Annotated in this window: 55 protein-coding genes and 1 other annotated feature (2 of these 56 only partly in view); of the genes, 18 read left to right on the forward strand and 37 right to left on the reverse strand. The window is 38.9% G+C overall.

Going from position 1 to position 57,671, the window contains the following annotated elements:
• The 10 genes from ACYX4O_RS15400 to ACYX4O_RS15445 form a co-directional block, all read right to left on the reverse strand.
• Positions 1-138, reverse strand: the start of a protein-coding gene (locus ACYX4O_RS15400; RefSeq protein WP_476351955.1) for a DRTGG domain-containing protein. The gene continues 1,176 nt to the left of window position 1, outside the view; 138 of the gene's 1,314 nt are visible here — the first part of the coding sequence; it begins with the start codon at positions 136-138; its stop codon lies off the left edge, out of view.
• A gap of 86 nt (positions 139-224) precedes the next feature.
• Entirely contained in the window at positions 225-461 is a 237-nt protein-coding gene (locus ACYX4O_RS15405; protein ID WP_476351957.1) for a hypothetical protein, read from the reverse strand.
• A 133-nt stretch (positions 462-594) separates the two neighbouring features.
• A complete protein-coding gene (locus ACYX4O_RS15410; RefSeq protein ID WP_476351959.1) occupies positions 595-1,275 on the reverse strand; it encodes a metal-dependent hydrolase in 681 nt (226 codons plus the stop codon).
• 55 nt (positions 1,276-1,330) lie between these two features.
• Positions 1,331-2,866, reverse strand: coding sequence for a polyamine aminopropyltransferase (locus ACYX4O_RS15415; RefSeq protein WP_476351961.1), 1,536 nt, complete (start codon positions 2,864-2,866; stop codon positions 1,331-1,333).
• A gap of 634 nt (positions 2,867-3,500) precedes the next feature.
• On the reverse strand, positions 3,501-3,896 hold the full coding sequence (locus ACYX4O_RS15420) for a DUF350 domain-containing protein (protein ID WP_476351963.1): 396 nt from the start codon (positions 3,894-3,896) through the stop codon (positions 3,501-3,503).
• A gap of 20 nt (positions 3,897-3,916) precedes the next feature.
• Positions 3,917-4,591 carry a DUF4247 domain-containing protein gene (locus ACYX4O_RS15425; RefSeq protein ID WP_476351965.1) on the reverse strand — a complete coding sequence of 225 codons (675 nt, stop codon included), beginning with the start codon at positions 4,589-4,591 and terminating at the stop codon, positions 3,917-3,919.
• An 81-nt stretch (positions 4,592-4,672) separates the two neighbouring features.
• Entirely contained in the window at positions 4,673-5,341 is a 669-nt protein-coding gene (locus tag ACYX4O_RS15430) for a PspA/IM30 family protein (RefSeq protein ID WP_476351967.1), read from the reverse strand.
• A gap of 19 nt (positions 5,342-5,360) precedes the next feature.
• Entirely contained in the window at positions 5,361-5,870 is a 510-nt protein-coding gene (locus ACYX4O_RS15435) for a DUF4178 domain-containing protein (RefSeq protein ID WP_476351969.1), read from the reverse strand.
• Between the two features lie 164 nt (positions 5,871-6,034).
• Positions 6,035-7,153: an alanine dehydrogenase gene (ald, locus tag ACYX4O_RS15440; protein ID WP_476351971.1), complete on the reverse strand. Its 1,119-nt coding sequence runs from the start codon at positions 7,151-7,153 to the stop codon at positions 6,035-6,037.
• A gap of 172 nt (positions 7,154-7,325) precedes the next feature.
• On the reverse strand, positions 7,326-8,093 hold the full coding sequence (locus tag ACYX4O_RS15445) for an SDR family oxidoreductase (protein ID WP_476351973.1): 768 nt from the start codon (positions 8,091-8,093) through the stop codon (positions 7,326-7,328).
• 77 nt (positions 8,094-8,170) lie between these two features.
• On the opposite strand from ACYX4O_RS15445, the gene ACYX4O_RS15450 reads away from it, so the two are divergent.
• Complete coding sequence (locus ACYX4O_RS15450) at positions 8,171-9,496, forward strand: purine-cytosine permease family protein (protein ID WP_476351975.1); 1,326 nt, start codon at positions 8,171-8,173, stop codon at positions 9,494-9,496.
• A gap of 30 nt (positions 9,497-9,526) precedes the next feature.
• Here ACYX4O_RS15450 and ACYX4O_RS15455 read toward each other — a convergent pair whose 3' ends face one another.
• Complete coding sequence (locus ACYX4O_RS15455; RefSeq protein WP_476351977.1) at positions 9,527-9,685, reverse strand: hypothetical protein; 159 nt, start codon at positions 9,683-9,685, stop codon at positions 9,527-9,529.
• A 115-nt stretch (positions 9,686-9,800) separates the two neighbouring features.
• Between ACYX4O_RS15455 and ACYX4O_RS15460 the strand changes: the two genes are divergently transcribed.
• Positions 9,801-10,247 carry a universal stress protein gene (locus tag ACYX4O_RS15460; protein ID WP_476351979.1) on the forward strand — a complete coding sequence of 149 codons (447 nt, stop codon included), beginning with the start codon at positions 9,801-9,803 and terminating at the stop codon, positions 10,245-10,247.
• A 51-nt stretch (positions 10,248-10,298) separates the two neighbouring features.
• On the opposite strand, the gene ACYX4O_RS15465 is transcribed toward ACYX4O_RS15460, so the two are convergent.
• Positions 10,299-11,129: an EcsC family protein gene (locus ACYX4O_RS15465; RefSeq protein ID WP_476351980.1), complete on the reverse strand. Its 831-nt coding sequence runs from the start codon at positions 11,127-11,129 to the stop codon at positions 10,299-10,301.
• 389 nt (positions 11,130-11,518) lie between these two features.
• The gene (locus ACYX4O_RS15470; RefSeq protein WP_476351982.1) at positions 11,519-12,085 is read right to left on the reverse strand and encodes a hypothetical protein; all 567 of its coding nucleotides are present in this window, start codon (positions 12,083-12,085) and stop codon (positions 11,519-11,521) included.
• Between the two features lie 742 nt (positions 12,086-12,827).
• Here ACYX4O_RS15470 and ACYX4O_RS15475 point away from each other — a divergent pair.
• On the forward strand, positions 12,828-12,968 hold the full coding sequence (locus tag ACYX4O_RS15475; RefSeq protein ID WP_476351984.1) for a hypothetical protein: 141 nt from the start codon (positions 12,828-12,830) through the stop codon (positions 12,966-12,968).
• Positions 12,969-13,084: 116 nt separating this feature from the next.
• A complete protein-coding gene (locus tag ACYX4O_RS15480) occupies positions 13,085-13,285 on the forward strand; it encodes a hypothetical protein (protein WP_476351986.1) in 201 nt (66 codons plus the stop codon).
• Positions 13,286-13,421: 136 nt separating this feature from the next.
• On the opposite strand, the gene ACYX4O_RS15485 is transcribed toward ACYX4O_RS15480, so the two are convergent.
• Entirely contained in the window at positions 13,422-14,396 is a 975-nt protein-coding gene (locus tag ACYX4O_RS15485; protein WP_476351988.1) for a thermonuclease family protein, read from the reverse strand.
• 257 nt (positions 14,397-14,653) lie between these two features.
• On the opposite strand from ACYX4O_RS15485, the gene ACYX4O_RS15490 reads away from it, so the two are divergent.
• The 3 genes from ACYX4O_RS15490 (at position 14,654) to ACYX4O_RS15500 (ending at position 17,542) form a co-directional block, all read left to right on the forward strand.
• A complete protein-coding gene (locus ACYX4O_RS15490) occupies positions 14,654-14,974 on the forward strand; it encodes a hypothetical protein (protein ID WP_476351990.1) in 321 nt (106 codons plus the stop codon).
• A gap of 470 nt (positions 14,975-15,444) precedes the next feature.
• The gene (locus ACYX4O_RS15495; RefSeq protein ID WP_476351992.1) at positions 15,445-16,452 is read left to right on the forward strand and encodes a hypothetical protein; all 1,008 of its coding nucleotides are present in this window, start codon (positions 15,445-15,447) and stop codon (positions 16,450-16,452) included.
• 139 nt (positions 16,453-16,591) lie between these two features.
• Positions 16,592-17,542: a DNA/RNA non-specific endonuclease gene (locus tag ACYX4O_RS15500; protein WP_476351994.1), complete on the forward strand. Its 951-nt coding sequence runs from the start codon at positions 16,592-16,594 to the stop codon at positions 17,540-17,542.
• A gap of 172 nt (positions 17,543-17,714) precedes the next feature.
• On the opposite strand, the gene ACYX4O_RS15505 is transcribed toward ACYX4O_RS15500, so the two are convergent.
• From ACYX4O_RS15505 to ACYX4O_RS15560, 12 genes are all read right to left on the reverse strand, one after another.
• Complete coding sequence (locus ACYX4O_RS15505; protein WP_476351996.1) at positions 17,715-20,717, reverse strand: hypothetical protein; 3,003 nt, start codon at positions 20,715-20,717, stop codon at positions 17,715-17,717.
• Between the two features lie 507 nt (positions 20,718-21,224).
• On the reverse strand, positions 21,225-22,082 hold the full coding sequence (locus ACYX4O_RS15510; protein ID WP_476351997.1) for a phospholipase D family protein: 858 nt from the start codon (positions 22,080-22,082) through the stop codon (positions 21,225-21,227).
• Positions 22,083-22,154: 72 nt separating this feature from the next.
• Positions 22,155-22,736, reverse strand: coding sequence for a recombinase family protein (locus ACYX4O_RS15515; RefSeq protein WP_476357160.1), 582 nt, complete (start codon positions 22,734-22,736; stop codon positions 22,155-22,157).
• 170 nt (positions 22,737-22,906) lie between these two features.
• Positions 22,907-23,536: a hypothetical protein gene (locus ACYX4O_RS15520; protein WP_476351999.1), complete on the reverse strand. Its 630-nt coding sequence runs from the start codon at positions 23,534-23,536 to the stop codon at positions 22,907-22,909.
• 7 nt (positions 23,537-23,543) lie between these two features.
• Positions 23,544-24,152 carry a hypothetical protein gene (locus tag ACYX4O_RS15525; protein WP_476352001.1) on the reverse strand — a complete coding sequence of 203 codons (609 nt, stop codon included), beginning with the start codon at positions 24,150-24,152 and terminating at the stop codon, positions 23,544-23,546.
• Positions 24,112-25,359: a hypothetical protein gene (locus ACYX4O_RS15530; RefSeq protein WP_476352003.1), complete on the reverse strand. Its 1,248-nt coding sequence runs from the start codon at positions 25,357-25,359 to the stop codon at positions 24,112-24,114. Before ACYX4O_RS15530 ends, ACYX4O_RS15525 begins: the two co-directional genes overlap by 41 nt.
• A gap of 203 nt (positions 25,360-25,562) precedes the next feature.
• Positions 25,563-26,582 carry a tyrosine-type recombinase/integrase gene (locus ACYX4O_RS15535; RefSeq protein WP_476352004.1) on the reverse strand — a complete coding sequence of 340 codons (1,020 nt, stop codon included), beginning with the start codon at positions 26,580-26,582 and terminating at the stop codon, positions 25,563-25,565.
• 146 nt (positions 26,583-26,728) lie between these two features.
• The gene (locus ACYX4O_RS15540) at positions 26,729-27,919 is read right to left on the reverse strand and encodes an acetate kinase (RefSeq protein ID WP_476352006.1); all 1,191 of its coding nucleotides are present in this window, start codon (positions 27,917-27,919) and stop codon (positions 26,729-26,731) included.
• A 127-nt stretch (positions 27,920-28,046) separates the two neighbouring features.
• Complete coding sequence (locus tag ACYX4O_RS15545; RefSeq protein WP_476352008.1) at positions 28,047-29,033, reverse strand: class I SAM-dependent methyltransferase; 987 nt, start codon at positions 29,031-29,033, stop codon at positions 28,047-28,049.
• Between the two features lie 229 nt (positions 29,034-29,262).
• A complete protein-coding gene (gene tpx / locus ACYX4O_RS15550) occupies positions 29,263-29,760 on the reverse strand; it encodes a thiol peroxidase (protein WP_476352010.1) in 498 nt (165 codons plus the stop codon).
• A gap of 123 nt (positions 29,761-29,883) precedes the next feature.
• Positions 29,884-30,423, reverse strand: coding sequence for a GerW family sporulation protein (gene ytfJ / locus ACYX4O_RS15555; RefSeq protein WP_476352012.1), 540 nt, complete (start codon positions 30,421-30,423; stop codon positions 29,884-29,886).
• A gap of 21 nt (positions 30,424-30,444) precedes the next feature.
• Positions 30,445-31,098 (reverse strand): DUF2953 domain-containing protein, encoded by a 654-nt coding sequence (locus ACYX4O_RS15560; protein WP_476352014.1) that lies wholly within the window; start codon positions 31,096-31,098, stop codon positions 30,445-30,447.
• Between the two features lie 166 nt (positions 31,099-31,264).
• On the opposite strand from ACYX4O_RS15560, the gene ACYX4O_RS15565 reads away from it, so the two are divergent.
• On the forward strand, positions 31,265-32,068 hold the full coding sequence (locus ACYX4O_RS15565; protein ID WP_476357162.1) for an NAD kinase: 804 nt from the start codon (positions 31,265-31,267) through the stop codon (positions 32,066-32,068).
• Positions 32,069-32,126: 58 nt separating this feature from the next.
• On the opposite strand, the gene ACYX4O_RS15570 is transcribed toward ACYX4O_RS15565, so the two are convergent.
• The 4 genes from ACYX4O_RS15570 to ACYX4O_RS15585 all read right to left on the reverse strand — a co-directional run bounded on the left by ACYX4O_RS15570 (position 32,127) and on the right by ACYX4O_RS15585 (position 36,740).
• On the reverse strand, positions 32,127-33,713 hold the full coding sequence (locus tag ACYX4O_RS15570) for an amidohydrolase (protein WP_476352016.1): 1,587 nt from the start codon (positions 33,711-33,713) through the stop codon (positions 32,127-32,129).
• Positions 33,714-34,103: 390 nt separating this feature from the next.
• On the reverse strand, positions 34,104-34,307 hold the full coding sequence (locus ACYX4O_RS15575) for an alpha/beta-type small acid-soluble spore protein (protein ID WP_036786461.1): 204 nt from the start codon (positions 34,305-34,307) through the stop codon (positions 34,104-34,106).
• A gap of 88 nt (positions 34,308-34,395) precedes the next feature.
• Complete coding sequence (thiI, locus tag ACYX4O_RS15580) at positions 34,396-35,601, reverse strand: tRNA uracil 4-sulfurtransferase ThiI (protein WP_476352018.1); 1,206 nt, start codon at positions 35,599-35,601, stop codon at positions 34,396-34,398.
• A gap of 5 nt (positions 35,602-35,606) precedes the next feature.
• Positions 35,607-36,740, reverse strand: coding sequence for a cysteine desulfurase family protein (locus ACYX4O_RS15585; protein ID WP_476357164.1), 1,134 nt, complete (start codon positions 36,738-36,740; stop codon positions 35,607-35,609).
• Between the two features lie 332 nt (positions 36,741-37,072).
• Here ACYX4O_RS15585 and ACYX4O_RS15590 point away from each other — a divergent pair.
• A protein-coding gene (locus ACYX4O_RS15590) for an IS3 family transposase (RefSeq protein ID WP_476352020.1) occupies positions 37,073-38,436 on the forward strand; the annotation gives its coding sequence in 2 pieces (ribosomal slippage) (positions 37,073-37,520 and positions 37,520-38,436; 1,365 coding nt in all).
• 350 nt (positions 38,437-38,786) lie between these two features.
• Here ACYX4O_RS15590 and ACYX4O_RS15595 read toward each other — a convergent pair.
• Together ACYX4O_RS15595 and ezrA are read right to left on the reverse strand one after the other, a co-directional pair.
• Positions 38,787-39,107, reverse strand: a complete 321-nt coding sequence (locus tag ACYX4O_RS15595; RefSeq protein WP_476352022.1) for a hypothetical protein — start codon at positions 39,105-39,107, stop codon at positions 38,787-38,789.
• Positions 39,108-39,116: 9 nt separating this feature from the next.
• Positions 39,117-40,817: a septation ring formation regulator EzrA gene (ezrA, locus tag ACYX4O_RS15600; protein WP_476352024.1), complete on the reverse strand. Its 1,701-nt coding sequence runs from the start codon at positions 40,815-40,817 to the stop codon at positions 39,117-39,119.
• Between the two features lie 165 nt (positions 40,818-40,982).
• On the opposite strand from ezrA, the gene hisJ reads away from it, so the two are divergent.
• A complete protein-coding gene (gene hisJ / locus ACYX4O_RS15605; RefSeq protein ID WP_476352026.1) occupies positions 40,983-41,789 on the forward strand; it encodes a histidinol-phosphatase HisJ in 807 nt (268 codons plus the stop codon).
• 90 nt (positions 41,790-41,879) lie between these two features.
• Here hisJ and refZ read toward each other — a convergent pair whose 3' ends face one another.
• Positions 41,880-42,518 carry a forespore capture DNA-binding protein RefZ gene (gene refZ / locus ACYX4O_RS15610; protein ID WP_476352028.1) on the reverse strand — a complete coding sequence of 213 codons (639 nt, stop codon included), beginning with the start codon at positions 42,516-42,518 and terminating at the stop codon, positions 41,880-41,882.
• 118 nt (positions 42,519-42,636) lie between these two features.
• Between refZ and ACYX4O_RS15615 the strand changes: the two genes are divergently transcribed.
• Entirely contained in the window at positions 42,637-43,116 is a 480-nt protein-coding gene (locus ACYX4O_RS15615) for a GAF domain-containing protein (protein WP_476352030.1), read from the forward strand.
• Positions 43,117-43,219: 103 nt separating this feature from the next.
• Here ACYX4O_RS15615 and ACYX4O_RS15620 read toward each other — a convergent pair whose 3' ends face one another.
• Together ACYX4O_RS15620 and ACYX4O_RS15625 are read right to left on the reverse strand one after the other, a co-directional pair.
• Positions 43,220-45,121: a sensor domain-containing diguanylate cyclase gene (locus ACYX4O_RS15620; RefSeq protein WP_476352032.1), complete on the reverse strand. Its 1,902-nt coding sequence runs from the start codon at positions 45,119-45,121 to the stop codon at positions 43,220-43,222.
• Between the two features lie 99 nt (positions 45,122-45,220).
• Positions 45,221-45,835, reverse strand: a complete 615-nt coding sequence (locus ACYX4O_RS15625; RefSeq protein WP_476352034.1) for a hypothetical protein — start codon at positions 45,833-45,835, stop codon at positions 45,221-45,223.
• Positions 45,836-46,150: 315 nt separating this feature from the next.
• Between ACYX4O_RS15625 and rpsD the strand changes: the two genes are divergently transcribed.
• The 3 genes from rpsD (at position 46,151) to ACYX4O_RS15640 (ending at position 49,575) form a co-directional block, all read left to right on the forward strand.
• Positions 46,151-46,753 carry a 30S ribosomal protein S4 gene (gene rpsD, locus ACYX4O_RS15630; protein ID WP_476352036.1) on the forward strand — a complete coding sequence of 201 codons (603 nt, stop codon included), beginning with the start codon at positions 46,151-46,153 and terminating at the stop codon, positions 46,751-46,753.
• Positions 46,754-46,863: 110 nt separating this feature from the next.
• On the forward strand, positions 46,864-47,106 hold the full coding sequence (locus ACYX4O_RS15635; protein ID WP_476352038.1) for a hypothetical protein: 243 nt from the start codon (positions 46,864-46,866) through the stop codon (positions 47,104-47,106).
• Between the two features lie 183 nt (positions 47,107-47,289).
• Positions 47,290-49,575: an ATP-dependent DNA helicase gene (locus ACYX4O_RS15640; protein ID WP_476352040.1), complete on the forward strand. Its 2,286-nt coding sequence runs from the start codon at positions 47,290-47,292 to the stop codon at positions 49,573-49,575.
• 90 nt (positions 49,576-49,665) lie between these two features.
• Here the strand turns inward: ACYX4O_RS15640 and tyrS are convergent, their stop codons facing one another.
• A complete protein-coding gene (gene tyrS, locus ACYX4O_RS15645; protein ID WP_476352042.1) occupies positions 49,666-50,937 on the reverse strand; it encodes a tyrosine--tRNA ligase in 1,272 nt (423 codons plus the stop codon).
• Positions 50,938-51,064: 127 nt separating this feature from the next.
• Positions 51,065-51,277: a binding site (T-box leader), on the reverse strand.
• Positions 51,278-51,413: 136 nt separating this feature from the next.
• Between tyrS and ACYX4O_RS15650 the strand changes: the two genes are divergently transcribed.
• The 4 genes from ACYX4O_RS15650 (at position 51,414) to ACYX4O_RS15665 (ending at position 57,233) form a co-directional block, all read left to right on the forward strand.
• Positions 51,414-54,554, forward strand: coding sequence for a transglycosylase domain-containing protein (locus ACYX4O_RS15650; RefSeq protein WP_476352044.1), 3,141 nt, complete (start codon positions 51,414-51,416; stop codon positions 54,552-54,554).
• 211 nt (positions 54,555-54,765) lie between these two features.
• On the forward strand, positions 54,766-55,419 hold the full coding sequence (locus ACYX4O_RS15655) for a GNAT family N-acetyltransferase (protein WP_476352046.1): 654 nt from the start codon (positions 54,766-54,768) through the stop codon (positions 55,417-55,419).
• Positions 55,420-56,067: an acetoin utilization AcuB family protein gene (locus tag ACYX4O_RS15660; RefSeq protein ID WP_476352048.1), complete on the forward strand. Its 648-nt coding sequence runs from the start codon at positions 55,420-55,422 to the stop codon at positions 56,065-56,067.
• A complete protein-coding gene (locus ACYX4O_RS15665) occupies positions 56,064-57,233 on the forward strand; it encodes an acetoin utilization protein AcuC (protein WP_476357166.1) in 1,170 nt (389 codons plus the stop codon). The genes ACYX4O_RS15660 and ACYX4O_RS15665 overlap by 4 nt, the downstream gene beginning before the upstream one ends.
• 92 nt (positions 57,234-57,325) lie before the next feature.
• Here the strand turns inward: ACYX4O_RS15665 and motS are convergent, their stop codons facing one another.
• Positions 57,326-57,671, reverse strand: the end of a protein-coding gene (gene motS / locus ACYX4O_RS15670) for a flagellar motor protein MotS (RefSeq protein ID WP_476352050.1). The gene runs 452 nt beyond the window's last position; 346 of the gene's 798 nt are visible here — the last part of the coding sequence; the start codon falls outside the window, past its right edge; its stop codon occupies positions 57,326-57,328.

Raw genomic sequence — 57,671 nt, forward strand, 5'->3', positions numbered from 1 at the left:
GTTTTCAGCTTCTTTAATCGCCCTGTAAGCTGTTCCCTCACTTACTTCTAAAGCTTTAGCGATGCCTCGAACAGAAATCTTGGTTCCAATTGATAGGGAGTCTATATGGTTTAATATTTGCTCATGCTTTGTTGCCAATCTAATTCACCATGCTTTCCGAACTATACAAACTGTACTAGTCATAATCCTTCTTAGTGTTATTATACAGATGAACAATCATGGCTTCAATTTTTACCAAGAGAAAACTGTTTTTCTTCCTCCACTTCTTCTTCTCTATACACAAGCTGAGCCCGCAAATTTAATAGAATCGCCAGGTTTGCTCCTATTGCCATAAACAAAAAAACAAGCCAAGCCATCCAAAAATAGGATGCAACCCCACTACCCTGTACCTGTACGGAAGGCCAAGCTACATAAAACAGAAAACACGCTAATAATAATCTTAATAATGCATGTTGCCTCATCTGATTCTCCTCCTCCGTGTTCTTGTCCTAATTATATGAAATAAAGAGACGGAACATGATGCAGGAAAAACAGATCCACACCACAAAAAGAGCCTGTGTTATTTAATAACACAGGCTCTTACCATCCTTATTTCTAAAGTGTTAGTGATTCACCAATCTCCATAACTTTTCCAGCTCCACCTTTTATCCCTTCAGCAAACGCTTCACCGTCTTGTTCGATGAGCGGGAACGTATTGTAATGAACAGGTACAACATGTTTAGCCTGAAGCCACTCCGCAGCTAGTGTTGCATCCTCTGGCCCCATTGTAAAATTATCACCAATTGGCAAGAAAGCTAAATCAATATCGTTTCGTTCACCTATCAGCTTCATATCGCTAAATAACCCGGTATCACCTGCATGGTAAACCGTTTTCCCATCGTAGGTGAATAGAATTCCTGTTGGCATGCCTGTGTAAACAATAGTTCCGTCTTCTTCTGTGTACGAAGATCCATGAAAAGCTTGCGTAAACTTAACTGTACCAAAATCAAACGTATGCGCTCCTCCGATATACATTGGGTGAGTGTTTAATCCTTTATTCCCCAAATAAGTAGCGAGTTCAAAGGGAGCAACAACAAAAGAATCATTTCGTTTAGCAATCTCCACCGTGTCTCCAACGTGATCGTTATGACCATGAGTTAATAAGATAACGTCGGCTTCAATTGTACTAGCATCAAGGTCGCAGTTTTCCTGCTCCGAGATGTAAGGGTCAATTAAAATCGTATGTTCGTTTGTTTCAATTTTCACAACAGAATGTCCGTGGTAAGATACCTTCACAGAAAACCTCTCCTTTTTATTGATTAATCGTACCTTCATTTATGCCTTTACCCGTTTAGTAGTTCTTCCATGCTTGTTCATACTTTTCAATTAAATGAGGATCAATTAATGTATTTGGCTTTAGTTCAACACCCTCAATGTCCTTGTTCTCATCTTTTCCAAACACAGTAAGTGCCTCAAGCATGTCTTGAGTTAGGTAACGAGTTGGAGCTTTAATGACAAGTTGCTCCATGCTTGTCGGTGTACGGCTCGCAAGGACGTAGCCCCAGTTCCCAAAACTCGGAACATCAATGTGGAGATTCTTTGTATGTAAACCAGTTGAAGCGATAGTCTCAGAAATAGTCCAATAAACAGACCTTGCGAACACAGGGCTCGTGGCCTGAACCATGATGGCTCCTTCACTATTAAGGTGATTACGAATCAGGGAATAGAATTCCCATGTATATAACTTATTTAAGCTTTCATTATTAGGGTCAGGTAGATCCACAATCACCACATCATACAGATCATCTGTTTGCTCTAAATACTTAAAGGCATCTCTATTTAAGATATTTACCCTCTCATCGCTTAAAGCATCTTCATTTAATTGCAATAAATGAAAATTGGTCTTTGCTAGTTCCGTCATTCTGGGATCAAGGTCTACTACCGTAACCGACTCTACCTCCTTATACTTTAGTATTTCTCGAACCGCTAGCCCATCTCCTCCTCCAAGAAGTAACACATTCTCAGTAGAGGAGGCTTTAGCCATCGTAGGATGAACGAGCGTTTCATGATAGCGGTATTCATCTGATGAACTAAACTGTAAGGCCCCATTCAGGTATAGTCTTGTGTCCCCTTGTTCTTTTGTCAAAACTATACGTTGGTATGCAGTGTCTTCCATATGTATAATCGGATCTTTATAAAGTTTTTGCTCAAAGGAAAAAGCCATTTCTTCCCCGAATAAAACACCTGCTATAAGCAGGAGTCCTATTAGAACCCCTGATACCATATGAGTCTTTAAGTAAGCAATCTCTTTCCGAAACAACCAAAGGATCAATAGAGCAACAGAAAGGTTAATCACCCCAACAATAAACGCACTTTTCACCATTCCCATTTGCGGGCGTAAATAAAAAGCAAACAGCAATCCACCAATTAGCCCACCAGCATAATCTGAAAACAACACACGAGCTGTGGAACGATTAAGTTCTACACCGATTTCATTCGCCTTACGTATTAGAATAGGTAGCTCTACGCCTGTTAAGGCACCAATACTAAACGTAACTGTATATAAGAACAAAGCTTCAGAACCCTCTGGAGCAAAAGCAGTGATCCCGAACATAAGAAAGCTTGAAAACCCTCCTATTAAGGCCACCGCAAACTCTACACGAACAAAAGCCGTAATTAAATCTTTCATAATCCTTTCACTAACTGAAGCCCCAATTCCCATCCCAGTCAGAAAGAGAGAAATCGTTAGAGTGTATTGTTTTACACCATCTCCTAGTATGTACGACCCAAGCGCTCCGAATAATACTTCAAAAATAATGCCACAGATTGAAACAATCCCAGATGCCCAATAAATAAGCTTACTCTGCCTCACCGCCTTAGCTTCCACACATATCCCCCTAACAGCTTAATGATATTTCCGTTTACTTTAATTGAGCGTAAGGTGGGCCTGGAAACCACTCGCTTTCCTGTGGGGAGCTGGTGAGCCTCCTCAGCCGGCATAGCCGGCCTCCGGGGTCTCACCTAGGTTGAAAAGTGCAGGCGTGGTGCCTAGGACCGTACGGATAAGACCGCTTTTTGGAAAAGGCGTTTAGCCTTTGTAAAAAAGATGACTTATCACGCTAGGTCCTCCACGCCGGAACTAGACTGGCTCTTCTGCCCACGGGAGTCTCGCAGTTTCCAGGCCCACCTTTTCCATATTAAAGATAACGGAAACGCGCTATATGCATATACAAGTGAGCACTGCAACTCTCAGTTGCGGGGCCGTTAGTCAATATACAGTGAGGGGGGCTGGGGAACGGGGAGACTCCTACGGGAGAAAGAGGTCGACGAGACCCCGCAGTGAACGAAGTGAGCGAGGAGGCTCGACAGCTCGCCCGTGGAAAGCGAGTCGTTCCCCAGCCCCCCTAGCTCTCAACAACATAACGGCCCCATTCTCACTAGAGTGTCTCAGCTTCGAGTATTCACCACTTCTCCCCAATAGAAAAATCCTTCACCCCATAGGGAGCGAAGGGTTTGTATTTCTAGGTTATCGAAGCTCCTATTACAAAAGCAAGCCCAATGGAAACTCCCATTGTGACAATCCCGACAGCTACGTTATTTTCTTTAAGCTGGTCCTCGACAGAGAAACGACGGGTAATGAATTCGAATAATAAATATGCGATCATTTGTAAGAACACCCCATACGCTCCCCAAATTAATGTATCCATCAGCTGTAACGAGTGATAAATAGCAAATGATAAAATGATACAGATTCCTATTATTTTACCAGCAATGGATAGAGCGATTGCTGTATTTCCATTTTTTATTTCTTCCCAATCCTTATATTGTTTCGTTATCTTCTCAAATATGAAAAGTCCAATAAAAACCACTACGATTGCTACTACAAAATAGTAAAACGTCCATAAAAATGGCTCCATAAATGATCACCCTTCTTTGGTTATTTTCCTGTTCCTGGTCCGCCGCCTCGACCACTAGATCCACGCAAACTTCCTGCCTGACCTGGGCGGTATTTACTGCTGGAATAACCTCCATAGCACCCGCTACTAGCACAAATTCTTTTTCGCTTCTTCCCCCAGTCATCGACGTCAAGAACTTCGTCTAATACCCATAAAGCAAAGAAACCGTTAAAATAATTTGGTGAATAATTGTCTCTTACAAATCGGTCACTGGCCAGTTCAATTAACACAGCATCTTCATCTTGTTCACTCTCTTTTAAGGTAATGAAGTGTTCAGGATAAATAAAGATCTGCTTCCCATTATTAACCTCACTCTTCTCATCAGGAGGAAAAGCGTCGGTTAAAGACGTTGCTAATTCTTGTATAGTAAACTGTTGTGTAACGTATATACGAGCTTTTTGATCCGAAGAAGACCCTTCTACCACATCCAAAAGTGGAAACACTGAAGTCACTAGTTCCTCAGGAGAAGTATTCTTCATGTCACTTATTTGTTCTAGCATCTCTTCTTTAGGAGGTTCTTCAGGAAACGTGTATGTACGAGAACCAGACATCCCGCTGTTTGAATCACCAACACCTTCATCAAACGGTTGCAGTCCTTGGCTACATCCAGACAAAGCAACAAAGGATAGCATCATAAGAATAAAAACACCCCTCATTAATTATTCACCTCCATCTATTGCAAATCCCTCACAAAGGAAGGGCCAGCTTCTTTAGAAGCAGGCCATAAAATCATGTTTTTATTCTTTCCCTAATTTTTTCTTTAACTCCGCTAATTCGTCATCGACGCTATCTTTTTCTAATTCTTCAAATTCATCATCCAAGGAACGTGATTCACTCGACAAATCTTCGCTTGTTTCCGCCTCTGCTTCATACTTCATAACCTTCTCTTCCATACGCTCGAATCCTCGCTTAGACTCATCGCTAGAAATGCCTGACATCGTACGATTCATTTTCGTGCGTGTTTTAGCCGATTCAGCCCTTGCTTTCAAGGAATCTTTCTTTAACTTCATTTCCTGATATTCTTTCTTCATCTCATCTAACTTTTGTCTTAACGATTCAGAATCCGTTCTTGCTCTCTCCCATGATTCCTGTAAAGACTCAGATTGCTCTTGCTGATTTTTCTTATCTTGTAAAGCGCGTTTAGCTAAGTCTTCATTACCAGCTTCAATAGCCTTCTCTGCTTGATCCTGACGCTTATCCACTAGCGCTTGTGCATCGTCATACTTTCTTTTCAACATCTTTTCATTGGCAATTTGTTTAGCAACTGCGCTCTCTGCTTCCCGTATATCCTTTTCCATGTCTCTCATAAATTGGTCTAACATCTTTACTGGATCCTCTGCCTTATCAAGCATCGCATTTAACTCAGAGTTAACCACTGTGCCTACACGTTTAAACAGTTTAAACATAAGAAATTCCTCCTTTTAATTATGAACCCGCAAGTATCTTGATCTCATATTCTTCAACGGAAGTCCCAAGGCTTACTTCTGTTTCTGTTCCCCATGTTTCTACACTTAAGTATTGCTCACCATCTACATCACTATAATCCCCATAATGGGTTACACGGCCGTCAATATTCTCACTACGCCCTTCTCCTTTGACCTCCGCTTTCCCTTTCTCTTCTAAGTGATAGGTTTTGCCCTCAAATTCAAGCTTTTGAGGGAAAGGCTCTTCGACCGACAAGGATATAGACTTATAAATACCTAATTCTAATTCATCGTCCATTTCAGCAGAAAGCCAAACCGTATTCCTTCCTTCTAAAAGTTGGTATGCAAACCATTTATAAGAACCATCCTTGTAAGTGATTTTCCCCACTACTTCATAATCCATCAAGTCATAAGTAACAATATCCCCTACTTGAATCGTCAGGGGCGTTCTAGCTTTCACATCATTTTCCTTCGGTTTTGATTTTTGAAACCACTTTGAAAATAACCCCAAGCTCAATCACCTCATTATTTTGGATTGGTTCTATAACCTCTTATACGGATGTTGAAAGATTACGTTTCATTTTATATGTAAAAACATGACTTTTTACAGAATTCACACAGAGACTTTATGCATATACGATAGGGCAGACCCTTTAGCCTGCCCCTATCATTCATCTATTCGTGTAGAAGTTCTAAAACATCGCAATACTCAAGCTCATGGGCTTCAGCCACTGCTTTATATGTCACAAATCCGCCTAGAGTATTAATGCCCTTCAACAAGGATTCGTTATCGAGACTCGCTCTCTTATACCCCTTATTAGCTAGTTGCAACGCATACGGCACGGTTACGTTCGTTAATCCAATCGTAGAGGTTCGCGGAACTGCCCCAGGCATGTTTGCGACTGCGTAATGTAACACACCATATTTCTCGTAAGTTGGGTGATCATGGGTCGTAATTCGATCTGTTGTCTCAAATATTCCACCCTGATCAATGGCTACATCTACAATCACCGATCCATCCATCATATCTTTTACCATATCCTCGGTAACAAGCTTAGGTGCTTTAGCACCGGGTATGAGAACAGCTCCAATGACCAAGTCAGATGTTCGCAATTCCCTAGCTATATTTAATGGATTCGACATTATCGTATTAATCGAAGACCCAAATATGTCATCAAGTTCCCTCAGTCGCCCGGGACTTAAGTCTATAATTGTGACATCCGCTCCAAGACCCATAGCAATCTTAGCAGCGTTTGTCCCAACTACTCCACCACCGATAATGGTCACTTTCCCTCTTCTAACACCTGGAATTCCTCCCAGAAGAATTCCCATGCCTCCTTTTGACTTTTCCAAGAATTGAGCCCCTATTTGAGAAGCCATTCGACCGGCAACCTCACTCATCGGAGTAAGAAGAGGCAATGTACCGTCAGCTGCTTGTACTGTCTCGTATGCAATAGCGACTACTTTATAATCTATTAGAGCCTTCGTTAATTCAGGTTCAGGAGCTAAGTGTAAATATGTAAATAGGATTAGACCTTCATGGAAATGTCCAAACTCTTCCTCCAGAGGCTCTTTGACTTTCATAACCATTTCTTGAGACCATGCTTCTGAAGCCGTTTCAACAAGTGTAGCTCCCGCGTCTTCGTACTCCTTATCTAAAAAACCAGACCCGATACCTGCCCCCACTTCAACAACAACCTCATGACCCGCACTCATCAACGATATAACCCCAGCCGGTGTCATGGCTACACGATTTTCATTGTTTTTTATCTCCTTAGGTACGCCAATTTTCATTGTTAACCCTCCTATTTGAGCTCTTACATGAAACACAGCCCCACTAAACAGCATAATTTTGTAAGCCTTTTCATTGTAACAAAATTACACTTGTTAGCTCCACCTTAATAAAAAAGCTCCTACCAACTAGAATCAGGCCACTCTACTTGTAAAGCCACTGTATAAGAATAGATTATTTAAATTGACGGTTCTTATGAATCACATCTACCCCACCCGTTACTTCCATAATCGTACCTGTTATCATATCTGCATTTTCATCACTTAAAAATAGGATTGACCGCGCTATATCTCCTCCTGTTCCAGAACGACCAACAGGCGTTTTTGGATCAACCATCTCTTTCCCTTTCTCAATAGGAGCTTCTTTTAAATCGCCTTCAATTTTCCCAGGACACACCATGTTAGAAGTAATTCCATACTCAGCTTCTTCAAAAGCGATTGATTTAGTCAGAGAAACTAGTCCTGTTTTCGCCGCAGCAAATGCCGCTCTATAAACCCATCCAGGGGCGTTGCTCGCGTCTTGAAACCCATAATTAATAATACGGCCATAGTGTTGCTTTCTCATAATGGGAACGACAGCCTTTAATAAATAAAATACAGCGTCTAAATTCCCATGAATCATAGTATTCCATTCATATTCTGTGTAATCCATTAATTTCTTACGCTCGAAAATGTAAGGACCTGCATTGTTAACGAGGACATCAACACGACCATATTTACTCACTGCCTCATTCACTATGTGGTCAATGTCTGCCTTACTAGTTACGTCTGCTTGCACAGCATGAATCCGTTCTTCTATAGAAGCATACTTTTGTAACAGCTCCTCCACCTTCTCATAGTTGCTTCGATATGTAAGAGTGACGGAGAAACCAGCTTCTAAAAATTCTTCTGTTACTCTTCTCCCTAATCCTTTCGCTCCTGCTGTAATAATAGCGTGTCGCATGCACTGTACCTCCTTTTATATTTACAATTTGTTCTCTATATATGTACAATTGATGTGCTAAGAGAGGAAGTGACGTTATGGATCAAGCAGCTTCAGCTAAGCAATCCTTTGTTGAGAGAATTGGCTTAGATGCAGTACCTGCTTCCGAAAGAACAACACCATGGTATCAATATGCCATTATTCAAATCGCCATATCCGCTAACGCTGGTAATTTTCTAATTCCTGCATTGGCTGTAATAAAGGGAAATTTATCTTTCCTCGCAGCTGTAATAGCTACAAGCATTGGGGCAATTGTAGGATTTATTTTCGTTTCTTTATTATCTTATCCTGGTTCTTTATATGGAATCCCATCTCAATACGCAATTCGAACGATACTCGGAGGTAAAGGTGCCAGGTACATCTCTTCTCCTATTCGTAGTATAACATCGCTCTATTGGTTCAGCGTGCAAACCATCGGCGGAACATATGTCCTTCAACAATTAATTGTACGTATGACAGGGCATCAATATCCATTTTTAATGTTCTCCCTGCCCCTCTCCATCCTCATGGTACTCTTAGCTATTGTAGGATTTGGAGCTGTCAAAAAAGCTACCTCTTACTTTCTGCCGCTATTGCTAGCAGGTGAAGGTGTAATGCTTTACTTATACTTTACTACAAATAAAGCCTCTAGTTCACTTGTTACGCTCTCCCCTGAACAAGGCCATGGGAGTATAAGCATGATGATCTTTTTCGCAAGTCTAGCTTTCGTTCAATACGTTTCAGGAGTTAGTGCTTCAGCCGATATGGCCCGGTACGCTAAAAGCCCAAGACAAGGAGCGCTTGGCTTATGGATCGGTAATAGTGTTGGTTTCCTTATCACCGCCACGATCGGCTGCAGTTCAGCCATTCTATTTGACGAATTAAACCCTTATGTTTCAGCAAGTCATTCCACAGATTCACCTTGGATGCTCGGAATCATCACGCTTACTGCCATGGTATCGATGATATCGATTAATATTAGTAATGCCTATACAGGTGGATATAGCTTATTGAATACTTTCTCGAGGTTATCTAGAGTGACAAGCGCAGTAATCTTTGGAGCTCTAGGAGTATTATTAAGTTCTTACCCCACCTTCGTTAGTGAGGCAGAACAATTCATATCGTTACTAGGCGGGCTTATTATTCCTATATCAGCTGTTATTGTGGTAGATTTCGTAGTAATTAAAAAAGGGAAGCTACCATTCGATTCCCTCCAAAACGTTAAGAATGATCAAATGATTTACAAGCTCCCCTTTGGGGTTGTCATTTTAGGCAGCATTCTCTACTTCCTTTTACCAGATGCCTTTTCACCCGGGTTCATTACGTTTGTAGTGGTTGGAATTAGCTACTGGATCGCCGCCAGCATTAAAAAACCTCATCCCTGAGTTCGTGTAAGACTCAGGATGAGGCATTCTTTATCGAGGTTTCATACCTTTTAATTGTTCACGCTCGCGTTGAGCATTCTCATCAATAAAGCCACTTTGATAGCTGTCACGTAGTTGACTCGCTATCATATTTTCCCCTTCAGAATCATAAGTTAAACCTAATTTGTTCTTCTTATCTTTGTTTTGCATGTCAAACACCTCCACACGTGTAGTATGTCACAGTTTCGTCTAATTCCTCCCTACACCTTTTTCCAATTGAATGCGCTTCCATGATATAATAAAGGAAAGAAGGGAGAGATGTGTTATGTCTTTTGAATACAAACGAATTGTCGTAGCTGTTGATGGCTCTGAGGCATCAGAGTTTGCTTTTGAAAAAGCCGTAGAAATCGCAAAACGAAATGATTCAACCTTATACCTTTCTCATGTTGTAGATACACGGGCCTTCGCCACGGTTGAAGCATATGATCGTTCACTTGCGATTAGAGCAGAAGAGTATGCAACAGAAATCTTGACCAAATACGAAAATCACGCAAAAGACCAGGGTGTACAATCCGTTGTTGTAGACGTTGAATACGGATCTCCTAAAATAAAGATCGCTAAAGAAGTTGCGCCAAAATTTCAAGCAGATTTAATCATTTGCGGAGCTACTGGGTTAAACGCAGTAGAGCGCTTCTTTATTGGAAGTGTTTCTGAACATATCACACGATATGCAAGGTGTGATGTTCTTGTTGTACGGCCTGATAAGACTTAACGAATACTATTTGTAACGATAAAAAAAAGCTCAGACATGACGTCTGAGCTTTTATAATGGAAAATCCTTGTGTTCTTTAATATGGCGATATTGGTAAAAACGAAGGGCAAAGGAAGTGACTTGCTTGGTCAGTTGGTAGTTGGCATTTGCTCCGATAACCATACTGACAAGGGGGAGTCCTTGTATAATTTTTTTTCGAAACATAAGAATAAATAAAGATTTCATTCCTTGCTTCATTGGCTGTTCTAACCACGTCTCATCAGTCAGCTTCTCATCTCCTTCGTAGATAAATGGAGATGTATGATTAGAGAGCTCTACTTTCAATTCTTCCCAAGCTTCTTTCTGTAATCGCTTCGGGAGTGTAGCTGCGTGAAATACCTTCAAAGATAGCATCATTTCATAGGGATGATTAATTTCATACCCAAATGTAAGGCCAATTAACTGAACAGCCCTTACATTCATAATCATCATAAGAGGGAAGTCAATCCCTAACAGTAACCAACCGCCCGTCCCTGTAAGCCCCCCTTGTGCAAAAGAATATAACTTCCCCTTTGCAATTTGTTGATGAGCTAAATACGTTAGCTGATCAATTGGAAGCCTTCGCATATCTTCTAAGTACTCAATATCTGACCGGAAAATCCGACCGCTGGTTAAGATGCGCTGCCTGGCCTCCGTTTGAAAAGCCGATCCTTGTATATAGGCATGTGTGTGAAACAACCATTGATCAAATTGATTGAAAAAAGTTTGCTTCGCTTTAGGGTTTACATTGCGAAACGATCGCTTCATCCATTGATCGTAGAGAACTGTGAAATCCGTTGACTGATAATCTTCCCATTGTTTCTCCCAAGCTTGGATATCCCTCATAACACGCTCATTACTCATTACCCCACCCCTTATCCGTAGCATTCCTTCATCTTTATTTTAGCTTTACCCATTTAAAATTGCGAGCGTTTACAAAGGGGAAAGAGTTTCTCCCCCTTCGTCTTATATAACTAGCGTATTCAGGCACACTATCCCAAAGTCATTTTTACTCCATAAAATGAAATCTAAAAAATAGCCTTCCCATCAATAAATTAGATAGGAAGGCTAATAGCTGAAGACCTATTGAGTTAAACGAACCGTGTCACGCGCGATGACAACTTCTTCGTTTGTTGGGATGACCATTACTTTAACTGGGGAATGAAAGCCCTCTATAGCAGCCTTCCTCTAACTTATTACTTAAATATTACCATTCAGGTCGTGGTTATATCAACTAATATGTACCGCTTCCATCACTCTTGAATTGTGGTTAATTTACCGTCTTCGAAGTACAAATAACGGAAATCCGAATATACCCACTGCTCTGAAACACCATTTTCAGTTGTTGTTTTATTTTTCTTTTTAGGCTCGCCCCAAGTTGAATTAAGTACATCCTCTTTAGACATACCAATTTCAGGGTCTATGCTACTAGGATCAGTATACATATCTGTATTATGGTTATAAAATGTGAACCAGTCTGACCTATCCACATCTGGCCCATCAAACCTATTACAGTCATTAGGATTACCTTGATTCGCAAATTCCTTTATCTCGTCAGATAAAACCCCACTATAATGAGGATCAACAAAATACAATGCATTTAGACCTTCACCAGCCGCTTCATCCCAAATCGACCTAGCGTTAGCATAGTTATATAAGTTCCTTGAAATTTCATCAGTCTTACCTTTTAATTCACTTTTAACCTCTTCAAATTCACATTTCTTGATCATGTCAACAATTTCTTCTTCTTGAATTACAGCATCAACCTCTTCAGAAACCTTTAATTCAGTATCTTTATCAGTCCCTTCCACCTCGCTCATACCTTCGTTTACTGTACTACTACTACTACTACTACTACTACTACTACAACTCAGTAACAAGAAAAATAACGCAAAAGGTAATAACCTCCACATATTAATCCCCCCAACACTTTTTACCAGTATATACCTTCTCTTTTTTTATCATAAAGTCCTCTTAAGTAGATAATTAAATCAAATCACTAGCACATGAAACCACAAAAAAATAGCCCTCCCAACCCTACCAAAGTTGAAAAGAGAGCTATTTTCCCACTGCCCTATTTAACATCAAACCAGTGTCCTTATTTCAGATAGAAAAAAGTTGTTCACCCAACCCCGTCAAAAGTTGAATATAGAAAACTTCCTTCTCACCAATAACGATTAGTAATATTATACCATTTATATATTTGTATTAAAACTACATAAACTATGAAGCAGGGCGAACTGTTTGGATCGGTTGCTGACAGTAATAAATAAGGAGGTAAGCAAAGGTACTTCTTATTAATGAAGATAAAGTAAACCAATACTAACTAACCTTTTTCGATCGGATCGTAACTATTAAAAGGGTTTGGTCTGATGAATACTACCTCAGTTGTTTTGAACATAAGTAATGATATGAAATTTCTTACATATTAATTGAAGGAAAAAAGATGGCTAAATAGAAATATTATAAATAAAGCGGACTTATTAATTGAAGATTTGAATTTATATCTAATACTGTTCGATTAAACAAATTAGATAAACTACCTGATATGGGGGAGGTCTTATGTTACTAAATATTCACAAGCTAATTAAAATGCAAGATGAAAATGAATTATCGGAAGCTGATGCAAACATTCTAATTATGTTATTAGAACAACGCTTAGGGGATTTAAAAGAAAGCTACCCACAATTATTTGAAGACTAGAAAGGCAAATTTTTTATACATACGCTCTCTACCACAAACAATATAAACAGTGTTATTCATTAAAAGAGTGACATCGAATTTACATCTAGATGGATGTTGTAAAGGGGGAAGAATAATTGTTAGAATATAAATTTAAGATATGGGTTGAAGGTATAGATACCCCAGTTGATATTGTAAAAAAAGCAAATGATATAGACGAGTTGCAGTCATACATAAAAAAAACAACACTTTTTGCTACACCTAATGACGATGAGACCATAGATCTATACCCCAAAGAAAAAGTATATAAAATCAGATTATATCCCCCTTTTAGTTGATATAATCTGTTCTCAATAGTAACTAGAAGATTTTCATTCACCTACTAATGTGTTGATTACAATAACACATTACTACAGAATATCTTCCTATAAAAAGGGAGCGATGAGTCACTCTCGCTCCCTTTTATAAACTATACTATGGTAAACTCTCACAAGCTACACCATTACCATCTCCATCTAGGCGATGAGGATCGCTTTCAGGCCCACCAGCAGCTTCAAAGAACGCTTGCGCCTCTTCTTGAGTACTGAAGTCAGAACAGTTCTTATCCTCTCCATGCGGGTCATATGGACCAGTGTAACCATCGTCTGTATTGGTATCATCTTCCGCTTCTGAATTGAATCCATCTTCTGTTACATACCCATCAATACTCCAAATGTTTAACTTCTCGTTCATTGCTTTTGTCTGAGCTTTAATGAACTCATGTGAATGTGTATATGGAGGATCGTAAACGTATGCATAACGGGCAAACCCTTCTTCTAATAACATCTTATTAAAGTTTTCTCCATCTACCCATACGTAAGCTAGAATGCGATCATATTTATCCCGCTTCGGACCATCAAACTCTAACTGTACTTCTTTACCAATTAATGTATCTTTAGCAAATTCACTAGCCTCAGGACCGTATGGCTGTACTGGCAAGGAAGGATGCTTTGTTTCAGGAGTATCTACCAAAAGAAGTCTTACATTTTCCGTTTTACCGTTATAGTTGACCTCGATGGTATCACCATCTACGACACGCGTTACTTCAGTACTTACCTTGTTATCAATAGTAAAGTCGAATGTTGTTTCTTCTTTCATTGCGACACCCTGAGAAGAACTCACTCCATTGATATGTAGTCTATAGCTCTCACCTGGCTGATATCCACTTTGAGGCGCTTCGACTCTAAGAGTGTTATTACTAGATAAGTAGATTTCTTGTTCTAATACATCTCCAGAGGTGTTCATCACATAAACATCACCTAAACTATCTCCATCTACAGCAGTGTTAAACTTAACTGTCCAATCTTTGTCAGTACTCACACCTGACTCGGAACCAAAAGTCTCGGCACTTATAGGTGTAACTAGAGTTAATACAAGTGCAGCTGACAGCAATAAAGCTTTCCATTTCATTGTTTTTCCTCCTTGAAACTTATATATTCTCAATTCACACAACTAAAGTGTGAAAAGACAACGATATTCACCCCAATGGCTGTAATCGTTTCACACAAATCTATACCTATATACCCACTTGAACTCCTACTCATTCTCCAAACATATCAATATATGTATATATTGTACCAAAGATTTTCAATAAATTTGTAATTTATTAGAGGATTTTTTCAATATATGTCAGAATATATAATCTCAAACAGAAAGGAAGTGAATTAATGACCAACCCAAAAATCAGCTTTATCGACCCGACACTAAAGTCAGCCAATATTGAAGCGATAATGATCAGCCCAGTAAGAACTGAAGTAGGTGTAGTTGTGTTGTCTACTGAAGATAAAGTAAACGACAGCTTGAAGGTAAGAATCTTCTCAATTGCATTTAATAAAGAAAGAGAAGCTTATGATACCACCTCTGAACTAGAATCATACAACTTTAAAGACAATAGCTTTGCTAGAGATTTTATAAACCACTTACCTAAAATGTCAGCAATTGAACTCATGTTTGCTAGGAAAACCGTCTTTGAACATAGCGTTTATTAGCCTAATTAGCATAATCATCACCTAATGCATCGTGAATACATAGGTTATTGCTTGCCTAGAATTACTTAATTTTGGTAATATTTAATTATACTGTTGGTCGCAGGATTAAGGTTTTTTAGTCTGGTGTCTATATGGCTACAACTAATGTGCCGAACAAAAGAGAGCGCTATGGAATTATTTCCTTAGCGCTTTTCTTATATTAAAAAGACTTAATGTCCTCCATCTAAGAATCCCTATTTTCTACATCAGTAGAAAATGTCTTCTATCAATTCTCGATTATCCTTCTGCTTTTCACTTTACTGCTCACAACTTACCTTTTAGAAAAAACTTCTTCTTCATGTCTTTTCAAATAGATTAAATAATTATAACCATAAAGAAATATACATTAGACAATTAAACTGGTTAATAGTTCCATTTCATCTGTTATTATAGTGAGTGGGTATTGAAAAGCGATAAAGGGAGGATGAATAATGGATTTCAGAACAATAGCTTTGTTTAGATGTACAGAAAAACAATATGCAGATTCCTTTGTTAACAAGGGGAATATGAAATTTAACACACCTAAATCTTGGATTGAATTAGAGCAGACTGAGGGTAAAGGCCGTGGCGACTCTCTAGAAGGCGTTTATTCAGTTAGTCATATATATGACATTAATACGATCAAAGAGAGCAATGCGATAAGGAAAAATATTCATCGAGAAAACTGGGGTAAGGAGATTTACTTTCGGAGCAACGACATCTTCCATGTGCCATGCTTCTGTTTTTACGGATTGCATGACACAGCTTTTTTCTATGAAAGAACCGATAAAAACGGAATAAATAGATACTTCTCACATATCACAAAGGAATACTTTAATGATTTTTCCGAAAACACGACAAAAGAATTGGCGGAACATTTGCCAGAAGAAAACAAACCTGCTTTAGTCCTGATTACAAACCCAGTAAAGTTGTTTGAGCGAGTCAAAAACTATTTTGTCAAAATGGGAGTTAAAGAAGAAGATATTCTAATTGAACCTGTAAAATATCACAATAAGAAAGAATGGTATATTGCAGATCGGGGATTCCCATATGAATTATTTCTAAAGGACAAAAGTTTTGCTTATCAAAGTGAAGTACGAATTATCATTAATACAAACAATCAGTCTATCTTACAGAATCTTGCAGATAACAATAACATTGTGAACATTGGCAGTTTAGAAGATATCGCTAGTGTTATCGATTTTTATTACGAAGATATGTTTTTAAGGCTTAAAGGAAATTCATTAAGTTATGTACTTCAAGAGCCGGAAACAATTGAAATGGACTTTTACTCAATGTCAAAAGAGGAACTCTTGGATGAAATAGATGCTATTGTGAATGATGACTTAGTAGTAAGGGATTCTAATGTGAAAGAAGTGCTAGAGATGTTGCTCAATATATTAAAAACGAAACACGATGTTCCAAATGATAAATTACCTAATACACATGGATTATGCTAATCAATAGGTGCTTTAGTTGAGGAAGGCAATTACAAAAAATACTCAAAGACTTCATAACATTATGTGGTAAAATACTTAAAGGTTAGGATCATTCTGATATTCCAGTTCTACAACAAACGAAACATAGGAGAGTCTAAAAATGAGAAAGAAAACTAACTATTTAATCTTACTTTTAACAATAATTTTTATGGTTGGTTGTACCAACGTAGAAGATGCATCCACTACAGCAACAGATAAAGAAACAAAAACCCAAGAAGTAACCACTACTAAGACAAGTAAAGATAGCGAAAAAGAAGCAGCTACCACTACGGTTGATGAAGAATCAGTGGAAGAAGAAACACCAACCCAAACAAATGATGACTTGTTCTCAGGGTACAAACTTATTGAGGTAGATGGTGGTGACTTAAGCGGTCATCGAGAATCAAGCGTTGTAGTAGATATAGGATTTGGTGACAGAGAGTACTGGGCTTTCACTAATGAACATGGTCAATTAGTTAGAGTCGTTGCTGACGAAATTAGTCTGCAAGATGATAGTACTGAACCAGTCCTATCCAGTGGTAGATACTTCTCTGACGAGGCTAAAGTTCCAGGTGTCGAAAGTGATGTGTTAGATGAAGGCCACGTTATTGCCGACTCTTTAGGTGGCGTATCAAATGCTTATAATATAACACCGCAAGAAAGTACACTTAACCGACATGGTGATCAAGCGTACATGGAGGATGCGATACGTAAAGCTGGTGGTGCAACTAATTTTGAAGCAATCATCACATATCCTAATACGGAAACACAGATTCCTTCAAGTTATCAGTATACCTATACTTTAATGGGTAACGAAATCGTTGATACATTTGAAAATGTTAATCCTGATGAAGTGAATGAATCACTCGGTTTAACAAATAGTGAATCTAATTCTTCTGAGTCAACGAGTTCTAACACAGAGGGTGATGTTTCGAGTGTTGATACTAATGGTAACGGGCAAGTAACAATCAAAGAAGCGAAAGATGCAGGTTTCAGTATGCCTATTACATCCGACCATTGGTTATACCCTTATATGGACGATAGGGATGGAGATGGGATGGTTGGAGAGTAAATCGACTCTTGGGATCTATGAGACAAAAAAGAAACGCAGAGGATGTGTTAAAACATCTTCTGCGTTTTCTAATTCGCATTCGAAAACTACCTCTCAATAAAACTGCACTTTTATCTCATTTACATATAATTTAGAAAGCTCCAATTATATACTACTAGTATATAAAAACTACCTACTCTCTAACCAAGCATTTACTCTTCCCTACTTTCTTAATTACATATCCCTCTTGCCTTAATAATAGTTGAATATTTACGTTATTAAGCTTGTTAGAAAGGTTTGATCTAGATAAACCTAACGTTTCTTTCATTTCTGTAAACGTAATTTCATTGCGGGGATTATCCTCCAGGAATGAGTAGACTTGTTGAACTGTCTTATTATTTTTCTTTCTAAAAACCTTCTGCTTTAAAAGGTTTTTTGGAGACCAATACTCAAATTCGCTTAAAGGAAACTTTATTCTCATCACATCTACAAGGATTTGGTCTGTGTGAAATAGATACACTTGAGACTTCACTTTCCTTGAGTTGTCTCTCAAATTTAAACGCTTAATAACTTGTGTATAATCAACCAGCATATCGTTGAGTTTGATCAGCTCTAGCCTCTTATCATTAAAGCGTCTCGTATTGCCATATTTTGAAGCAGTTGTATCTTCAATAATTTGACCCTTCTCATTATATATCGTCAGTGATTTACCAATATAGTAGTCTTCTGTTTTATGGAGTATTCCACCCAATACAGCAATACTACAATGTTGAAAGTCATTACTCCCTTTTATTGCACCGAAAGTTCCTAATACTACCCGATCCTTCTCTATATATGAAGATAACTGCTGCTCAACAGTGGAACGGTTATCTTTAAAAATTGGGAAAAATAATGCCTCTGAAGGATTATCGTCTGCTATTTCTTTTACATCTTCACACAAAGCAATTATTTTCTCGTCTTTTTTCATACTACTCTTTGATCCACTTATTGAATCCATACGGTAAAAAGTTAAGTCCTCATAAGTTTTTATAGGATCAAAGTCAAAAGTATTAAACTCTGAATGAACATACTCAAGATCAACATCTGCCGTACCATCAAATATATAAGATTTTAACTTATTAAATGACTTGTAACGTGCGTAACTTGAAGCAGTGATTTTATTACCGTCAATATCTTTGTGTAGATGACACCCATAATTAATTATATTTTCTATAAACATGGGCACATTATATAAGTTGCTTTGATAATTATATAAATCTGTAAAAAGGGACTTAAAATCATCAGAAAATGAAAACTTTTTGCTAATAGGCTTTATTATTTCTCTACCTTTTAACTCTTTTTCATATATAGATAAAACCTTTTTAGCAGCAAGCATGAATTCCTTTACAACCGAGTCATCCTTTTTATCAAAGCGTTTATTAAGAAGCGATCTCATTATATTGCGTACATAACTTTTATAATTATTATACGTAATAGTAGTTACCTTAGTTGTTATAGGCTTCTCATCAATAAATAAATACTCTCTAGGTACGTTTTCACTATCATTATTCTTATAAAAGCTATAATTGTCTATATTTTGGCTTCGATAATAAAAACCTTGAGTTGTCATTACCACAATAGGGAATCTTTGTTGGTTTTCTGCTTGCAAATGATACCTACAATTCCCCTTTAAAGGACAATGCTTCCCATTGCTCAGTAAGCAGCTACTTAAGTTTTGGTTATGTTGCTCGTTGTACAAACATTCTTTTGCATTAAAACCGTACATAGGGAAAGCGACGTCCGCTCCTACATATTCGTTAATTTGTTGAGAGAGTTTAATAACATCTTCTACTCTTTCTTTTACTACTATTGCACCGCCCTCATAACCAACACTCATTATGTCTTGAAGGAAGCTTTTGATAATTAAAGACTTGCCGCCACCCATATCTAATGGAACTAAATAAGGTTTAGTGTTATCACCCTGGTATAGAGCACTTACAATTTCTTGGATATATTTAAGATGGATATTGTTTATTTGCTGACCATAATCCTCTAGCTGATCTACCACTCTTTGAACCGTACCTAAAATCTCTTCGCTGGTGCCAGACCCAATTAAAGTTACTTCATTGGATTGTATTTCACTTCTAACGTCTTGCAATTCAGCATAAACATCCAAATCATATTTGTTCCATGCTTCAATTACATCATTCCAACCCAGCATTTCTGCCAATTCAAACAATTCATAGTGTGCTCTACAACCATGGCAATGGAACCACATGTAATTAGTATCTATCCAAGCACTAGGATTCTTGTCCTCATGATCCGGCATACAACAATGGATGGTTACTGAATCTCCATAATCACCCACGCTTTTAACACGGTCCAGTACTGCATCTATGACATCGTTCCTCTTTCTAGGACTAATCTCCTTAGAGACTTTTCTTTCTTTAGATACTACAGCCTTATTCGCCGCTTCTTGACTAAGTTCAGGTAATTGTTCCATTAGTTCTTGTTGAGTGTACACCCTATCCATTTCCCATACTTTCAGCGAGATAGGATACGGGTTACTGGGATCTTTTCTGTGTTGGAAAAATGGCAACCTTAATAACCTGGCCTCATTTTTACAAGCTTTATCACCATTAAAATGATTTACTAATTGCAGTTGAATATGCCTGAATAGCTTCTTGTCTGCATCCTCTACTTTCCAATACACATGGAAGCCATTCTTAGTATCGATCACCATGGAGGGTGGCAACTCAAAAGCTTGAACCTGCTCCTTTACTTCTATCTTCCATTTCTTTAACTCCTCATTATCTAACTTAACCTCTTCAGGAGCATCAATATCCACGAACTGATAGTTAATCTGCCCACCATTTGTAATGTGTTTATTATGCACGAACTTCTCATCTAACTCATAGAAGTTAGGCGAGTTGGGGGTGAAAAATACGCCACCATATCCAGATAACCTTATCCCTAGATTAATCTCATCATCTAATCTTTGAGGTGTTAGCTCACCTATATATATTTGGTATACCTCTTCGCTCTCACTATCAGTTTTAGTTCTATATATACCACCATCGTATATATAGAGGCTATTATTAATATCACTAGGTTCTGAGAGTAAACCATGTTTCAAAAATCTAACTTCTGTAGCTCTACCGTCACTTACTTTACTCATAAATTCATATATATTATTGATTTGCGTATTAGCTCCCACTCTATCTCCCCCTCAAAAACAGTTCACGGTTTTCTATAAGTATATTTTCATATCTGTGAACCATTGCCGTATGCGACTTTTTTATTAGGTTTTTATGATATAAACAAAACTTTATAAGATAAATAACCTATAGTCATACTAATATATTTAAGTACATCAGCCCGTTAACTGTCAATTGACGGAAGACTAGGTTACTTATACCACTTACTTAGAAGAGAGGGGACTTCTAGAGTTGTATTAACTTCGATGCCCCCTACATAAGCGTTTAAGGGGAATAACAAATAGGAGAGACCTCAATAATAAGAAAAGTTTTATATAACACCTAGTTGTGCCCAAAACATAAAAAAAACGCCCCTCTTATCTACAGATAGAGCGAGAGCGAACATTTTACACCATATTAGGATTAGAATAGCTTGTCGGGATAGGTCTATATGGGGGCTTATTGGTGAAAGTAAAAGTTCATAATTACTATAAACCACCCCCACCCCAGACTTACAAGTAATAATGCTAAAAGCCCCCATCACCACTATTCTTTATTAAACCTATTTTCTCTAAAAGCTGCACTCTTCCTGACGTTTGATAATATTCTCTAATTATAGACTTTAATTTATACAAATATGGCAGTAGAGTATTTACATAGTCTTTAAAATCACTTAAAACTGTTTTAGGGACATGTTCTTCTTTATATAGCCTTTCATATAGATTCCACCAATCAAATGTAATTGGCACTGGGTAACCTAGTGTTTCCAGGTCTTTCTCCATACCGTCAAGAAATCGCAATTCAGTCATATTATGCTTTACCTTTCCGTATAAATCTCCTATTTCTGTCTCATGTAACTTCTCGACTGAGGATATTATATTCGGAAGAAAATCAAATGGGTCAAAACTTTCGGGAACATTAGTAAATTCACTTTTGTCTATTAATTCTTCAAAAAAGTATTTTCTAATTTCAAGAATAATATCCTTGTTTGTAAAGATTACCCCGCTCTCGTAGTTATTATTGCTACTAAAGCTAAAGTTTGCACTTCCAATATAAGCAATGTCATCTGTTAAGAAAAGCTTCGAATGATTAGATTTTAGTTCCGCACACATAACAAAGTTCTTAAATACTTCTTCCAATGCAAACCTTTCTTCTTCACTAAAAGTCATTTTAGAATATAGCAGGTTTATGTTTACTCCTAGATTTGCAAGTCTAGATAGGTGCTTATAGAAAGACTTTTCATACTGGTCTCTGAAATTAAAGTTATAGGTTGCTATACAAATGTCTTTTGTTTCTTCATTGCACATCCCTAATAACTCACTCCAAAAATCTGCTTCTTTAAAAAAAACTACTTTACCTTCACTGAAAGGGATCTCTTTTTTCACAGGTATACTCCTTTATTTTAACTATGATAATGTTTATATATATAAATCTTTTCCAAACCATATGTATATACATTAGTTAAATAAATTCTTATTGTCATCACCCATCTTATTGTTATTAATTGATCTATATAAAGTCGCTTTAGATATACCCGTCATTTCTTTTATTTCTTTAATAGTATAATCTTCTGAATCATACAACTTCAGAGCTTTCTCTAGTTGTGCGCTATCTACTTTAGGCCTTCCACCATTACGTCCTCTTGCCCTAGCACTCTCTAAACCTGCCCTCGTCCGCTCTGCTATCAGATCACGTTCCATCTCTGACAAAACAGCTAGCATTCTGAACATAGCCTTACCTACCGCTGTAGTTGTATCTATGTTATCCCGTATGCTTTTTAGCTCAATATCTTTATCCTGAAGATCATCAGCCAATTCTATTAACCGCTTCGTTGATCGGCCTAGACGATCAAGTTTATATACTACTAACACATCACCTTGCCTAGCAAACTCAAGCAGCTTCTGTAATTCTGGCCGTTCATCTTTCGTTCCACTTATCTTTTCTTGGTATATCTTTTCACACCCTTCTTTTTCTAGAGCATCGAGCTGCAAATCAAGTGACTGTTCTTCTGTACTTACCCTAGCGTAACCCATTAGCATTTTATGTAACACCATCCATTTATAGTTATTACATATATTGTATCAAAAAGGGTGGTAGAAGTATATTTTGAAACTTTGATTTTGATACGTGTTTTGAAACTGATTTTCAGCTATTTTCTTATGTGTTTCGTTTCAAAATAAAAAGTCTCAAAAACATTCGTTTTTGAGACTTAATGGTCGTAGTATATACTTTTCATTTTTGCTATATCTCTTTTTATTATTTCAAGTATTTTTTTTGTGTTTTCTTTATTCTCTAATTTGTTAAGAATCAGATCTAAATACTTGTATATTTGATACGACATCTTGAACGCAGCCATTTGGTTTCTATACCTCTTAACGTTTATATCTTTTAAAAATTCGTTATAGTATGTATAGTTTAATTGGGTATAAGTTGCCAAAAAAGTCTCCTTAATATCTGTATCACTATGTAAATCATCAGCTACTGTATCTGGGGACATGTCATTTATTAACTTGTATAACTTCTCAGCCACTTCTAAATTTTCCTCAAATTCTTCTTTCATATTTTCAAAGTTAATTTGTTCTTTTTCTTCTTTTTCCCTTTGTTTACTTTTCTCTTGTAAAGTAAAGATATATAGCGCCACTATTCCAGAGAGTGTACTACCAATTAAAATAAAGGAAGCACGTATATACAACTTAAAAATATCAACGTTATTCTGATCAACCATAATATTTCTGTTCAGTAAAATGAGTATTAGTGTAAAACCACTAAAAATAGCCAAGAACAATACCATCATAACCAGGAATTTAGGTGTTTTTGCACTTAATTTGGAATTAGTCATGTCTTTATCACCCGATTAAATAATTTTGGTATTTTTTCAAAGTTTCCATTCTCTGAACTGGTTTTTCACCAATCGACCTATCGTTTTTGTATAAAACATCCTCAGCTGATTTAACACTTATTGATTGATCTATCCCCGTCTTTATCACAGCTTGAGGCTTAACTTCTTCCATAAAGAGGGGATTACTCTTTAAATTAGCGGACATACTATAATATATGTCTTCATTTAACTTAAATAAAAGTTTCACTTCACTTAAAAAATCAGAGCTATTTAATGTATCTTCATCTCCACAGTGCTTGCATTTGAAATTTATCAAGTCTTCTTCGCTCTTTAAAATATTATCCCTCTCACACACTTCACATTCATATTTATAAAGTTGTTTAAGCACTGTATTTTCAGCATCACCATCTGTTAAACCTAGGAAGAAGCGAATTGAGTCTTTTGGACTTATAGAAGGGTTAACCAACGAAAAACGGTATGGACTAAGATATTTGGAACCTAAACTGACTTCTTGCGCAATAAAATAATTAAGTAAAGGATAATATTCTTCCAATGGATACTCATTTTCAAGGGCGTTATTTTGTGAATATATGTTTGTTAACTTTTTGTATAACATAATCTTCTTTTATTCTCCTTTCTAGAATGGTATCTTGAGTTAAATCATCTCCATCATAATAATAATGAATCTCTAATATGTTTAAGGTTTCTCTTAGAGCAACTTCCGTAAAGATATTATCCTCTTGGTTTTTGGAAACTCTGTTATATTGGTTTCTATCAAACTTCCAATACATCCCTAATTCCGATATCTCTTCATATTCTGAAACGACTTCCTTAAGGCTCCAAAAGATTTTAGAGTAATAAACTGGCTCATGGTCTTCGTTCCTATTAGTAGACTTTGTTATATCTTTGTCTGCAAACGTAAAACCAAATATATACCCACCATCATTAATAAATTGTTTAATATCCATATCTCTTGCTTTATCTTGGTACCTTAATGACAAGACGTTATTAATAAAGCTATTAGGATTATTAATTTTCAAGTCCTTTTTTAAATACTTACTAATACTCTCTTTTAGTTCAGCTTCATTTCTCTCTAAATCTCCACTCTTATCTACCTCGTTTTTTACAAGTTTTAAAGATCTTTCAGATTCTTCAACAAACATACTGTATAGGCCATAGTGTATGTCCGCTTCTTTATATTCTTCTTCCGTATATGCTTCCAAGGTAAGTGAAGTATCAATAAATGTCTTTATCTTTTGTAAAATGATTCGCAGTTTCATATTTGAGGTATTCCTCATAAGGTGTTGATTAACTCTAAATTCCCAAGTTTTGTTCTTAAAATTTAAGATACAAGGTACATAAAATGCACACTTTTCTTTATCCTTTCCTACCTCAGCTTCTCCTAACTTAAATAGGAAAACGATCTGGTTCTCATAACGTCTAATGGAAACTAGTTCATCGTTACTTTTTATTATTTTAGTTATTTTTCTATCGATTATATGACTGAATTTGTTGCTTTTTGACAATGTATTTAAAGCTTCACCTACTGTTAGTTTAGTAGAAAGAGTAGAGATATATGTTCTTTCAGGCTTCTTAAACACTAGATACTTGAAGAAAGCTTCTTCTATATTTTCATCATCATAACCTTCCCCTAACATATCATTTAAGACTTCTCTTATTCTTTCATATTTAGTACCGTTTGTACTCTCAAATTCCTCATCAAAGCCATTTATTTTAGTGCTTAGGATATGTTTTAATTTATTATCATTAAAATTTCTAAGCAGGCTATATTTGTATGAATGCTGTAAAATAATAAAACCCACTTTCTGCTACTATATACCCTCATTTTAAGGCTATTTTCATATTAGCACAACATTTATTGCCTATTTACCCACTAATACCCAAAAGCAAATAACACTTAAAAGAATTAGGTATTAGTGGTGGGAATCTTATTATTCCTTAGCGAATCTTTACGTGCATCTTTAGATGTTGAAATACACCATCTCATCTATTATGCAAATGCATACTAGACCCTAGTTTCTCTCTTTAGCTTCTTCCTTCTCTCCTGAAGCATATTTATTGGCGAGAACTGACGATGCTGATCTTCAATAGTCTTGTCTAATACATGCGCATACCTTGAGGTTGTTTCAAGGTGTGAATGATCTAATATCTTCTGGAGCACCCTTATGTTGTTTGACTGCTCTAAAAACATTCTAGAGGCACTGTGACGGAACAAATGAGGATGAATACGCTTATCTATCCCCGCCCGCTTTACAATCTCTCTAAGGTGCTTTCTGAAGGTGTCTGGTCTTAATCTTGTACCATGTGTAGATACAAACAAATATGGAGAATGGAAGTCTTCAGTCTCTTCCATTAACTCTGCAATAAGCTTTAAAGTTTTTTTGGTAAGCGGTAGAACTCTAAATCTGCCGTTCTTTGTTTGATTGAATGTAATGGTATTGTGCTTAAAGTCCACTTCTGACTTTTTAACCGATAAGGTTTCTTCAATCCGCCCAAATGAGTCAAGAAGCACATGACAGACCACATACTCTCTAAAATCAGTATATAAGGTTTTGTCCATAGCCCTAAACAGCTTATTGATCTCATCTACCGTTAAAGTATCTATCTGCTTTGTTTGTTCTTTAATCGGCTTAATAACATTAAATATACTTTCATCGAGCAATCCTTCATCCACTAGTGTGTTAAACACTGCCTTAGCATATTGAAGGTAAGTATTAACACTCGTTATCGAAACACCTTTATCCTTAGTCTTACGGTGCTTAGCATTCAAGAATTGTACTTTTTCTGTTAACTGCCAGTGTATAAAGTCTCTAGCATCATCAACTGATAATGACTCAACGAGTGTTTCTTCACCAAAGAAGCGGTCAAAGTCATTAAACACCTTCTCATAATTGGCTATAGAACTCTTAGAAAGCCCTTCTAACTTTTTAACCCTTATGATGTACTCTCTGGCATCATCAAGCGTAAAACGTTGGCGTCTTTTTCTGTGTCGCTTTGTCCTTTTGAACTTTGGGTTTTCAGACATAAAAAAGCAACCTCCTCCTAACAAAAATTTATAAGTTAGAAAAAGGTTGCTTAAATTTAGGTCGTGGTTATATCAAGCCTATAACTTCGATTATAGATAACGAAGCAAATAGCTTGAAACCCCGTCATAGAGCGGTTTATACCATCCTATTGAGTTAAACGAACCGTGTCACGTGCAATGACAACTTCTTCGTTTGTTGGGATGACCATTACTTTAACTGGGGAATGAGGATAGCTAATGAACGCTTCGTCCCCTTGAATTCCTTTGTTTAGTGTTGGGTCCCAGTATACGCCCATGAACTCTAATCCTTGAAGGACACGTTCACGAACAGGGGAAGAGTTTTCACCAACGCCAGCAGTGAATACAATCGCATCTACGCCGTGCATACGAGCCGCGTAAGAACCAATGTACTTGTGGATACGTGCTGCGAATACTTCAAGAGCTAATTCCGCACGTTCGTCGCCTTGGTCTGCTTTCTCAATGATATCGCGGATATCACTAGATGAACCAGAAAGAGCAAGCATTCCACTTTCTTTGTTAAGAACGCGGATTACTTCTTCTGCTGTTTTACCTGTTTTATCCATGATGTATGGGATTAGGGCAGGGTCAATGTTACCTGAACGAGTTCCCATTGTAACACCAGCAAGTGGTGTGAAGCCCATGGATGTATCTACAGATTTGCCACCTTCAATTGCAGCGATCGATGCACCGTTACCAATATGGCAAGAAAGGATGCGTAGCTGTTCAATTGGACGATTTAACATTTCAGCAGCACGTTCTGAAACGAACTTGTGAGATGTTCCGTGGAAACCATACTTGCGAATGCCATACTCTTCATAGTACTCGTAAGGCAGGCTATAAAGGTAAGACTGCTCTGGCATGGACTGGTGGAATGCAGTATCAAATACGACAACCGCAGGTACATTTGGAAGCACTTCTTGGAATGCACGGATTCCTGTAAGGTTCGCTGGGTTATGAAGAGGAGCTAATTCAGAAACCGTTTCAATTTCTTGAATGACTTCTTCCGTAACGACAGCAGAATCAGCGAAGCGTTCTCCACCATGTACAACACGGTGACCAATTCCGTCTATTTCATCAAGAGATGCAATAACACCTGTTGATGTAAGCTTGTCTACTAACAACTTTACAGCTACTTCGTGATTTGGAATATCTGTAACGGTTTTCTCTTTCTCACCATTTACTTCAATTGCGAATAGAGCATCATCTAAGCCAATACGTTCAACAAGACCTTTTGTAACTACTTCTTCAGCAGGCATCTCGATTAATTGAAACTTTAGAGAAGAACTACCCGCATTAATTGATAAAATTTTTGACATTTATTTCATCCCCTTAATACTCTAGGTTCATGATTACCATTTCCCATTTAACCACCCGCCATCAAGCTTTTCAAGACAATTCAGGAATTGGAAACGGTTTCTCCTTGAAATCTTTATTTTCTAAAAATTATGACGTTCTTTCCGACTTGAACCAATCGTTAATTTGATTAACCATATCATTCATTGCCTTAGCATTTTGGAAAGAAGGAAGCTTAGCCATAAGTGCCTGCTTAGGCGCTTTAGTGTCTTGTCCTTTCTTCTGCACAATGAAGATACTCTTACCAAATTTCTCATTCTTGAACATAGATTCTGGCAGTTGCAGCACTCCGACAATATGAACATTCTCTTGTAAGAATGCGTGCAGTTGTTCTGATTGATCACTATCAAACAGGAAGTTTGGAATTAAGAATAAAGAGTAGCCGCCTTCTTTAACATAGTGTAATGTTTGTTCAATGAACAAGTGATGAGCATACGAATGTCCTTCTTCTGCCTTTAGTTTATAATTAGCCGCTTGGAGATCATCCGGATAATACCCGACAGGAAGATCTGCCACTGCAACATCTACTGGTTCGAGTAATAAAGGACGGAGACTATCCTGGTGGAAGAACTCCACTTCTGATTTTTGTAAATTTGCGTTTAATAACCCGAGTTGAATTAACGTTGGGTCGACTTCACTTCCGTAAGCTTCTACCGATTGTTCCATCTGATTTATGATTGCAGTAAGAAGGTTAGCCGTACCTGTTGCAGGATCAAATAATCGGACCGTTTCCTGCTCACCAAGCACTTTCTGTATTAAATAACCCATAAAAATAGCAACGGAATCCGGGGTAATCAAATGCTGTTGCTGAGTTGATCCCTTCATCCCTTTTAAAATAGCAAGTTGCAAGCCTTTACGAATTTCTTCTTTTTTGAAGTTTTCAATTTGAATTCCTTTAATCTTATCTGACAGTTTACCTTGAAGACTTTCACTGTAATCTGTAGACGGTGCCCCTTCAAGAAGTAATTCACCCGCTAAGGGTAGCAATTCTAAATATGAAAGGTCGATTTCCTCACCGATTAATTCAGCTGTTTCATCGAGCCATGTATATAACAATTCAACATGAGACTGATCCATGCTTATTCCTCCTATTATCACGTTCAACTTTACTAGTTTAGCAAATGCATCGTAAGAATACCAAATTAGAGGCTACATCTTATTAAAGACTATGTAAAGGGTCAAGCTTATACAATAGTCATCTATTAAACAAAAAAGCTAGGCATCCTGCTACCCCTAAGTTGCATACAGCTTTGTATACAAAGAAAGAAGAAACCAAGATGCCTAGCCCTTTTCGCGCATTTGGATATTATTGAGCGTCTTTTGCTGCAGTGATTGCTGCTTCGTAATCAGGATGATTTGTTGCTTCTGATACATATTCAGCATGCACTACTTCATTTTGGCTGTTCACTACAAATACAGCACGTGCAAGAAGGCGCATTTCTTTAATTAGAACGCCAAATGCTTCGCCAAAGTACGCATCACGATGGTCAGAAAGCGTGTCTACGTTTTCAATACCGTTTGAACCACACCAGCGACGTTGTGCAAAGGGTAAGTCCATACTAATCGTTAGAACATTTACATTGTCTAACTGAGCGGCTTCTTCATTGAAGCGACGCGTCTGGGCGTCACATACTCCAGTATCAATTGATGGAATGACGCTAATTAATTTAACCCCATCATATTGTTCTAAAGAAACTTCTGATAGATCATTAGCAAGGACGGTAAAGTTAGGAGCTTTGTCTCCTACTTTTACTTCCTCGCCAACTAGTGTAACGGGATTTTCTTTGAATGTAATAGATGCCATGATGCATTCCTCCTCTAATTATCTGTATGAAAGCTCTTTAGGATCCCTCGTTATGTATGAAATAAGGAAAGAGCCTGACCCATACTATTATGAGGGCAGTTTCTTTCCTTGTCTAATCATTTACTACCAGGAATAGTTCTGACCATCAGAACCACCTTGGTTTTGTCCTGCATTTTGTCCTTGGTTCTGGCCGCCATTTTGGCCTCTGTTACCAGATGATTGTCCATTTTGTTTATCACCGTTTTTGCTAAGTATGTCTTGTATTTTCTGTACAGCCTGTGGTGCCAAGTCAATCATACGCTCATATAAATGAGTGCTTTCATCCAAGTGAATCATTTTCACTCCTGATGTTTTGTTTACGATCAAAAAAGCAATTGGTGTGATGGAGACTCCACCACCGCTTCCTCCACCAAAAGGAAGTTCTTCACCGTTAGAACCAGAGTTAGAACCATTTCCTTGTTGTTGCCCGTTCTTATTACCACCGTCTTGCTTGAATTGACTCCCCCCTGCCGCAAAGCCAAATCCTACTTTTGATACCGTTAGGATTAATGTACTGCCATCTGGCGTTTCAACAGGATCACCAATGATTGTGTTTACATCAATCATATCTTTCAAGCTTTCCATAGCAGTGGTCATCAAACCTTGAATCGGATGTTCTGACATGATTGTACCTCCTCATATGAATTACGCGGGTTTCTTCCGCCACTTCGGTATGTTTCCACGAGAGTACCGAACGACTTGTAATACTGCGAATATAGCTTGCCCAAAACGAAACGAGATCATACACTCCAAACGAGTTTGAGAATGCTTTTGTTGAAAATAAGGAGTTACATATATTTCAGGCGTTCCTTTTAGTTTCATACAGTTGGAGACCACACCAACTAATGCCCCTTTCAAAGACCAAATCCCTCCACACACCATGCCAGTTATGCTGGCATTTGAAGTGCCAACTTGAGTATCCCAAAGTAATGTATGAACATGAACTTTCCTCAAGAACCGTGTTATTATTTTATGTAACCCAATCACCCTTGTAACAAGATCTTGAATACTTTGAATACGATTGACGACTTCTTCAGGAGTATAAGATTTTTCTTGTTCTCCTTTATTCTTATTTCCAACCTCTGTTTTCTCTTTTGTCTTCAGAGAAAGATCATCCTTATCTAAAGCCATCATAGGAACTTCCTTTTTTATTCTGATCCATTTCCATAAACGTAACTCCACTTTTAAAAAATCCTGATCAGAAGAGTGCAGATAGGTCAGCGTGATGTAGAGTCTCGAGAACCAAACGATAATAATATTAACAACAAAGAATACGCCAATCCCCAACACCCAGACCATTCTTTCATCCCTCCTTTTCTATCTAGTTTCATCTCCTTTCATAAAATTTAAACAATCTGACATTAATTTGTTTAGAAAACGCTTACGTTTTTGATATGATGTGAATAGGGATCCACCTAATAAAGATGATATCGCCATTCGAAGAGGAGTGTTGAAGATAATGATGATGATGAATCGCAACAAGTTATTCTTTTACTACCAACATAAGGAGGAGCTCGTAGAAAAGCTCAATCCCTTATTTGATTTAGCTAGACAGAATGGATTTGAGATTGTTCAACATCATAAAGACGCCAATATTATTATTAGCGTTGGCGGGGACGGGATGTTTCTTCAATCTGTAAGAAAAACGGGTTTCCGTGAAGATTGCTTATACACAGGAATTACAACTTCTGAAAATGAATCAGGCCTCTACTGTGACTTTAACTTAGATCATTTTGATGAAATGGTTCATTCTATGATGCACGAAGCTCTAGAGGTAAGGCGCTTCCCTGTAATTGAGGCAAATATCAATAATGAATCTTCATTTTATTGCTTAAATGAACTAAGCATGCGCTCAACACTTATTAAGACGATTGAAATTGATGTCTTCATTGACGACATTCCTTTCGAATCGTTTCGAGGTGATGGACTAATCGTAGCGACCCCTACAGGGAGCACAGGATATAACAAATCATCAAAAGGTGCTGTGGTCGATCCTAAACTTCCATGTTTCCAAGTATCTGAGCTCGCTTCTATAAATAGTAACCGTTACCGGACGTTAGGCTCTTCATTCATCTTAAGTGGAGATCGCACACTTAATTTACAATTGGTACAAGACGGAAATGACTATCCGATCTTAGGGATCGATATTGAAGCACTTCCTATACGAAACATCCGAAATGTAAAAGTTAATTTAAGCGACAAAGTGATTAAGACGATAAAATTAAAAGATAACTCTTATTGGGAGCGAGTCAAGCGCACGTTTCTATAAAAAACCGTCTAGAGGAGTACTCCTCTAGACGGTTTTTGTAAAATCAATACTTACTCGTTTATCGCTGATAGACAACGGTACCATCCACAATCGTTCTTGTAACATTTGCTTCTAGAAGACGATCAGGATGAAGAGCAAAGAGATCTCGATCAAAAATAGTAAAATCGGCATCATAGCCTGCAATGATCTGCCCCCTCTTGTTTTCCTCATGAATGGCGTATGCGCTCCCCTTTGTATAAAGAGATATTGCTTCATACATAGTCAGACACTGCTCACCACCATATACCTTTTGGTCATGAACTGATTTTCTTATAACCGCTGCTTGAATGGCTAAGAGTGGATTAATCTCCTCAATTGGCGCATCTGAACCCCCTGCACAAGGTATGCCGCTTTGTATAAGACTCTTCCAGGGATAAGCATTCTTTAAACGATGTTCACCAATTCTTTCTAACACCCACGGGAAATCAGAGGAAACAAATGTAGGCTGAATATCCACAATGGAATTCGTCGTCTTCATCTGGTCATAAAGCTTATCTTGCATAAACTGTGCATGAATAATTCGATCCCGATAAGGAGCATCGGGAACCCCATTTAAGATACGTGTAATCATAGCAACAGCTTCATCCCCAATGGCATGAACGGCTACAGGTAGATTATGCTTGCGTGCTTTTTTGACAAGCTGAGCTAAATGTTCTTCTTTGTGAATAGCCATCCCTCTATTCCCTTTATCATCTTCATAGCCTTCCGATAAAAGAGCCGTACGGCCACCAATAGCTCCATCAGAGAAAATCTTTACAGCACCTAGTTCAACGAAATCTGAGCCACTTTTGTAACTCAATCCTTCTGTTAACATATCATCTAAAACCTCATGATGAACAAGTAGGTGAGCCCGAAATTTCGATTGATGACCTCCTATACTGTTTTGAAAAGCCCCATATGTCTTTTTGAACCCACCGTAGTAATTAAGATCTTCACTATGACCACCAACAATCCCATTCCTTGTAAGGTCCTCTACAGCTACAGATACAGCTTTTTCAAGATATGCTTGACTATAATCGGGCATGGCCGCCTTAATGGGATCTTGAGCGGCATCTAAGAAATACCCAGTCGTTTCCCCATGTTGATCTCTTACAACCTTCCCCCCTTGAGGGTCTTCTGTTTCTTCTGTAACCCCAGCAAGCTCCATTGCCTTTGAGTTAGCCAACAGTGCATGTCGACAAACTCGAGTTAGCATAATAGGATGGTCGGTTGATATCTCATCTAACTCTGATTTATGTATAATACGTGGGTCTGCCCATTGATTCTCATTCCATCCCTCACCAATAAGCCACTCACCTGGTGGAAGTTGCGACGCATGAGAGGCTACTGCTTCTTTCACCTCTTCAGGAGACTTCATGAACGATAGATCCAAACGAAGTAACCGCTCTCCGTGACCAATGATATGCAGGTGACTGTCTACAAATCCCGGATACATGACCTGACCTTGGAGATGATGCTCCTTATCAATCGAACCCTTCCACTTGTTCATCACATCTTCAAGAGCACCTATCATTTCAATACGGCCATTCTTCGTAACCACAGCCTCCACCTGCTCTCCCTCTTGCCTCATCGTATAAATCGTTCCACCATACCATAACTCTGCCATATGTACCTACTCCCTTGTTTTTTAAGTAACATATCATATTTCTTTAGATACTCACAAATTCTTTACCTTGTCTATGCTGAGACACTTTAATGTGAATGGGGCCGTTATGTCGTTGAGAGCCAGGGTGTCTGGGGAACGACTCGCTTTCCACGGGCGAGCTGTCGAGCCTCCTCACTCACTTTGTTCGTTCCGGGGTCTCGTCGACCTCTTTCTCCCGTAGGAGGCTTCCCAGCTCCCCGCAGGAAAGCGAGTTGTCCCCGAGCAAGCCCAATCACTCATCAAACATAACGGCCCTTCCCCGCTAAAGACTCAAACAGGTTAGAAGTTTCTATTTTTCACCCACAAGAAAAGGACAGTGTTACCACTGCCCTTTCAAACCACATTATTTAATTATTGTTGTTGCCCACCGCTGTACTGTTGTTCAGCCATTTGAACTAGACGCTTCGTGATCTCCCCACCTACAGAACCGTTTTGACGGGATGTAGAGTCAGGACCAAGTTGTACGCCAAATTCTTGAGCGATTTCATATTTCATTTGGTCTAGAGCTTGTTGTACGCCAGGTACTACAAGTTCGTTTGAGTTGTTATATGCCATGTGTGTTTCACCTCCTTGTACTACTAGCATGCGCCACAAGGAGGATCTCATTCTGAACAGTTTTTGGCAGTTCAACTAAGATTATCTATTAAAGCAAATCAGAAAATTCGTCTTTTTCCTGCGTATGATTCTCTTCAAATTCGACTGTTTCAATACCTGCAACAGTTTCTTCAATCTCATCAGTGAAGTCAACTCGCTCTTCATATTGAAGAACCTTTTCACGAGTAGGTCTTGTCTTTGGTGCACTTGGCACGAATACCGTACAACAGTCCTCAAAAGGACGAATCGAAATGTCATACATGTCAATACGCTTAGAAATATCGATTATTTCTAATTTATCCATGGATACAAGAGGACGAATAATTGGATAATTCGTTACTTCGTTAATTGTATTCATGCTTTCCATTGTTTGACTAGCAACTTGTCCAAGGCTTTCACCAGTTGTAAAGGAAAGAATACCTCTTTCTTCAGCCACACGCTCACTAACTTGAAGCATAACGCGACGCATTACAGTCATACCATAGCCTTCAGGGATCTCCCGATGAATGGTCTGCTGCAATTTCGTAAACGGAACAATATGAACTTTAATCTTATGCCCGTATCGAGTTAATTGCTTAGCTAAATCAAGGACTTTCTGCTTTGCGCGCTCACTTGTATAAGGAGGGGAATGGAAGTGTATTGCTTCTATTTCTACTCCGCGTTTCATTGATAAATAGCCTGCTACAGGACTGTCAATTCCTCCTGAGAGAAGAAGAAGGCTTTTGCCCGTTGTACCTACCGGAAGTCCACCAGCCCCAAGAATTTTTTCTGAAGTGATGTAGGTTCCATCTTTTCGAATTTCAACATTAATTTCTAAATCAGGGTTGTGTACATCAACTGTATATCCTTCTGTATTCGACAGAGCATATCCCCCAAGAACTCGGTTCATAGCTTGTGAATCAATAGGAAAATCTTTATCAACACGACGAGTGGTAATTTTGAACGTTTTCGTGTTCTTCCCATGTGTTAATGCATACACAACAGCTTCCTTCATTTGTTCTTCTTTATTCTCTACTTTTATTGCCAAGCTAAATGACTGAATACCAAAAACATCTTTACATCTTTCCAGAATAGGTTCAGGATCCTCGCCATTCAAAAGGATGTACATACGATTTCTATTTCGCTTAATTTTAATATCTTCGTAATCGTGCAATTTGGCTTTTACGTTCTCATACAACTTAGCTACAAAGTGTTTTAAGTTTTTACCTTTTAACGACATTTCTCCGTAGCGGATTAATATATGATCATAATGCATGTTATCTACCCCATTACTTCTTTTAATTCGGTTAATACATTGCGAAGCACGTGAATAAATCGCGCTCCTTCTTCCATCGTGTTATCATACGTAATACTAACACGAAGCCCTGCAGAAGACCGTTCACGTGAATGGCCACAAGCGTTAAGGACAGCGCTCTCGTCAGCGTGTTTAGAAGAACAAGCTGACTTTGTGGAAATATAGATCCCTTCCTCACCAAGAGCATGAATGACCACTTCTGGCTTATATCCCGGTACGGAAAAGTTCACGATGTGCGGCGCACTATCAGAAGGTGTGTTCATGACAACTTCATCTATTTCAGAAATCTTTTCACGCAAATAGTGATGCAATTCCTTTAGATGTTTCCTTTTGTGTTTTTGGCTTTCCTTCGTCATGCGAAGTGCTTTAACCATTGCAACGATTCCAGGGAGATTTTCAGTTCCTGCCCGATAAGAAGCTTCTTGACTTCCTCCATGCAGCAATGGAAACAACGACGTATTACGCTTCACATAAAGGATACCTGTTCCCTTCAAACCATGTATCTTATGGCTCGACATCGTACACAAATCAATCAGGGACAGATCCAGGTCTGTCTTCCCTAAGCCTTGCACATGGTCGACATGGAAATAAAGCTTAGGATGCCGACGAGCAAGCGTAGCGATCTCTTCAATAGGTTGGATGGTTCCCAATTCATTGTTGACATGCATAATACTAATTAAAATAGTGTCTTCGCGAATTGCTTCTTGTACATCCTCCACACTAACACGTCCATGTTCGTTTACAGAGAGATAGGTAACCTCGAACCCAAGCGACTCTAATGAACGACATGCCTCCAACACGGAAGGGTGCTCTATGGAAGTAGTAATAATATGCTTCCCTCTATTTTGGTGTTGTAAAGCAATCCCTTTTACAGCTAAATTGTTCCCTTCAGTTCCTCCAGAAGTAAAGACGATTTCGTCTGATTGTATACCTAGCAATTGAGCAGCCTGCTTTTTGGATTGTTGAAGAAGTCTTTCTGCTTCACTTCCAAAAGCATGTATAGATGAAGGATTCCCATAATATCGTTCTGATACTTGCTGAAAGCTTTTTAGCACTTCGGGATATGGTTTTGTCGTGGCACTATTGTCAAAGTAAATCATGGCACCGATCCCCTTTTCTCTTATTGCAATCAATTCTATTATCATACGTTTCTTCTGACTGATCTGTCAATCGCTCTCATATGTCAACATTACTATAACATGATTAGGAAGAAGTTTCAGACCCTTCCCTCGTAAAAAGGCTTTGTCGTTCAAGATTAGGGGGGATTGTTGAAGACTCGAAACTGAAAGAATGTTTCCGTTTGCGTTATTAGAGCGTGAGGTGGTTCGGGAAATCACTCGCTTTCCGCGGCGAGCTGGGGAGCCTCCTCAGTCGCATTTGAGCTTGCCCCATATTTTTGGACGAAGTTGTTCCAAGAATATGAGGTGACAAAATGAAAAAATTTACTCCATCTATCAAACATGATGTGGTACAAAGATATTTAAATGGAGGAACGAGCTACAGAGAATTAGCTGGCCGAGTGGGCGTAGATGATTCTGTTATCCGTTACTGGGTCAAACTATACAAATACCATGAAGAAAAGGCATTTATTCCCGTCTATCCAAGCTACTCTCCAGATTTTAAAATGAGGGTAATTCAATTTATCGAAAACACGAATTACTCCATTCGAGAGGCCTCAGCCCTCTTCCGAATCCCAGACTACTCAATGGTCGCCAGGTGGAAAAAGAAATGGGATAAAGGAGGAGACGAAGCCCTTGATTGGTCTGGAAAGGGGCAACCAGAAATGACTAACAAGAAACATGAATCCCAAAATGAACAGCCTAAGAGCTATGAGGAATTAAAGGAAGAAAACGAACTTCTTCACATGGAAGTTGCTTATTTAAAAAAGTTGAGAGCCTTAGTTCAAAAAGCAGACAGTCGAAACAGTCGAAACGATTCAAAGTAAAAGCGATCGATGAACTTAGGCATGAAAATAAATATTCTGTTGATCGCTTATGTGAAATAGCTGGCCTCCCACGTAGTACGTTTTACTATCAGCTTAGTGTGATGAATGGAACGGATCGTGATGAAGAGATAAGAGCCGAAATTCATAAGATTTTTGAGGAACACGATGGCTTATATGGATACCGTCGTGTCCAGATGGAACTTCGAAATAGAAACTATCTCGTCAACCATAAGAAAGTCTATCGGATTATGAAGGAAGACTATCTTAAATGTGAGGTTCGTGCACGCAAATTTAATTCCTATGGCGGTAAAGTAGGAACGGTATCTGATAACTTATTGAACCGTGAATTCACAGCTGAAGAGCCAAATGAGAAGTGGGCAACTGATATTACAGAGTTCAAGCTGTTTGGCCAGAAGATTTACCTTTCCCCTGTTCAGGATCTGTTTAACGGTGAAATCATAACGTATACATGGGGGTTCAGGCCGACGTATGCCCTCGTAGAAACGATGTTAGAGAGGGCGTTTGAATCTCTTTCTGATTCCGACGATCTCCTTTTACACTCTGATCAGGGATGGCATTACCAAATGCCTCAATATGTTCGACGCTTACAACAGGAAGGCGTGGTTCAGAGTATGTCCCGTAAAGGAAACTGTCACGACAACGCTGTAATGGAGAATTTCTTTGGAATCTTTAAGGCTGAATTCCTTTATAGAAAGTCCTTTAACAATATGGAAGACTTCCAGGAAAAATTGGATAAGTATATGCGATATTACAATGAAAAACGAATCAAAGCGAAATTAAATGGGAAGAGCCCTTCCAATTATCGCCAACAAACACTAGAAGCAGCTTAAGAATTTGTGTCCAAATTTGTGGGGCAAGTTCAATTCGCTCCCTCCGGGGTCTCCCCTAGGCTCCTACTGCCGCAGGAGTCTCGCAATTTCCCGAACCACCTCTGCCATATATGGTGTAACGGAAACATACCATATGTGAAAACCTCGCAAGTCTCCCCCCCTTAAGATGTGGGGAAGCGGAAAGCAAGTCGTTCCCCGGATATCTCAAACACTCAATGACATAACGGCCCAATTTACACAAAAGTGTCTCAGCTTCGAGCGTTCCATATAAGGGGCTTATATGGAACAGATGAAATTACAATAAACATTTACAGAACCTAAAAAAAGTCCTTTCCAAACAGGAAAGGACTTTACTTAATCTCTAGTTTTGTTAACAGGTCATCAATGGCAAACGTGCCATCTTCACTCCATTCGTTAGCCCAAGAGCGGGTTAAGCCTTTTTCTTTCCATGTTCTCTCATACTTTTCATTTACTTCTTCAATATTGAGAGCTTCATATTTAGAGACCAAACTAGGTAGGTCATCAGAAGACTTGGTTTGAAGAGTAGAGGAAAGACGTTCGCTGTGTTTTCCTACTGTACTTTCTTCTGAAGGGAACATTAGAAGTAAGATGACTACAATCCAAATCCCAATTGATAAAAAGGAGAGACCCATAACTAAGCGATTTTTCATGCTTACCTCCTATCCTACCGTCGAACGTACCCCTATATATTCACCCAAGCGATCACGCGCGCCCGGTTCCACTTCTTCTAGTGCCTCCGTTGCTAACTCTAATGCTTGATCGTACTCATAATTCCTAAACGAACGCTCAGCTTCTGATAACTTCGCTGCTGTGAAAGGATACTGGCTTCGATAACGATTACCATATTGAATCATCGTCTCAACTAGAGCTGCTTGATCTAAGAGAAGCTCTGTTTGCTCAGACGCACTTTCTGTTTCCTTTGTAGCATGGTCAAGCGACTCCCTAACCTTATTCATATCAAGCGGTTGTTCATCTAACAAATCGTGCACACGATAGAGAGAATGGGCAGCTGCCTCGATTGCACTTTGCAAATACAAAGGCACTCCTGGGATGTTACTTTTTTGCAACTTGCGATTTACGGCAATCAGCTTTTGCTTCATTACTGTAATCTGTTCTTTTGCTTCCCGTTCACCAGCACGAACTTCATGTAAACGTTCCTTAAACTGTTTATGTTGTTCGATTAACTCTTGAAGTTGGATTTCCCATCGCTCTAGTTCCTCTCGTATAGACGAATGAGGAAGACCTTCTTGAAGTTCATCCATAATGTCGTTATATTGCTTTAATAGCAGATTTACCCATTTCTCAAGACTTGTATGAATGTCCAAATCTTTATCTTCAAATTGGTATGTATGCTGCAATACTTCGATTTCTTCTTTACTCAAACGTATATCTTCACGGATCGATTGAAGTTGAGATAACAAGTTTGGTTGATGCTTCTCTACATAACTCTTTGCAAACGCTTCTTTCTCCAATTGGGAGAACATTTCGTTTACACGTTCTTCAATCTCTATGACTCCTGAACGAGCTTCTTCCATGTTTGCCTGGTCCAATTGTTCGGAATATCGATCGAGCTGCTCCTGAAAACCAGCAAGTTCTTCCTCAAAGTTATAAGCTTCAACTCGATACCCATCATCACTCATCTGCTTCAATCCGTTTACTAAGTCCTCAATTTGTGATGGGAGTTCTTGTTTACACATCTTATGAAGTGCAGGAAATTCTTCAATTTGGACAGTTAGTTGGTCAATCTCGTCTTTCATAGTTTGAACAAGTTCATTCGCTTCGAAATAATTACCTTGCTCGACAAGCTGATAATAACTCTGCAATTTCTCTTCAGCATCGTCAATCATAACTTCAAAACGAACCTCAGCACTCCCGTATCGATGACGTTGTTGCAATAATTTTTTTCGAAGTTGTTTTGTTTGTGGATGGAGTGTTTCAATATCTTTTCGGCTGTTCTCCTCGGAATGAAGTAACGTTTCTAATTCTTCAAACATCTTATCTATTGAAGACTCGATCTTGTTCAAGTGGTCTTCAATGGCTTTTATGACCTTTTTTGCAGAACCAAACCGGTATTTATCGGCATAATCCTCCGCCTCAAAAAGCTGCTCTTCAAGGTTAGGAAGTTGCTTGGATAGTATATCGTCCCATTCAGAACGCCAAGACTCAAACCTTTCTTGCGTTTCACCAGACAGATTTAACGATTTAACCTTGGAAAGTTCTTCTGTTACTTCACGATTCATAATATCCATTTTCCAACCCTCAAGCCGGTCAACTTCATCATAAATTTGCTTTCTAAAAATCAACCCCACAATAGCTCCTAAAATCACTGCTAGTATCGCACCGATGCCATACGCCGCCATATAAAGCCTCCTAACTGTCAATAGTTCATCTATGTCACACCAGGTAAAAATATGTATATAGTAATGTTTTTATGATACCATGTAAACGGTCATTTTGGCTAAATTTTTTCAAATTTATTAACCTTTTTACATTTTTTTCTACATCTTTTTTGAGGAGGTCAGCTTATGATTATCGACGGCCATGTACACACCCCATTCTGCCCCCATGGATCAAGGGATACCCTAAAACAGTACATTGAAAACGCCATTTCACAAACTTATTCATCTATTAGTTTTACTGAACACGCACCACTACCCCCATCCTTCATTGATCCTGTACCAACAAAGGATAGTGGTATGGAACTAAAATCGATGGAAGGTTATATTTCCACTTTACAAGAATTGAAGAAAAACTATGAGAAAGACATCACCATTCATATCGGTTTAGAACTGGATTACATTGAGGGGTATGAAGAAGAAATTAAAGATTTCCTCAATATATATGGGGGTTCTTTAACAGATGGCATATTATCTGTCCACTTCCTCCCTACGCCGTCTGGATATGTATGCATGGATTACAGCCCGAACTCTTTCAAGAAACTTATAGATGCCCATGGAGGAGTTAACGGTGTTCACCGACTATATTATCAAACATTACTCCGCTCTATAGAAGCAGATTTAGGTCGTTATAAACCAACAAGAATTGGTCATATCACTCTCAGCCATAAGTTCCAAAACTTATTTCCAACAGAGAAGCCCTTTACAGAAGAGACTGATGCTGTATTAGAAAGCATAAAAAAAAGAAACTATTCATTAGATATGAACAGCGCTGGTTTGAGGAAACCTTATTGTCAAACACCCTACCCTCCCTCATCCATTCTAGAGAAAGCCTTTCGTAAAGGAATTCCACTAGTGTACGGTTCAGATGCTCATAAATCTGAAGATCTCGGAGCTGGTTATTCTCAACTAAAGCAATACGTTTCGAACATTTAGCAAAACACGCTAAGAGCTTGCTAAGCTCTTAGCGCATTCCTTTCACCGATCTGTCTGTCACTAGTTCAAGTTTTTCTAAAGGCACACGTACTACATAATGCTTTCTTTTTTTGGAGGAAGACCACCAGACTGATACACATGTTCAAGCCAAAGCATAATTGTTTCTGTATATTGCTTCACGAAAAATTCTGGTGATTGATCCCACAATACATGTTCTCTCATCTCATAAGGCATTAAAAAAGGCATCATTAACATCCCTTTGAACTGAAGAAACAAATGTTGTAGTTGCATTTGTTTTACACGTGTATGCTTTAACGATTCTTTAAAAAGTTTAAATAAAATGTATTTTTCTTTAGCCAAATAGGTAACCATCATTTCACGGACAAGCACATTATCAAGGGTTAACTCCCTGTGGATGAAGCATGTAAATTGATGGTGTTGTTTCTTATACTGTATAATAACTTCTATCATTTTACGGAGTCTTTCTTGCGAAGATAATCGTTGATTCATATTTTGTTGTTCCTCTAATAATTCTATATAGGGCTCAAAATATTGGACCATAAGATGTTCAAGTAGGCCCTGTTTATTTGTAAAATGGTAACTAATAAGTGAAACATTCACTTTAGCTTTTGCGGCGATATCGCGAACAGAGGTTCCAGTGTAGCCTTTCGTATAAAACAACAAACACGCTGCATCCATCACTTTTTGTCTTGTTGACGATTTTGTCATAGCGCATGACCTCCTTATTCGAAAAGATTCGTTGAATAGGGTAATAATCCTGCATGAATCGCTCGTCAACTTTCGCCCCGTACTATTAGGAATTTTGCCAAATTAGGAGGAATATTTGATGTTTAATGTCGAACATTACAATGGAACAAAAGAACAAAATTATGACTTATTGTTAAAGCAACTAAAAGCTTTGATCGAAGATGAACCTGACCAATTGGCAAATCTCGCCAATGCCTCATCTCTATTAAACCAGTTTCTTGATAAAGTTAACTGGGTGGGCTTTTATATCTGGAAACAAGATCAACTTGTACTAGGACCATTCCAAGGTCTTCCAGCATGCGTTAGGATCCCAAGCGGCAAAGGAGTATGCGGAACTGCAATAGCCGAAGGTAAAACTCAACGCGTTGCTGATGTCCATGAATTCCCAGGCCACATCGCTTGTGATGCTGCTAGCCAGTCTGAAATTGTCGTGCCGATGTATAAAGACGGAAATATATTTGGCGTTTTAGACATTGATAGCCCTGTTAAAGAACGCTTTGATGAAACTGATGAGAAGTATATTGAGCAATTCGCTAAGCTTGTCGAACAATACATTTAACAATTTGCCCTAAAAGGAAGTAAAAAAACGCAGAGATGAAGTTCTCTGCGTTTTCTTACTCCCCCCCTATTTTTAGGTGGATGTTGTTTAGCCCGCCTTAGACCTACTCCCCCTCTTTAGTTTTCCCAATCATTTGGTCATGCTTTATACAATCTTTCCCCGATTCTTTAGCTTCATATAAAGCTCGATCTGCACGCCTAAATAAATCAACGACCTCTCCTTCGCTTGAAGCATCCCAATAGGAGACCCCACACGAAATGGTTACGCGAGGTTTGGTGTAGTGCCTTACTTTCCTCACTAACTCTTCCCCAATTTGATAAGCTTCATTTACATTCACTTCAGGGAGATAAATGGCTAACTCTTCACCGCCCCACCGAGCTGTTATTCCTTTGTTACCTATTTCTTGTCTTAACAAGTTTGACACTTCAACAATAATGCGATCTCCTTCTTGATGACCATATGTATCATTTACTTGTTTAAAGTTATCAATATCGACAATGATAAATGACCCATTTTGATCTTGAACATAATGTTTATGAACTGCTTCATCCAGATGCTTTCTAGAGTATAATTTTGTTAAATAGTCTGTACTGACCAACTTCTCTAATTCTTCTCTAAGCATAGAATTTACAAAGGCAAGTGTCGAATGGTGAACAAGCGATTGTAAAAGTTTAAACGTTTCAAATGAGAAGAAATAAGGCGTTGTATGCATTACAATGACGACTCCTTTTAACGATTCAGACTGAATCATTGGAATGGCCATAATTGATTGGTAAGGACTATAAAAAGAGGGGTTCTTTACTGAGAAATCTCCAATAAATAATGCATCTCTTTGCTCACCGATTGAGGTTGTAATGTATTGCAACAGCCTCTCAGAATCTCTTTGAGAGAAGAAGGACGAGCTTTCTTGCAGAACTTGAAAATCTTCAACATTTCCATCTTGAAAGAGAAGCACGCCCACTTCTTCTGCATGAAAAGAATGAAGAATTTGATTAGAGAGAAAAGATATTGTATCTGTTAACCTCAAATTAGAATTTAACTTATGGGTCGTTTCATTAATTAACTGCAAGTCTGTAATTAAACGTTTAGATTGTTGATATAGCCGGGCATTCTCTAATGCATTACCCGCCGTATTAGCCAGAAGTGTTATAAAGTTAATATCCTCATCTACAAACTGAACGGTTTTAGGAGCCACAACTTGTAATACCCCGTAAACACCTTGCTTTCCTTTAAGAGGAGCATAAAAACAGGACTGTCGATCATTCCAAGATTCTTCAAACTGAATCTCTCCAGTTAAATATGCTTGAGCACTAGATTTGTTACCACCGTCACTATCATAAACAAGTTCCCTGATCGGGAGATCGTGAGCACTTGAATAATCATGAGAGAGTAACAGATAATAATCAAATACCGGATATAACTGGCGCAAAGTGTCAATGATCTCAGCAAGGACATCGTTCATATTCATTGATGAATGAAATTTTGCGGTAACCTTAAACAAACGCTCATGCCGCCTCTCATCATCTAATGATTGGAAGTAGGTCCTCATCTTTACATAAACGTTCGACACTTCTTCCCCCATAATCTCTAAATCACGAAGCACCACGTTTTCTTCTAAGCTATTAGAAACGCTTATATACCCATAAGTTTCACCATGATTATACAACGGAATTAAGTAGCAACCATATTGATTGGAGTGCTCATACTTAATGACAGAAGTCCCCATGACACATTGGTTCTCACATAGCCACAACCAATCTTGGTAGGTAAGTATTTCTTGTTCTAGAGGATACTTTTTCCACATGTAGGAGGTTGGAATAAAAGCATCCTCAGTTTGGTTGTAAATGTATATACAGGCCTTTTGAGCTTGGACTGAATTCGTGATTATAGACTCAACACCTTCCACAAAACGTGACCAACCGCCTGGTTCATCCGATGTCATTAAGTCAAAAAAACGCGCCTTTAACTGAGTACGGAATTGACTATTTATTTTATTTGAAATCATCTCTACATCACCTTATTTCAGTGGAGTTCTCTATAATAAGATTCTTTCTACCATTATACTTCTTCTAGTCTTTTTTTCCTATTACTTTCATATATTTTTTCAATTTTTAACAATTATAACCTCAAACCCTTCTAAAAGAACTACCCATACGTCTCCATGATGCCCTAATTTCTCGACTTCAAGAGGACGTTTTAGAAAGGTATTTGACCATTCACTTCCATTACTATCCTTAACTGTAGTTTGAAATGTCTCGCCGAATTTGGTGACTTCTTTAATAGAAGGAGAACCTTCATCATCTCTTGTTGGCCCGGTTGTTGAAGTGCTTGATGGTTTCAAATCTTCATCTAGGAGACTCCATTCTGAATCACGCTTCATCCACAATCCCCCCCCTTGTGAATACCTAATCTCTTGAATGGGTTTATTAAGTTCCTTATAGGTATCTGCTGTGAAGGAATATGTATGAGGGTCTACATTATACTCAACTAAATAGGGTTGCTTTTCTTTCAAAGTTGTTAAGGTAACTTTCACCCCATCCTCTACTTCTCGGACAGCTAAGAGCGGAGTCTGAGTTTGTAATGGTTCACTCGTTTGTTTCATCCAATTATTTTGTACCATTAGAGCAATCCCAACAGCCACTATCAATATGCAAATAAGCATATAGCGAACAAATTGCGATTGTTTCTGTTGTATTGTAGACTCTTTATTAGACTTCATTTATAAAAAACCTCACGTAAAATTTTGCCCCATTATATCATAGCATTGTATATGAAAACTTTATTTACTGGTCACATTCTAATTGAACGTGCTTGACTTATAACAGAATAAATTCTATAATAGCTTTTGTGTAAAATAAAAGGCAGCTTAGGTGAACCACTGTCGTTATCATTTTGTTCCTCTTCTATTAAGAGGTGTATCGCGTAACTCTCGGCTGCTGGAGCGATGGTGCATGAAAACAAAATGAGCCTCAAGAACGGGACACTCCTGTTTTTATTTTATACAAAATAAAAATAGAAAAGGAGAGATCATCCAATGGCACGTTACACAGATTCCACTTGGAAAAAATCTCGTCGTTTAGGTATTTCTTTATCCGGTACTGGTAAAGAGTTAGAAAAACGCCCTTACGCTCCTGGCCAACACGGTCCTAACCAGCGTAAAAAGCTTTCAGAATATGGTACACAGCTTCAAGAGAAGCAAAAACTTCGTTTCATCTTCGGAGTTAACGAGCGTCAATTCCGTCGTTTATTCGAAGAAGCAGGTAACATGAAAGGAATCCACGGTGAAAACTTCTTAACACTTCTTGAGTCTCGCCTGGACAACATCGTTTACCGCTTAGGTCTTGCACGCACTCGCGCGCAAGCTCGTCAGCTAGTTAACCACGGCCACATTCTTGTAGATGGTGGACGCGTAAACATCCCATCTTACCGTGTGAAGCCTGGTCAAACAATCGCAGTTCGCGAAAAATCTGCTAACCTTGATGTAATTAAGGATGCAGTTGAAGCAAACAACTTCGTACCTGAGTACGTATCATTCGATGCAGAAAAGCTTGAAGGTTCTTACGTTCGCTTCCCTGAGCGTTCTGAAATGCCTTCTGAAATTAACGAAGCGCTTATCGTTGAGTTCTACTCTCGTTAATAGCTTCTACGAAACACCCATCTTTAGAGATGGGTGTTTTTTTGTGATTCTATTATCATCTATTCCCATTTCCTGATACACTAAGAACAGAAGCATAAAGGAGGGGTCACGTGTATACCTTGTATATCGCTATTGTCATTGGGATTTGCGTGCTAGCCTTTATTGGAACCCTATTAGTGGGGAAGAACGTAAATAAGTCTATTGAACAACGAGAAGTGGAAGGTGAATCTCCAGCTGCAGAACTTCAGAGATCACATAAATATGAGAAGAATTCAAGCATTAAGGTTCTCTCTATTATTTATTTGATCACCTTTATTGTGACAGCCATTGTTTCAGCGATCTTTATCTTCTAAAAGATGCCTCTCTTCAGAGTCATCTTTTTTAGTCCCCAATATGTCTATTATCCTTCGATTATTCAATGTTCCATTATTTTTACTACCTTTTAAGAACTAGCATTACAAATGAATTCCTCGTGTCCCCCATTAACAACGAAGTGTATTAGAACTGATAAAAATGAAAAAGAATCTGGTGATAACATGAAAGAGTTAAAAACATCTATAAGGAGTCTAGTTGAATATGTTTATCGATCCGGAAGCCTTGATCGACGTTTTAAAACGACAACAGCCCTCACCGAAGGGACAAGAGCACATCAAATGGTCCAAAGCGAGTACAGTGAACACGATCAAAAGGAAGTACACCTTGCCTATACTCATATAGCTGATTCGATACACATTCACATAGAAGGACGTTGTGATGGATTACTTCAAAAGGAGAATAAAATCACCGTGGATGAAATTAAATCGACATCTTCTTCAATCTTTGACATCGAAGAAAACTCCCATCCCGTACACTGGGCCCAGGCGAAATGCTATGCATATATTTACGCAACTCAACAAGAACTTAATGAAATTGATGTGCAACTTACGTACGTTCATTTGCCATCCTCAGAACGAAAACAGTTTGTTAAATCGTTTAGTTCTGTCGAGTTAAGAGAGTGGTTTCACACTATGATCGAACAGTATATTCCTTATGCTAAACTCATGACTGAACACAGGCTTAATCGACAAGAAAGCATACAACAACTCCCTTTCCCTTATCCCGCTTTTCGAGCTGGACAACGAAAGTTTGCAGGAGCAGTCTATAAGACCATTATGGATCGTAAGACCCTTTTCGCTCACGCTCCAACCGGTACAGGGAAAACCATCTCCACTCTATTTCCCACGATTAAAGCAATCGGGGAAGGAAAAGCAGACCAATTTTTTTACTTAACAGCCAAAACGATTACGAGGCAAGCCGCAGAAGAAGCGCTCTCCCTTATGGAGGAAAAAGGTTTGCACTTCCATACCGTGACCTTAACCGCTAAGGACAAAATGTGTTTCACAAATGACGGGTGTCAGGTGGATTATTGTCCATTTGCAGATGGATACTACGACCGCATCAATGAAGCTTTGCTCGACTTGTTTTCAAAAGAAACGATGATATCAAGAGGCGTGATCGAACATTACGCACGGAAGCATCAAGTCTGTCCTTTTGAGTTTTCAATAGATGCCGCTTACCATGCTGATGCTATTATATGCGATTACAATTATGTATTTGATCCAAGAGTATCTTTCAAACGTTTATGGAATGAAACAAAGAAAAAGACCACATTGCTCGTCGATGAAGCTCATAATCTTGTCGACAGGTCGCAATCTATGTATTCAGCTCTACTATCAAAATCATCTTTCTTACAACTCAAGCGTGAATACAAGTCTAAAAACCCACATTTATACGAAGCTGTTCACCGTATCGATCAGTCTTTATTAGCGCAAAGAAAATTGATGGATGAGGACCAATACATGACAACAATGGCGGAAATTCCTGAAGGGATTGTTGAGAGTGTCGAGCACTTTATTGACCTGGCTGAACTAGAGATCCCCTACACCCAGGATACAGAGTCTCTATTAATCGAAGCATATTTTATGGCTTTAAGTTTTGTACGTATTTCAAAACTCTATGATCAATCGTATGTCACTTACATAAGACGTTATAAAAGCGAAGTAGAGCTTAAACTTTTCTGTGTAGATCCCTCTTCCTTGCTACACAAAACAACTAAGGGATACGGAGCAACGGTTTTCTTCTCGGCGACGTTCGCTCCATTTGATTACTATAAAGACATGCTCGGGTGGACGGAGGGAGACTATACTTTTTCAATACCTTCACCATTTGACAGACAAAATGTGGACATGTACATTCAGCCAATCTCTACACGCTTCCATGACCGCGCTCAATCAATAGATTCAATCGTTGGCACAGTACTTGAATTAATAAGAGAGAAACCAGGGAACTATCTAGTTTTCTTCCCTTCTTATGTATATATGGAGCAGGTATATGAGAGGATTCAAGAACTCGATCATTCAGCTTCCGTTCTACTTCAAACGCCTCAAATGACTGAACAAGATCGAGAACAGTATCTAGCTGAATTCCGCGAAGACCGTGAAGATTCCTTAATCGGATTTGCAGTATTAGGAGGCATATTCTCAGAAGGTGTCGATTTAAGAGGAGACCGTTTAAACGGGGTTCTAGTCGTTAGTGTAGGATTGCCGAAATTAAATGATGAACAAGGCATTATGAAACGTTATTTCGATGAACGAGGTAAGGATGGCTTTGCCTATGCTTATATGTACCCTGGGATGAATAAAGTTTTACAAGCTGCAGGGAGGCTAATTCGAACAGAGACTGACTCTGGAACGATTGTACTTATTGATGACCGTTTTATTCAGCAAAGATATAAAAACTTACTTCCTTATCAACTTCAGCACTTTCGTATTAAAAGAGAGTGATGTAACCAAGAACAAAAGGGATAATTCAGTCTATGTAAAAAACCGCTTAGAGTCATTCAAACTCTAAGCGGTTTTATTTCTTCTATTATATTATCCTTCAAAGCGTACCAAGAAGTATTTCTTCTTACCACGACGAATAATTGTAAACTTGCCATCGATGCGATCTTCAGCGTCCACTGTGTATTTCATATCTTGTTCACGTTCACCATTAATGTAAATCGCACCATTCTGAATATCTTCACGAGCTTGACGTTTTGAAGAAGAGATCTTTGCTTCAACTAAGAGATCGATTAACCCTTTTTCTTCTTCCACTAAATTGTAAGTAGGAACGTCTTTAAAGCCTTGTTCAATTTCATCACCTGTTAGTTGCTTTAGGTCGCCGCTAAAGAGCGCTTCAGAGATTTTCTCGGCTTGTTCAAGAGCTTTTTCATCATGGACCATCTTCGTCATTTCTTCTGCTAGCCTACGCTGAGCCACACGCTTCTCAGGTTGCGTTTCTACTTCCTTAGCCAACTCACCAATTTCGTCTAAGCTTAAGAATGTAAAGTAATGAAGGAAATTCACAACATCACGATCGTCTGTATTAATCCAGAACTGGTAAAATTCGTACGGAGTTGTCTTTGCTGGGTCTAACCAAATTGCACCACCAGCTGTTTTACCAAACTTACTGCCATCTGCTTTGGTAATCAATGGAACCGTTAGACCAAATGCTTTCGCTTCTTCTCCTTCAGTCGCATTCTTACGAATCAGTTCAAGCCCAGCCGTAATATTCCCCCACTGGTCGCTTCCACCAATTTGTAACGTACAATTCTCTTTACGGAATAAGTTCAAGAAGTCATAAGATTGCAGAATCATGTAACTGAACTCTGTAAAGGAAATTCCATTTTCAATACGAGACTCCACAGAATCTTTCGCTAACATGTAGTTAACACCAAAGTGCTTCCCTACATCTCGCAAGAATTCGATCATTGTCATTTGGTTCAACCAGTCTAAGTTGTTACGTGCTACAGCCGCATTCTCCCCTTCCTCAAAGTTTAAAATTTTAGCAAGTTGACCTGCTAGCTGTTCACTGTAGTGACGCACTGTGTTCTCATCGTTAAGCTGACGTTCTGTAGAACGACCACTTGGGTCACCAATCATACCAGTTCCTCCACCAACTAAAGCAATTGGACGGTGCCCAGCTTGCTGGAACCTCTTAAGAATTAGTACAGGTAGCAAGTGACCTATATGAAGACTATCCCCTGTCGGGTCAAAACCACAGTAAAGGGTAACCTGTTCTTGAGATAAATGCTTCTTTAGACCTTCTTCATCCGTCATTTGATTAATTAATCCTCTTGCTTGTAAGTCTTGTAAAATATCCACACTATCCACTCCTAGATTCTTAAATTAAGTAACGACATAAACGTAATGAAAGTACTGAAGGCGCCCTTTTCAGGTTATACTACGAACCAGATTCAACTTTTGAAGAACACAAAAAACCCCGCCCCTAAAAAGGGACGAGGCTCGCTCGCGGTACCACCCTTGTTGTAACCAGACAACTGATTACCACTCAAGGAATTTATAACGGATTCACCCGTCTTCTGAACTAATCAGAAGAAAACTCCAGGACGTAATTCGTAAATTGCTCTGTACTGACTCACAGCGACCGTCAGCTTTCTGCAACAGGATACAACTTACTACTCCAACCCTTCACTGTTTACTGTTCATTATCGTTCGTGACTGTGACATAATTTATAGCATATATTTTTCAAAAAAGCAACTCACATTTCATGTTGAACCATGTCTCCTTATGGTGCAATATGGTATAATATTGCGTGTATGAAATAGGAGGTCGTTATATGAGCCAGAACCATTCAAATGGTCCAGATAGATCCCCGCTTCGTAAATGGTGGGAAGATGGAAAGATCCAAAAATATTTCCGCATCTCTTATGATGTAATCTGGAACATCGTTTTATTCTTCCTCATTGTAGGTGTGATTGGCGTGTTCTTTGCTGCCGGGTTAGGTGCCGGTTATTTCGCCTCGCTCGTCAAAGACGAACCAATACGTGCTAAAGCCGAAATGCAAAAAGACATTTACAATTATGAAGAAACGTCAGAATTGTATTTTGCCGGAGACACATACTTAGGAAAGATTCAATCTGATTTATATCGTGAAGAAGTGTCCCTTGACCAAGTATCCGATCATGTGGTCAATGCTGTAATCGCCACTGAAGACGAGAATTTCGAGACACATAATGGTGTTGTACCCAAAGCGATAATGCGTGCAATCTTCCAAGAACTCACGAATGCAAACGTTAAAACAGGGGGTAGTACGCTTACCCAACAGTTAATAAAGAATCAGGTTTTAACAGACACCGTTTCATTCGAACGTAAAGCAAAGGAAATTCTACTAGCCTTACGCTTAGAGCGATTCTTTGAAAAAGAAGAGATCTTAGAAGCATATCTGAATGTTGTTCCATTCGGCCGTAACGCCGGCGGAAGAAACGTTGCAGGAATTGAAGCTGCTGCTCAAGGTATATTTGGAGTGAGCGCCAAAGAATTAAACCTTCCTCAAGCAGCCTATATTGCAGGTATGCCACAAAGCCCTTATATGTATACCCCTTTTACAAATACAGGGGAAGTTAAATCTGAAGCAGGGCTCGCCCCAGGCATCGAGCGAATGAGAACGGTACTAGAACGTATGCTAGAAGCCGAAATGATTACACAAGCCGAATACGATAAAGCAATCAATTACGACATTGCTTCGAAGTTCACAGAACCAGAACCTTCACCAGTGCAATCATATCCTTATATCGCATTTGAAGTTGAAGAGAGGGCCACAGATATTCTTCAAGGTATCCTAGCTGAACAGGACGGGTATACAAAAGAAGACTTAGCTAATAGTGAATCACTAAGACAAGAATATGCTACTCTTGCAGATCGAACATTAGTGCAAAATGGCTTGAAAGTTCATACAACAATTGATAAACCGATATACGACAAGATGCAGGAATTACACAAAAACTATGAGCATTACGGCCCTGTTCGATCTTGGAAAGTAACAGACGAAGAAACAGGCGAAGTGAAAACGATCAAAGAGCCCGTTCAAGTCGGCGGCATGTTAATTGAAAATAAAACCGGGAAAATCATTAGCTTTATCGGCGGACGTGATTTTGATCTTGAAAATCTTAACCACGCTACTGATGCGAAACGTTCAAACGGAAGTACAATGAAGCCATTGCTTGTATATGCTCCAGCTATTGACTTAGGACAAGCAAACCCAGGTTCTGTAGTAGCAGATATAGAAACAGTTTTCGCAGGAGGGTATACCCCTGGCAACTATGGAGGAAGGTTCCATGGCCTAACCTCTATAAGACGAGCACTAGCTATGTCATATAACGTGCCAGCTGTTAAAACTTATGCTGATATCAGGAATCAAAACCCAGCATCTTATTTAGACAAAATGGGCTTCACGACACTACTAGAAGAAGATAAGACCAACTTATCAACTTCACTTGGCAGTCTTCTTGAAGGTGTAACAGTGGAAGAGAATACAAATGCTTTCGCCACTTTCGCCAATAACGGTAAGTTTGTAGATGCTTACATGATCGATAAGATTGAAACAAAAGACGGAGAAGTACTTTATGAACATAAATCAGAATCTGTTGATGTATTTAGTGAACAAGCATCTTATTTAACCGTCGACATGATGAGAGATGTTTTAGATTATGGAACAGCCCAATACGCAGGAGATCGGTTGAAGTATCCAGGTGTCGACTGGGCCGGAAAAACAGGTACTTCTCAAGATGTTCACGACACATGGTTTGTTGCAACAAACCCTAACGTTACGATGGGGATGTGGATGGGCTATGACACACCTTTCACATTAAGAAACTGCGGTAACTGTAGCCTAGGATACAGCAACCGTAACGTAAAACTATGGACAGACATTGTAAACGCAGCGTCTGATCTAAATCCAGACTTAATGGTTCCAAAAGAAAGCTTTAAACAACCATCTGGTATTGTCAGACAGTCCTACTGTGCCGCTTCAGGATTGCTTCCATCTCAGCTTTGTTCTGAAATGGGACTTGTCAGCAGTGACATTTATTACGCTAAATACGCTCCCACCAAACGTGACGATAGCTTAATCGCAACTGGTTATGTTGAAATTGGAGATAAAGCCTATGTAGCAGGTGAATCTACACCACCTGAATTTACAAACGAAGGCGTCTTCTTTAACCCAGAGTACATTGAACGTAATAACTATGACCGACTATCAAGCTTAGATCAGCTTGTACCAAACAACAGCCAATGGGCAAGCGTTCGGGTCCCTTCTACAGATAAGGTTCCTAATGATGGACAGGCTCCAGCTGCTCCAGGTGCTGTATCAGCTAGCGGTGGTGTCTTAAATTGGTCACCTTCAGGAAGCAGAGATGTTGTAGGCTATCGCATCTATCGTGCCGCAACACCAGGAGCAAGCTTCCAAGTAGTCGGAAGTTCAGCAAGCAGCAGTCTTGGTATCTCAGGTAAGGGTGTTTATGTCGTAAGAGCAGTGGATTACTTCGGAATGGAATCAGCAGCATCACAAGCTTATGAATACGGAGATTTCACACCAGACCCACCACCAAGCGACCAAGGCCAGGATTCTGGCAATAACAATAATGGAAACAACAATAACAATAACAATAATAATGGCAATGGCAATTCCGGCAACGATGATAACAATGATAACAACAATGATTCAGATGATAATAACTCAGACAATGGTAATTCGGATGACGACTCCAACGATAACAATTCATCTGAGGGAGCTGGAAACGGTGGCTCCTCAGGCGATGATAACTCCGGTTCAACCGGTGGATCTGATTCCGGAGGCTCTGGCTCTGGAGGCTCCGAAAGCTCTGGCTCTGGAGGCTCTGGAGACTCCGGAAGCTCTGGAGACACAGGTAACTCTGGCAGTGATTCATCAACCGATGACGAATCCTCTTCAGAAGGATAATTTCTATAAGGCTATCCCAAGAATCGCACTAGACTCTTGGGATAGCCTTTTTATATTAAAAAAAACGGAAATATTCTCTCATACTGAATCCTTCCACATTCTGTCCTCAGCTTGAATACTTACAATCAACATATTGCCGCTCAGGGATTTTCTTCACTGAAATTTACTGTATAATAGATAACAAATATAGGTAACATTAGGTGGTGGAGGCATGAAGCATACAAAAGAATATCATTCCAAAGAAATTGAAACGAAAAGTGGAACGATTACCGTTGAAGGGCCTCTTTCTTCAGGAGAACTAGCAAACTATCATTTTCACGAAGGACTCAAAGCCTTCAGGCCGGCCCCGAAACAATTTGAAGCTGTTAAGAAGATTGCCGATTTTGAAGAAGGCAGAATTCTAATTGCCAGAACCTCAGATACCATTGTAGGATATGTTACGTACCTTTATCCTGACCCATTAGAAAGATGGTCAAAGTTCGAAATGGAGGATCTCCTTGAATTGGGTGCTATAGAAGTCATTCAGGATTACAGGGGATATGGTATTGGTTCATGGCTACTAAAGGTGTCTATGATGGACGATGAGATGGAAGACTTTATTGTCATTTCAACAGAATATTACTGGCACTGGGATCTTTCTGGAACAGGGTTAAACATTTGGAATTATCGAAATGTCATGGAGCGAATGATGGGTGCTGGTGGCTTAACCCCCTCCCCTACAGATGATCCAGAAATCGTTTCACACCCAGCCAACTGTTTAATGGCTCGTATTGGGAATCGTGTACCTCAAGCTTCGATCGATCGCTTTGAGGAATTAAGATTCTTAACGAGAAGAAGTTATCGTGCGAATCGAGGAGGTCTATAAATGCTAGTAGAAGAGGTTATGAAAACAGAAGTTATATCACTGAAAGCTGACGAAACTATTGAAACCGCTTTAAAACTATTGAATGACCACCATATCCGCCACATCCCTATTGTGGATGAACATAACCACGTTATTGGGATTGTGTCTGATCGAGATGTACGGGACGCTAGTCCATCCGTTTTTCAAATCGAGCAAGATAAAGAGGCTCTTAAAAACAAGTTAGAGTCTATTATGAGTTCTCCAGTCATAACCGCTCACCCTTTAGATTTTGTTGAAGAAATTGCGAGTATCTTTTATGAGCATGAAATTGCTTGTGTTCCAGTCACAAAAGCGAACAAACTTGTTGGAATTATTACCGAGAAAGATATGTTATATACAATGATTCAACTTACGGGAGTAAACGTTCAGAGCTCTCAAATTGAAATTAAGGTAATAGATAAACCAGGAATCTTCCCCGAGGTGACGGCAGTGCTTGGGAGACGTAAGACAAATATAACGTCTGTTCTCATCTATCCATATCAGCCAGATTCAGCATATAAGGTTCTTGTGTTCCGCCTTCAGACAATGAATCCTATGCCTATAATTGAAGATTTAAAACTTGCAGGATATGAGGTACTATGGCCAAATATGCCGGGGATGGAACAATGACTTGTAAAGCAGCCTTTGTCTATTCAGAAGAATTTAGGACCTACCGATTCAGAGATGATCATCCCTTCAACCAATTAAGAGTCACCCTAGCATACGAATTACTTCAAAGTACTCGGAGCATCACAGAGCAAGATCTCATCCCTCCAAGGATGGCAACAGAGGAAGAACTCCTATTGGTGCATGAGAAGCCATACGTTGAAGCCATCAAAAAAGCAAGCTCAGGAAAGCTTAGTGAAGAGGAAGGGTATGAATTTGGAGTAGGCACTGAAGATACACCGATGTTTAACGGAATGCACGAAGCTTCTTCCCTCCTAGTTGGGGGGACATTGTCAGCAGTTGATGCGGTGCTTCAGAATAAAGTTGATCATGCCCTAAACCTTGGCGGAGGGTTACACCATGGATTCCAGAGGAAAGCATCTGGTTTTTGTATTTATAATGATGGTGCAGTAGCCATCCAGTATATTCGAGAGCATTACCAAGCTAAAGTTTTATATATTGATACGGATGCTCACCACGGTGATGGTGTGCAATGGGCGTTTTACGATGACCCCAATGTATGCACGTTATCCGTACATGAAACAGGCCGATACCTGTTCCCTGGGACTGGCAACGTAAACGAGCGCGGCATTAAAGAAGGCTATGGATATAGTTTTAACATACCTGTAGATGCCTTTACAGAAGACGAATCCTTCATGCACGTTTATGAAATCGCATTTAGAAAAGTAATTGAATATTTTAAGCCCGATGTTATTATTACGCAAAACGGCGCGGATGCCCATGTATTAGATCCACTGACTCACCTATGTTGCACATCAAAACTTTATGAATTTATACCAGAGCTAGCTCATAAACTAGCGCACGAGTACTGTGATGGAAAGTGGATTGCTTTAGGCGGGGGAGGATACGATATTTGGAGAGTGGTTCCTAGAGCCTGGGCACAGATTTGGAATGTAATGGCACACGATAAGCCTGCCGAGGGGGACATACCTAAGGATTGGCTTGAAAAATGGCAAACTAAAGCACCTGTACAACTACCTTCCTCATGGCACGATCAACAAGGTCTTTATAAAGAGATCCCGAGAAAAGCCGAAATTACAGAGAAAAATGAAAAAGTCTTGGAAAAAGCAATGCAGTTTATTCAGCTAAAGCACAACCTCCCAAAATGAAACAAATACGCTTCTTGGAAAAACCAATTACAAAAAAAGAGTGTTACAATGCCGCTCAAGTCATTGTAACACTCTTCTTTATGTATAGCTGATTATGGAGATGTAACTCCTTCTTGCGCTTTGTAGCTTGGGTCTAGAATGACAATTTCTACACGCCGGTTTTTCTGCCAATTTTCTTCGGAAGTATTTGGAACAAGCGGACGAGTATCACCGTAACCCACTGCAGTAAAACGACCTGCATCCACGGCTGTTTCCTGAGCTAAATAACGAATGACACCACTTGCTCGCGCTGCAGACAGCTCCCAATTCGAAGGAAAGCGATAATTGGATATAGGGCGATCATCCGTATGTCCTTCCACTTTCACATAGTTAGGAATATTGTTTAAGAGCTGACCGACCTTTTTGAGGAAAGGCTGACCTTTTGAAATGATCTCAGCT

It is taken from the genome of Pontibacillus sp. ABV4_188 (assembly GCF_056311905.1).

Excerpts from the sequence above, each read along its gene's own strand:
- ACYX4O_RS15405 (WP_476351957.1), bottom strand. The coding sequence starts at position 461 with ATGAGGCAACATGCATTATTAAGATTATTATTAGCGTGTTTTCTGTTT.
- ACYX4O_RS15420 (WP_476351963.1), bottom strand. The coding sequence starts at position 3,896 with ATGGAGCCATTTTTATGGACGTTTTACTATTTTGTAGTAGCAATCGTA.
- ACYX4O_RS15425 (WP_476351965.1), bottom strand. The coding sequence starts at position 4,591 with ATGAGGGGTGTTTTTATTCTTATGATGCTATCCTTTGTTGCTTTGTCT.
- ACYX4O_RS15430 (WP_476351967.1), bottom strand. The coding sequence starts at position 5,341 with ATGTTTAAACTGTTTAAACGTGTAGGCACAGTGGTTAACTCTGAGTTA.
- ald (WP_476351971.1), bottom strand. The coding sequence starts at position 7,153 with ATGAAAATTGGCGTACCTAAGGAGATAAAAAACAATGAAAATCGTGTA.
- ACYX4O_RS15445 (WP_476351973.1), bottom strand. The coding sequence starts at position 8,093 with ATGCGACACGCTATTATTACAGCAGGAGCGAAAGGATTAGGGAGAAGA.
- ACYX4O_RS15450 (WP_476351975.1), top strand. The coding sequence starts at position 8,171 with ATGGATCAAGCAGCTTCAGCTAAGCAATCCTTTGTTGAGAGAATTGGC.
- ACYX4O_RS15455 (WP_476351977.1), bottom strand. The coding sequence starts at position 9,685 with ATGCAAAACAAAGATAAGAAGAACAAATTAGGTTTAACTTATGATTCT.
- ACYX4O_RS15460 (WP_476351979.1), top strand. The coding sequence starts at position 9,801 with ATGTCTTTTGAATACAAACGAATTGTCGTAGCTGTTGATGGCTCTGAG.
- ACYX4O_RS15465 (WP_476351980.1), bottom strand. The coding sequence starts at position 11,129 with ATGAGTAATGAGCGTGTTATGAGGGATATCCAAGCTTGGGAGAAACAA.
- ACYX4O_RS15470 (WP_476351982.1), bottom strand. The coding sequence starts at position 12,085 with ATGAGCGAGGTGGAAGGGACTGATAAAGATACTGAATTAAAGGTTTCT.
- ACYX4O_RS15475 (WP_476351984.1), top strand. The coding sequence starts at position 12,828 with ATGTTACTAAATATTCACAAGCTAATTAAAATGCAAGATGAAAATGAA.
- ACYX4O_RS15485 (WP_476351988.1), bottom strand. The coding sequence starts at position 14,396 with ATGAAATGGAAAGCTTTATTGCTGTCAGCTGCACTTGTATTAACTCTA.
- ACYX4O_RS15490 (WP_476351990.1), top strand. The coding sequence starts at position 14,654 with ATGACCAACCCAAAAATCAGCTTTATCGACCCGACACTAAAGTCAGCC.
- ACYX4O_RS15495 (WP_476351992.1), top strand. The coding sequence starts at position 15,445 with ATGGATTTCAGAACAATAGCTTTGTTTAGATGTACAGAAAAACAATAT.
- ACYX4O_RS15500 (WP_476351994.1), top strand. The coding sequence starts at position 16,592 with ATGAGAAAGAAAACTAACTATTTAATCTTACTTTTAACAATAATTTTT.
- ACYX4O_RS15515 (WP_476357160.1), bottom strand. The coding sequence starts at position 22,736 with ATGCTAATGGGTTACGCTAGGGTAAGTACAGAAGAACAGTCACTTGAT.
- ACYX4O_RS15520 (WP_476351999.1), bottom strand. The coding sequence starts at position 23,536 with ATGACTAATTCCAAATTAAGTGCAAAAACACCTAAATTCCTGGTTATG.
- ACYX4O_RS15525 (WP_476352001.1), bottom strand. The coding sequence starts at position 24,152 with ATGTTATACAAAAAGTTAACAAACATATATTCACAAAATAACGCCCTT.
- ACYX4O_RS15535 (WP_476352004.1), bottom strand. The coding sequence starts at position 26,582 with ATGTCTGAAAACCCAAAGTTCAAAAGGACAAAGCGACACAGAAAAAGA.
- ACYX4O_RS15540 (WP_476352006.1), bottom strand. The coding sequence starts at position 27,919 with ATGTCAAAAATTTTATCAATTAATGCGGGTAGTTCTTCTCTAAAGTTT.
- ACYX4O_RS15545 (WP_476352008.1), bottom strand. The coding sequence starts at position 29,033 with ATGGATCAGTCTCATGTTGAATTGTTATATACATGGCTCGATGAAACA.
- tpx (WP_476352010.1), bottom strand. The coding sequence starts at position 29,760 with ATGGCATCTATTACATTCAAAGAAAATCCCGTTACACTAGTTGGCGAG.
- ytfJ (WP_476352012.1), bottom strand. The coding sequence starts at position 30,423 with ATGTCAGAACATCCGATTCAAGGTTTGATGACCACTGCTATGGAAAGC.
- ACYX4O_RS15560 (WP_476352014.1), bottom strand. The coding sequence starts at position 31,098 with ATGGTCTGGGTGTTGGGGATTGGCGTATTCTTTGTTGTTAATATTATT.
- ACYX4O_RS15565 (WP_476357162.1), top strand. The coding sequence starts at position 31,265 with ATGATGAATCGCAACAAGTTATTCTTTTACTACCAACATAAGGAGGAG.
- ACYX4O_RS15570 (WP_476352016.1), bottom strand. The coding sequence starts at position 33,713 with ATGGCAGAGTTATGGTATGGTGGAACGATTTATACGATGAGGCAAGAG.
- ACYX4O_RS15575 (WP_036786461.1), bottom strand. The coding sequence starts at position 34,307 with ATGGCATATAACAACTCAAACGAACTTGTAGTACCTGGCGTACAACAA.
- thiI (WP_476352018.1), bottom strand. The coding sequence starts at position 35,601 with ATGCATTATGATCATATATTAATCCGCTACGGAGAAATGTCGTTAAAA.
- ACYX4O_RS15585 (WP_476357164.1), bottom strand. The coding sequence starts at position 36,740 with ATGATTTACTTTGACAATAGTGCCACGACAAAACCATATCCCGAAGTG.
- ACYX4O_RS15595 (WP_476352022.1), bottom strand. The coding sequence starts at position 39,107 with ATGAAAAATCGCTTAGTTATGGGTCTCTCCTTTTTATCAATTGGGATT.
- ezrA (WP_476352024.1), bottom strand. The coding sequence starts at position 40,817 with ATGGCGGCGTATGGCATCGGTGCGATACTAGCAGTGATTTTAGGAGCT.
- hisJ (WP_476352026.1), top strand. The coding sequence starts at position 40,983 with ATGATTATCGACGGCCATGTACACACCCCATTCTGCCCCCATGGATCA.
- refZ (WP_476352028.1), bottom strand. The coding sequence starts at position 42,518 with ATGACAAAATCGTCAACAAGACAAAAAGTGATGGATGCAGCGTGTTTG.
- ACYX4O_RS15615 (WP_476352030.1), top strand. The coding sequence starts at position 42,637 with ATGTTTAATGTCGAACATTACAATGGAACAAAAGAACAAAATTATGAC.
- ACYX4O_RS15620 (WP_476352032.1), bottom strand. The coding sequence starts at position 45,121 with ATGATTTCAAATAAAATAAATAGTCAATTCCGTACTCAGTTAAAGGCG.
- ACYX4O_RS15625 (WP_476352034.1), bottom strand. The coding sequence starts at position 45,835 with ATGAAGTCTAATAAAGAGTCTACAATACAACAGAAACAATCGCAATTT.
- rpsD (WP_476352036.1), top strand. The coding sequence starts at position 46,151 with ATGGCACGTTACACAGATTCCACTTGGAAAAAATCTCGTCGTTTAGGT.
- ACYX4O_RS15640 (WP_476352040.1), top strand. The coding sequence starts at position 47,290 with ATGAAAGAGTTAAAAACATCTATAAGGAGTCTAGTTGAATATGTTTAT.
- ACYX4O_RS15650 (WP_476352044.1), top strand. The coding sequence starts at position 51,414 with ATGAGCCAGAACCATTCAAATGGTCCAGATAGATCCCCGCTTCGTAAA.
- ACYX4O_RS15655 (WP_476352046.1), top strand. The coding sequence starts at position 54,766 with ATGAAGCATACAAAAGAATATCATTCCAAAGAAATTGAAACGAAAAGT.
- ACYX4O_RS15660 (WP_476352048.1), top strand. The coding sequence starts at position 55,420 with ATGCTAGTAGAAGAGGTTATGAAAACAGAAGTTATATCACTGAAAGCT.
- ACYX4O_RS15665 (WP_476357166.1), top strand. The coding sequence starts at position 56,064 with ATGACTTGTAAAGCAGCCTTTGTCTATTCAGAAGAATTTAGGACCTAC.